Annotated in this window: 47 protein-coding genes and 3 pseudogenes (1 of these 50 only partly in view); 29 read left to right on the forward strand and 21 right to left on the reverse strand. The window is 43.9% G+C overall.

Features of this window, described 5'->3' with window-relative positions:
- Nucleotides 1-466: 466 nt before the first annotated feature.
- The 11 genes and pseudogenes from HMPREF9007_RS24445 to HMPREF9007_RS24400 form a co-directional block, all read left to right on the forward strand.
- Nucleotides 467-3,451 (forward strand): annotated as a pseudogene (locus HMPREF9007_RS24445) (SusC/RagA family TonB-linked outer membrane protein); the annotation flags it as partial.
- Between the two features lie 12 nt (nt 3,452-3,463).
- A complete protein-coding gene (locus tag HMPREF9007_RS24440) occupies nt 3,464-4,960 on the forward strand; it encodes a SusD/RagB family nutrient-binding outer membrane lipoprotein (protein WP_008759577.1) in 1,497 nt (498 codons plus the stop codon).
- A 27-nt stretch (nt 4,961-4,987) separates the two neighbouring features.
- On the forward strand, nt 4,988-5,467 hold the full coding sequence (locus HMPREF9007_RS24435; protein WP_277754582.1) for a BT_2262 family domain-containing protein: 480 nt from the start codon (nt 4,988-4,990) through the stop codon (nt 5,465-5,467).
- Nucleotides 5,439-5,681, forward strand: a complete 243-nt coding sequence (locus tag HMPREF9007_RS27350) for a BT_2262 family domain-containing protein (RefSeq protein ID WP_277754617.1) — start codon at nt 5,439-5,441, stop codon at nt 5,679-5,681. The genes HMPREF9007_RS24435 and HMPREF9007_RS27350 overlap by 29 nt, the downstream gene beginning before the upstream one ends.
- Nucleotides 5,682-5,691: 10 nt before the next feature.
- Complete coding sequence (locus tag HMPREF9007_RS24430) at nt 5,692-6,192, forward strand: lipid-binding protein (RefSeq protein ID WP_008759578.1); 501 nt, start codon at nt 5,692-5,694, stop codon at nt 6,190-6,192.
- Between the two features lie 440 nt (nt 6,193-6,632).
- Nucleotides 6,633-9,563: a SusC/RagA family TonB-linked outer membrane protein gene (locus tag HMPREF9007_RS24425; protein ID WP_238618409.1), complete on the forward strand. Its 2,931-nt coding sequence runs from the start codon at nt 6,633-6,635 to the stop codon at nt 9,561-9,563.
- Nucleotides 9,564-9,582: 19 nt separating this feature from the next.
- The gene (locus HMPREF9007_RS24420) at nt 9,583-11,043 is read left to right on the forward strand and encodes a SusD/RagB family nutrient-binding outer membrane lipoprotein (protein WP_008759580.1); all 1,461 of its coding nucleotides are present in this window, start codon (nt 9,583-9,585) and stop codon (nt 11,041-11,043) included.
- 106 nt (nt 11,044-11,149) lie between these two features.
- The gene (gene hflX, locus HMPREF9007_RS24415; RefSeq protein WP_008759581.1) at nt 11,150-12,409 is read left to right on the forward strand and encodes a GTPase HflX; all 1,260 of its coding nucleotides are present in this window, start codon (nt 11,150-11,152) and stop codon (nt 12,407-12,409) included.
- Nucleotides 12,410-12,465: 56 nt separating this feature from the next.
- Entirely contained in the window at nt 12,466-14,457 is a 1,992-nt protein-coding gene (locus tag HMPREF9007_RS24410; RefSeq protein WP_008759582.1) for a DUF4954 family protein, read from the forward strand.
- Nucleotides 14,458-14,768: 311 nt separating this feature from the next.
- Nucleotides 14,769-16,403, forward strand: a complete 1,635-nt coding sequence (locus HMPREF9007_RS24405) for a fumarate hydratase (protein ID WP_008759583.1) — start codon at nt 14,769-14,771, stop codon at nt 16,401-16,403.
- A gap of 146 nt (nt 16,404-16,549) precedes the next feature.
- Nucleotides 16,550-17,710 (forward strand): acyltransferase, encoded by a 1,161-nt coding sequence (locus HMPREF9007_RS24400; protein WP_008759584.1) that lies wholly within the window; start codon nt 16,550-16,552, stop codon nt 17,708-17,710.
- Nucleotides 17,711-17,836: 126 nt separating this feature from the next.
- On the opposite strand, the gene pelA is transcribed toward HMPREF9007_RS24400, so the two are convergent.
- The 7 genes from pelA to HMPREF9007_RS24365 form a co-directional block, all read right to left on the reverse strand.
- A complete protein-coding gene (pelA, locus tag HMPREF9007_RS24395) occupies nt 17,837-18,931 on the reverse strand; it encodes a pectate lyase (RefSeq protein WP_008759585.1) in 1,095 nt (364 codons plus the stop codon).
- Between the two features lie 148 nt (nt 18,932-19,079).
- Nucleotides 19,080-20,426: a TolC family protein gene (locus HMPREF9007_RS24390; RefSeq protein WP_008759586.1), complete on the reverse strand. Its 1,347-nt coding sequence runs from the start codon at nt 20,424-20,426 to the stop codon at nt 19,080-19,082.
- Nucleotides 20,423-23,455, reverse strand: coding sequence for an efflux RND transporter permease subunit (locus tag HMPREF9007_RS24385; protein WP_008759587.1), 3,033 nt, complete (start codon nt 23,453-23,455; stop codon nt 20,423-20,425). Before HMPREF9007_RS24385 ends, HMPREF9007_RS24390 begins: the two co-directional genes overlap by 4 nt.
- 15 nt (nt 23,456-23,470) lie before the next feature.
- A complete protein-coding gene (locus HMPREF9007_RS24380) occupies nt 23,471-24,553 on the reverse strand; it encodes an efflux RND transporter periplasmic adaptor subunit (RefSeq protein ID WP_008759588.1) in 1,083 nt (360 codons plus the stop codon).
- Between the two features lie 180 nt (nt 24,554-24,733).
- The gene (gene rsgA, locus HMPREF9007_RS24375) at nt 24,734-25,666 is read right to left on the reverse strand and encodes a ribosome small subunit-dependent GTPase A (RefSeq protein WP_008759589.1); all 933 of its coding nucleotides are present in this window, start codon (nt 25,664-25,666) and stop codon (nt 24,734-24,736) included.
- 88 nt (nt 25,667-25,754) lie between these two features.
- Nucleotides 25,755-26,315, reverse strand: coding sequence for a ribosome recycling factor (gene frr / locus HMPREF9007_RS24370; RefSeq protein WP_008759590.1), 561 nt, complete (start codon nt 26,313-26,315; stop codon nt 25,755-25,757).
- A gap of 51 nt (nt 26,316-26,366) precedes the next feature.
- Entirely contained in the window at nt 26,367-27,278 is a 912-nt protein-coding gene (locus tag HMPREF9007_RS24365; protein WP_008759591.1) for a DMT family transporter, read from the reverse strand.
- Nucleotides 27,279-27,688: 410 nt separating this feature from the next.
- On the opposite strand from HMPREF9007_RS24365, the gene HMPREF9007_RS24360 reads away from it, so the two are divergent.
- Genes HMPREF9007_RS24360 through HMPREF9007_RS24345 form a run of 4 tightly spaced genes read left to right on the forward strand, consistent with a single transcriptional unit; the run spans nt 27,689 to nt 32,211 of the window.
- Nucleotides 27,689-27,991 (forward strand): RyR domain-containing protein, encoded by a 303-nt coding sequence (locus HMPREF9007_RS24360; protein WP_008759592.1) that lies wholly within the window; start codon nt 27,689-27,691, stop codon nt 27,989-27,991.
- A 3-nt stretch (nt 27,992-27,994) separates the two neighbouring features.
- Nucleotides 27,995-30,043, forward strand: a complete 2,049-nt coding sequence (locus tag HMPREF9007_RS24355; protein WP_008759593.1) for a hypothetical protein — start codon at nt 27,995-27,997, stop codon at nt 30,041-30,043.
- A 20-nt stretch (nt 30,044-30,063) separates the two neighbouring features.
- Complete coding sequence (locus HMPREF9007_RS24350) at nt 30,064-31,119, forward strand: hypothetical protein (protein WP_225651424.1); 1,056 nt, start codon at nt 30,064-30,066, stop codon at nt 31,117-31,119.
- Between the two features lie 6 nt (nt 31,120-31,125).
- A complete protein-coding gene (locus HMPREF9007_RS24345) occupies nt 31,126-32,211 on the forward strand; it encodes a carboxypeptidase-like regulatory domain-containing protein (RefSeq protein ID WP_008759595.1) in 1,086 nt (361 codons plus the stop codon).
- A gap of 5 nt (nt 32,212-32,216) precedes the next feature.
- On the opposite strand, the gene HMPREF9007_RS27355 is transcribed toward HMPREF9007_RS24345, so the two are convergent.
- From HMPREF9007_RS27355 to HMPREF9007_RS24330, 4 genes are all read right to left on the reverse strand, one after another.
- Complete coding sequence (locus HMPREF9007_RS27355; RefSeq protein ID WP_258742105.1) at nt 32,217-32,519, reverse strand: hypothetical protein; 303 nt, start codon at nt 32,517-32,519, stop codon at nt 32,217-32,219.
- Nucleotides 32,519-34,696, reverse strand: coding sequence for a tetratricopeptide repeat protein (locus HMPREF9007_RS24340; RefSeq protein ID WP_277754585.1), 2,178 nt, complete (start codon nt 34,694-34,696; stop codon nt 32,519-32,521). The genes HMPREF9007_RS27355 and HMPREF9007_RS24340 overlap by 1 nt, the downstream gene beginning before the upstream one ends.
- A gap of 139 nt (nt 34,697-34,835) precedes the next feature.
- The gene (pyrH, locus tag HMPREF9007_RS24335; RefSeq protein WP_008759596.1) at nt 34,836-35,546 is read right to left on the reverse strand and encodes a UMP kinase; all 711 of its coding nucleotides are present in this window, start codon (nt 35,544-35,546) and stop codon (nt 34,836-34,838) included.
- A 73-nt stretch (nt 35,547-35,619) separates the two neighbouring features.
- Nucleotides 35,620-36,939, reverse strand: coding sequence for an MATE family efflux transporter (locus HMPREF9007_RS24330; RefSeq protein WP_008759597.1), 1,320 nt, complete (start codon nt 36,937-36,939; stop codon nt 35,620-35,622).
- Between the two features lie 111 nt (nt 36,940-37,050).
- On the opposite strand from HMPREF9007_RS24330, the pseudogene HMPREF9007_RS24325 reads away from it, so the two are divergent.
- A pseudogene (locus HMPREF9007_RS24325) lies at nt 37,051-37,733 on the forward strand (hypothetical protein).
- A gap of 61 nt (nt 37,734-37,794) precedes the next feature.
- Here the strand turns inward: HMPREF9007_RS24325 and HMPREF9007_RS24320 are convergent.
- The 4 genes from HMPREF9007_RS24320 to HMPREF9007_RS24305 all read right to left on the reverse strand — a co-directional run bounded on the left by HMPREF9007_RS24320 (nt 37,795) and on the right by HMPREF9007_RS24305 (nt 41,085).
- Nucleotides 37,795-39,498, reverse strand: coding sequence for a S41 family peptidase (locus tag HMPREF9007_RS24320; protein WP_008759598.1), 1,704 nt, complete (start codon nt 39,496-39,498; stop codon nt 37,795-37,797).
- A 66-nt stretch (nt 39,499-39,564) separates the two neighbouring features.
- On the reverse strand, nt 39,565-40,329 hold the full coding sequence (locus HMPREF9007_RS24315; RefSeq protein WP_032850013.1) for a biotin--[acetyl-CoA-carboxylase] ligase: 765 nt from the start codon (nt 40,327-40,329) through the stop codon (nt 39,565-39,567).
- The gene (locus tag HMPREF9007_RS24310) at nt 40,313-40,669 is read right to left on the reverse strand and encodes an MmcQ/YjbR family DNA-binding protein (protein ID WP_008759600.1); all 357 of its coding nucleotides are present in this window, start codon (nt 40,667-40,669) and stop codon (nt 40,313-40,315) included. Before HMPREF9007_RS24310 ends, HMPREF9007_RS24315 begins: the two co-directional genes overlap by 17 nt.
- A gap of 50 nt (nt 40,670-40,719) precedes the next feature.
- Entirely contained in the window at nt 40,720-41,085 is a 366-nt protein-coding gene (locus HMPREF9007_RS24305) for a YraN family protein (RefSeq protein WP_008759601.1), read from the reverse strand.
- A gap of 67 nt (nt 41,086-41,152) precedes the next feature.
- Between HMPREF9007_RS24305 and HMPREF9007_RS24300 the strand changes: the two genes are divergently transcribed.
- Nucleotides 41,153-41,386 carry a hypothetical protein gene (locus HMPREF9007_RS24300; protein WP_008759602.1) on the forward strand — a complete coding sequence of 78 codons (234 nt, stop codon included), beginning with the start codon at nt 41,153-41,155 and terminating at the stop codon, nt 41,384-41,386.
- Between the two features lie 2 nt (nt 41,387-41,388).
- Nucleotides 41,389-41,829: a nucleoside deaminase gene (locus tag HMPREF9007_RS24295; RefSeq protein WP_008759603.1), complete on the forward strand. Its 441-nt coding sequence runs from the start codon at nt 41,389-41,391 to the stop codon at nt 41,827-41,829.
- Between the two features lie 54 nt (nt 41,830-41,883).
- On the opposite strand, the gene HMPREF9007_RS24290 is transcribed toward HMPREF9007_RS24295, so the two are convergent.
- The 3 genes from HMPREF9007_RS24290 to HMPREF9007_RS24280 form a co-directional block, all read right to left on the reverse strand.
- On the reverse strand, nt 41,884-42,183 hold the full coding sequence (locus HMPREF9007_RS24290) for a DUF4834 family protein (protein WP_008759604.1): 300 nt from the start codon (nt 42,181-42,183) through the stop codon (nt 41,884-41,886).
- Between the two features lie 66 nt (nt 42,184-42,249).
- Nucleotides 42,250-42,957 (reverse strand): CDP-diacylglycerol--serine O-phosphatidyltransferase, encoded by a 708-nt coding sequence (gene pssA, locus HMPREF9007_RS24285; protein WP_008759605.1) that lies wholly within the window; start codon nt 42,955-42,957, stop codon nt 42,250-42,252.
- Between the two features lie 10 nt (nt 42,958-42,967).
- Nucleotides 42,968-43,654 carry a phosphatidylserine decarboxylase family protein gene (locus HMPREF9007_RS24280; protein ID WP_008759606.1) on the reverse strand — a complete coding sequence of 229 codons (687 nt, stop codon included), beginning with the start codon at nt 43,652-43,654 and terminating at the stop codon, nt 42,968-42,970.
- A gap of 161 nt (nt 43,655-43,815) precedes the next feature.
- On the opposite strand from HMPREF9007_RS24280, the gene dnaE reads away from it, so the two are divergent.
- From dnaE to HMPREF9007_RS24255, 5 genes and pseudogenes are all read left to right on the forward strand, one after another.
- On the forward strand, nt 43,816-47,619 hold the full coding sequence (gene dnaE / locus HMPREF9007_RS24275; protein ID WP_008759607.1) for a DNA polymerase III subunit alpha: 3,804 nt from the start codon (nt 43,816-43,818) through the stop codon (nt 47,617-47,619).
- A gap of 68 nt (nt 47,620-47,687) precedes the next feature.
- Nucleotides 47,688-48,002: a thioredoxin gene (trxA, locus tag HMPREF9007_RS24270; protein WP_008759608.1), complete on the forward strand. Its 315-nt coding sequence runs from the start codon at nt 47,688-47,690 to the stop codon at nt 48,000-48,002.
- 43 nt (nt 48,003-48,045) lie between these two features.
- Nucleotides 48,046-48,381, forward strand: coding sequence for a hypothetical protein (locus HMPREF9007_RS24265; RefSeq protein ID WP_008759609.1), 336 nt, complete (start codon nt 48,046-48,048; stop codon nt 48,379-48,381).
- A 161-nt stretch (nt 48,382-48,542) separates the two neighbouring features.
- Nucleotides 48,543-49,036, forward strand: a pseudogene (locus tag HMPREF9007_RS24260) (GNAT family N-acetyltransferase).
- A gap of 302 nt (nt 49,037-49,338) precedes the next feature.
- On the forward strand, nt 49,339-49,944 hold the full coding sequence (locus HMPREF9007_RS24255; protein WP_008759610.1) for a DsbA family protein: 606 nt from the start codon (nt 49,339-49,341) through the stop codon (nt 49,942-49,944).
- Nucleotides 49,945-49,953: 9 nt separating this feature from the next.
- Here the strand turns inward: HMPREF9007_RS24255 and HMPREF9007_RS24250 are convergent, their stop codons facing one another.
- Nucleotides 49,954-50,679 carry an RDD family protein gene (locus HMPREF9007_RS24250; RefSeq protein ID WP_008759611.1) on the reverse strand — a complete coding sequence of 242 codons (726 nt, stop codon included), beginning with the start codon at nt 50,677-50,679 and terminating at the stop codon, nt 49,954-49,956.
- Between the two features lie 357 nt (nt 50,680-51,036).
- On the opposite strand from HMPREF9007_RS24250, the gene HMPREF9007_RS24245 reads away from it, so the two are divergent.
- Nucleotides 51,037-52,272 (forward strand): site-specific integrase, encoded by a 1,236-nt coding sequence (locus tag HMPREF9007_RS24245; protein ID WP_008759612.1) that lies wholly within the window; start codon nt 51,037-51,039, stop codon nt 52,270-52,272.
- Between the two features lie 11 nt (nt 52,273-52,283).
- A complete protein-coding gene (locus tag HMPREF9007_RS24240) occupies nt 52,284-52,646 on the forward strand; it encodes a hypothetical protein (RefSeq protein WP_008759613.1) in 363 nt (120 codons plus the stop codon).
- 77 nt (nt 52,647-52,723) lie between these two features.
- Here the strand turns inward: HMPREF9007_RS24240 and HMPREF9007_RS24235 are convergent, their stop codons facing one another.
- Both HMPREF9007_RS24235 and HMPREF9007_RS25600 read right to left on the reverse strand, forming a co-directional pair.
- Nucleotides 52,724-53,029, reverse strand: coding sequence for a helix-turn-helix domain-containing protein (locus HMPREF9007_RS24235; protein ID WP_008759614.1), 306 nt, complete (start codon nt 53,027-53,029; stop codon nt 52,724-52,726).
- Nucleotides 53,030-53,060: 31 nt separating this feature from the next.
- Entirely contained in the window at nt 53,061-53,360 is a 300-nt protein-coding gene (locus HMPREF9007_RS25600; RefSeq protein WP_008759615.1) for a helix-turn-helix domain-containing protein, read from the reverse strand.
- Nucleotides 53,361-53,562: 202 nt separating this feature from the next.
- Here HMPREF9007_RS25600 and HMPREF9007_RS24230 point away from each other — a divergent pair, with 202 nt between their 5' ends.
- The 4 genes in view from HMPREF9007_RS24230 to HMPREF9007_RS24215 are tightly spaced (at most 56 nt apart) and all read left to right on the forward strand, a layout consistent with a single transcriptional unit that may run on beyond the window.
- On the forward strand, nt 53,563-53,919 hold the full coding sequence (locus tag HMPREF9007_RS24230; RefSeq protein WP_032850015.1) for a helix-turn-helix domain-containing protein: 357 nt from the start codon (nt 53,563-53,565) through the stop codon (nt 53,917-53,919).
- Nucleotides 53,920-53,921: 2 nt separating this feature from the next.
- Nucleotides 53,922-54,272 (forward strand): helix-turn-helix domain-containing protein, encoded by a 351-nt coding sequence (locus HMPREF9007_RS24225; protein WP_008759617.1) that lies wholly within the window; start codon nt 53,922-53,924, stop codon nt 54,270-54,272.
- Between the two features lie 20 nt (nt 54,273-54,292).
- The gene (locus tag HMPREF9007_RS24220) at nt 54,293-55,849 is read left to right on the forward strand and encodes a DUF3945 domain-containing protein (protein WP_008759618.1); all 1,557 of its coding nucleotides are present in this window, start codon (nt 54,293-54,295) and stop codon (nt 55,847-55,849) included.
- Nucleotides 55,850-55,905: 56 nt separating this feature from the next.
- On the forward strand, nt 55,906-57,671 hold the 5' portion of the coding sequence (locus HMPREF9007_RS24215) for a type IA DNA topoisomerase (RefSeq protein ID WP_008759619.1). It continues 322 nt past the right edge of the window; the window shows 1,766 of its 2,088 coding nt (coding positions 1-1,766); the start codon lies at nt 55,906-55,908; its stop codon lies off the right edge, out of view.

The following is a 57,671-nucleotide window of genomic DNA, read 5'->3' on the forward strand; positions in this document are numbered from 1 at the left end:
ATCATATAGCACAAGGAAACAAAAAACGGACAGATGTATTTCATCCGTAGATCTGCTGTTTTAAAATCCTGCCGATTTTTGTCATTCTCCCAAGCAGGTTCTGTATATTTTGAATTATACCATAACTAAATATGCTTTTCTTCAGATTTGATCTTTTTCTACTATCACGCCCCAAAAGTAATCATTCATTATGATTGGTGGTGAGAAATATTCGGGAAATATAAAAATAGTATCCAATAATAATACCTCATATAAATAAAATAAAGACATAACTTTCTTATAATGAATGAACTAAATGATTGAAATGGATAGAAACAGGGTATCATTCGTTAAAGAAAAGGGTAGTTATAATGCTGATAAATAATTGATTATCACGTTTATATATGGATACAATAACATATATGACGATTAGGTTTATATTTCTCATTATTATAATAATCAACACTTTATATAAAGAATTAGTTCTGCAAAGACTTTGCAAATTTCGTACATCGGTATGCAAACTCAAGAAGTAGCGATTAAGCCTAATTTAAAGGTAGTACTTAGGTCGGATGCTCAACAGATCGATGAAGTTGTTGTTACAGCAATGGGTATTAAAAGATCTGAAAAAGCATTAGGTTATGCTGCGACTTCAGTGGGTGGAGAAAAAATTGCGGAAAGCCGTACATCTGATGTGATGTCAAGCTTGGCAGGTAAAATTGCAGGTGTACAGATTTCCAGCACTTCATCTGACCCCGGAGCCTCTAATTCGGTCATTATCCGTGGAGTTAGCTCACTCTCCGGTACCAACCAACCACTATATGTCGTGGACGGAGTACCTTTGAATAACTCTACCGTATACTCTACAGATGGCTTGAATAGCGGATATGATTTTGGAAACGGTGCCAACGCCATCAATCCGGATGATGTGGCAAACATGACTATTTTGAAAGGTGCTGCGGCCACTGCTTTGTATGGTAGCCGTGCTGCCAACGGTGTAGTCATGATTACTACCAAAAGCGGCCGGAAAGAAAAAGGAGTTGGAATCGAGTATAACGGTGGAGTTCAGTGGTCAACTGTTCTGCGTCTGCCGGAATTTCAAAATGAATTTGGTATGGGATGGAACGGCAACCATACAGAATTGGAGAACGGTTCCTGGGGACCTCGTTTCGATGGTTCCATGCAGTTGTGGGGTAATGTGTACAACAACTCTCAGAAACTGAAACCTTATGTGGCAATGCCTGATAACATCAAAGACTTTTTTGATGCGGGGTTCAGATATAGCAACAGCCTTTCATTCAATGGAGCTACAGATAAAAGTGATTATTATGTATCATTCTCTCAGATCAGCGATGATGGTATGATCCCGACAGATGCCGACAGCTACGATAAATATACTTTTTCTGCACGCGGCAGCCATAAGGCAGGAGCGTTGACATTCTCTTCTTCACTGAATTACGCTTATCAAAAGAATAACTTTGCTACTACGGGACAAGGTTTGTCCATGCTAAACTCTTTATATCAGACACCAAGAGATATCAGCATAATAGGACTGGAAGACCAGAATGATCCGTTCAACACTCCGGGATATTATTATACCCCCTACGGAGTTATGAACCCTTATTATATTTTGAATAACTATTTGAATGAATATGAATCTGAAAGATTCTACGGAAAATTTCAATTGGATTATGAATTCCTGAAATACTTCAAGTTTACGTACCGTATGGGCTTGGATACTACAACAGGACAAAGTGACAAAGGAAAACCGAATCTGTACGCTCTTTATTATGAAGGTACTCCTAATGGAGAAGGTCAGGGCTCCAGCAGTCCTTTCTCTGGTGAAACCGGACAATATTCCGAGCAGATAACCCGTCGTCGCGAGATAAACCAGGATATTATGGTTAATTTCAATATGCCGGTTAACGATTTTAATATCAATGCACTGGTCGGTTTCAATGGCAATGAACGTAAAGTCTCTTATCAATATTCAGAAGTTAATGATTTAACGATTCCTACATGGTTTAATCTGAAGAACTCCGGCAAAACTCCTATAGTAGAACAGCACATGGAACTCAGACGTCTGATGGGTGTTTTCGGACAGTTTGAAGGTTCATGGAAGAATATGCTCTATTTAACGGTTACTGCCCGTAATGACTGGTCTTCTACTCTTCCGAAAGAAAATCGCAGTTTCTTCTATCCTGGTATTACCGGTAGTTTTATTTTCAGCGAATTATTGAATGACAATCTGCAAGATGTGATAACTTTTGGTAAGATACGCGCCAGCTGGGGTAAAACAGGTAACGATGCTGATGTGTATATGGTTAATCCTGTGTATGCCCAATCTTCCAATAGAATACCTTTCGGTTCTCTGACTTTCCCTCTAGGAGGTGTCAACGCTTACTCTGCAGGAAATGTACTCGGAAGTAATACATTAAGTCCGGAAATGACCACAGAATCTGAAGTCGGTTTAAATATGGCTTTTTTCAAAAACCGCCTCTCTTTTGACGTATCTTATTATAATAGGAATACCGATAAGCAGATTTTCTCTTTGGCTATGGACCCTGCTTCAGGCTATACAGCACAGAATATGAACCTGGGTAAGATTCGTAACCGTGGTATAGAACTCCTGATCAGCGGCACTCCGATAAGAACAAAAGATTTCAGTTGGGAACTGACATGGAACTTCACAAAGAACTGGAGTAAGGTGATCAGTTTACCGGAAGAATTGGGTGGCATTACAACGATTTATGGTCTCAATGGAGGTACCAGTATGTACGCTATAACAGGCATGCCTGTTGGTGTTTTCAAGGCTCAGGTAGCCGAACGTGATCCGCAAGGACGTATTGTAGTAAATTCATCAACAGGTCTTCCGGTTGAAGCCAGCGAATTCGGAATCTGCGGAGATATGAATAACAAATATCAAATGGGTGTTTCTACTAACTTGAAATATAAAGGTATAAGCTTAGGCATTGATTTTGATATCCGTCAGGGCGGAGTGATGTATTCACGTACTAAAGATATAAACTATTTTACCGGTAACGCGATACAGACTGCCTACAATGACCGTAATCCTTTGATTGTTCCTAACTCAGTAAATAAAATAGTGAATGGAGAAAACGTTACTTATGTAGAAAATACAACTCCTATTACAAGCTCTAACATTTATAAATACTGGGGCGACGGTGGCTCTGATATGGGAAGCTGCTTCCTAGTAGACAAATCATACGTCAAGCTTCGTTCTGTTGTATTAGGTTGGGACCTGCCCAAAAGATGGTTGGCAAAAACTCCTTTCCAGGCAGTAAAAGTGTCTGCATATGGCAATAACTTATTTGTCTGGACTCCATCCAGCAATACATTTATTGATCCCGAAATGACTTCATTTGGTAACGACCTTGAAGGTAACTATGGAGAATACACGGCTAATCCCAGCTCACGTCGTTTCGGTTTCAACTTAATGGTTAAATTTTAAACAGGAATAAAAATGAAAAAAATATTATTATATGCATCATTAGCAACAACAGCATTGTTTGCAGGTTGCGACCTGAACATCAATGACGACCCGAACTACCCGATGAATGATCAGGTGACGGCGGATTTGATATTCCCCTCTATCAGTGCTTCCATTGCTTCGGCGGTAGGCGGAGAAATTTATAATTACGCTGGCTTTTTCGCTCAGTACTATGAACAGAAACCGGAGTCGAATCAGTATAACACTCTATGTGAATATACATTTACTGAATCTTCCCAGCAAATGGATTATTCTTATAGAATCCTGTTTGCAGGAGCTTTGGAAGATGCAAAGCAGGTGCTGGAAAAGACCACAAACCCTGCCGACCGATTCGCTACTACCATACTGAGAGCATATGCCTTTCAGATAATGGTAGATAATACCAGTGACTCACCTTATTCGGAAGCTCTGCAAGGTAATGCCAATGCCACACCTAAGTGGGATACGGGTGAAACAGTATATAAAGGTATATTAGGTGAGATAGATGCGGCAGAAGCTGCTTTGGATGGAAGTGGTATGGATGTGCCGGATTTGATATTCAACAAAAATATCGCTCAATGGAAAGGTTTTGCCAATGCTCTTCGCCTCCGTATGTATCTGCGTTTCATTGATGCCAACATAGATGCGGCTTCGTATACAGAGAAAGTGAAGACCTTAGTACAAAACAACGAATTCTTTACCGGTGACGTGAAATTGGATTGTTTCTTGGATGAAACAGACAAACGGAATCCATGGTATAATACGAATGCGGTCGGCTTGACCGGTAATCATTGTGCTGCCTATCCGTTAGTATCTTATTTAAGCAGCACGGGAGACCCTCGAATCGCTTATGGTATTAGTAAAACAGATGCGGATGGAAAGTATGTCGGTCAACTTCCCGGAGGAAAAACACATATGCAAAGCATTCTGGGTACTGACAACTGGAAAAACAAAAACGTGAGCGCGATTGATTACTCTATCGGAGCCACAAAACCTGTCTATTTCTTTACTCAGGCTGAATTACAATTCCTGATAGCTGAGGTATATGCTCGTTTTCACAATGATGATGCGAATGCAAAGAGTGCTTATGAAGCAGGTGTAACTGCAGACTTTGCCGTTCGTGGATTTGCAGGTCAAGAGAATACCATTTTGGAAGGAGCGTGTGCATGGTCTGCTGCTTCTACACAGGCAGACAAGTTAAACTTGATATATATGCAGAAATGGGTATCTCTTTTCTACATGGATCATATGGAAGCATGGAGTGAGATTCGTCGTACGGATTGTCCGAAACTGTCTTCTTATTCAGCAGCACAGATACAGGCTAGTGAGTCAGTATACACTCCGGGAGAGTTAGTTGCTCCATGGACTAATGGTCTGGAAGCGGGTGGACTGATGAAACGTATGACTTATCCATTAAGCGCACGTCAGCAAAATGTGAATACTCCTGCAGGGGTACCGGGAAGTACTCCGGTTTGGTGGGATATCAAATAGTAACCAATAACTTAGTAAGTTTTACGTATGAAAAATATAATATACAGCATATTAGTATGTTTGCCGTTTGTCTTTGGAGCTTGCGACAAATCAACAGATGACACTTCTAAAGTCACCTATTTTGTTACGTTGGAAAGAGAGGGTGATGAAAAGATCATTTTAGAAAAAGGGCAACCCTTTGTGGAGCCGGGATATTATGCGGAAATGAACGGAGAAGATATTACTGAATCTGTTCAGATAAAAGGTAGTGTTGATGTCAACACTCCGGGAATCTACAATTTAGTATATGCGGCATACAACGAGGACGGTTTTGCCAAAACATTTACACGAACAGTATATGTGGCAGATAATACTGCTTCTCCTTTGAAATCCGGAATTTATACCGTAGCCGAAGGAAGCAAACGTACCGCCCCTTCTGTGGTAGCTTTCAGTGGATATGAGATTGTGATTTTCCAGATGGAACCGGGGATTTTTTTATATCAGCGATTTCTTAGGAGGCTGGTATGACCAGCGTGCTGGCTATGGACCGGACTATGCAATGGTTGGCAAATTCGAATTGAATGATGATAATACCATTACTCCTCTGGAAAGTTATGTTGCAGGTTGGGGAGATTCCATGGATCAAATGACTAATACATTATTGGACCCTGCGACTGGGACTCTGAAATGGACTGTTGCTTATGCCGGTCAGCTATCTTTTGACATTATAGTAAAACAATAAAAATACGATTATGAAGAAATATATGATATTACTTTTAGCTTCACTGGCTTTTACATTCGTGGCATGCGACAACGATACAGAACCAGGTGGTACTGCTGTTGAAAAAATGGCAGGAGACTGGTGGGTGACAGTGAATGCATTTATTGACGGGAAAGAAGTAGAAGATCCTTTCGGAGCAGGACATCTGCAAATGAGTACTTACAATACAGCCAGCAACAGTGAAACTGAAATGTGGTTGGATGATTTAGGAAACTTCTGGGAATATAAACTGAAAGTAAACGTGAATTATGCAGCGAGGACTTTCTCGACAACAGGCTTTGTGGATAATGTAACATATGAATCCAAAGTGAAAATAACTGATGGCAAGGTACTGGAAAAAGCTGCCACAACTCCTAGTGGTATGCCTGCTGACAGTATCGTATATATGGTACAATTCGACGACGATGAAGATGGATTAACTTATAAAGTTTCAGGCTTCCGTCGAACAGGTTTCCCTGCTGACGATTTTTAACAGAAGAGTTTAAATACAGAGAGGGCTGTTCCAATGATCGGAGCAGCCTTTTTTTGCAATCTAACCTCAACTAAGACAGATCAATATATAAGCAGTCTCCAATATTTACAATATTTCCTTGCCTTTAAAAGAAAAATGAATGGGACAATGTTTTTAATTAGCAACATCCATTACCTGATTAATTGTATACAAATAAAAGCGCCTCTTATAGCATGATACTATTTTTTGTTTATAATAGCTCCTTGTTTTATAGATATAATATTGATTATAAGATAAATAGTTTTCATTTCGGTAGAGAAGTGGTATTACATAAAAGAGAGTAAAACATTAGCTGAATGAGGGTAATTAACTGTCAAATAGATATATAAGCTATTTCTGCTTGATAAAATATCGACTGGTGTTACTGATTTATCCCCTATATACCTAACTGATTATCAGTTATATATAAATCCATTAGTTCTGCAAAGACTTTGCAGATTTCGTATATTGGTATGCAAACACAAGAAGTCGTAATCAAACCTACTTTGAAAGTTTTGTTAAAGTCTGATTCTCAGAATCTTGAAGAGGTAGTGGTAACAGCTATGGGTATTAAGCGATCTGAAAAATCTTTAGGTTATGCAGTATCCAGTGTAAAAGGAGATGAGATAACTAAAGCGCGTGAAAGTAATGTGCTTAATTCATTGTCCGGTAAGATTGCAGGTTTGCAAATTGCACAGTCGTCTGGAACGGTAGGTGGTAGTTCAAGTATACAGATTCGTGGTGCTTCCTCTATTGGCACAGTTTCTTCCCCTTTATTTATTATTGACGGACTTCCTATTGACAATGGTTCTTACAATCCTGACAGAACCAATGGTATAGTCGATGTAGGTAACCGTGCAGGAGATATCAACTCTGACGATATTGAATCTATTAACGTATTGAAGGGTGCAGCTGCAACTGCATTGTATGGAGCACGTGCAAAAGACGGTGCAATTGTTATTACTACTAAGAAAGGGAAGAAGAATTCACCGGTATTTGTTACGGTAAACTCTTCAACACGATTTGAGAATGTACTTAAATTGCCTGATTTCCAGAATGAGTATGCACAAGGTAGCTACGGAGTATATAATGTAAAAATGCTGAATGGATGGGGACCGAAGATTTCATCGGTACAAGATCAGCAATTTACAGATTATAAAGGAGATAAAGTGACCTTGAAAGCAAATCCTGATAATGTGAAGGATTTCTATGAAACCGGAATGAGCTATATTAATAATGTGTCAGTAGCCGGAGGTGGTGAAAAGGCTGATTTCCGTTTGAGCTTTACTTCTACTAATCAGACCGGTGTTGTGCCAGGCTCTGACTATAACAAATATGCATTCTCTGTGAATGCAGGTATGAACTTTACTAGCAACTTCACAGGACGCATCTCTGCCCAATATATACGTTCAGATTCTGAAGGTCGTCCGGCACAGGGGGCAAATGATAGCAACTTGCTGATTCCTTTAATCAATGGATTGCCAAGAACGATTGATATTCATGATATTAAGCAGAACTGGATTGATGAAAATGGCAAACAGGTTACGTTGGATCCGGAAGGCAAAAGTAATAATCCGTACTGGATTATTAATAAGAATAAATTTACCAATAATCTGGATCGTATGATCGGTAATATCACATTGACTTATAAGCCGATTGAAGGATTGACTATCACTAACAATGCCGGAACTGACTTCTATACAGAAGGAAGACGTAAACTTTACGCAAAGGGTACTGTAGGAGCCTTAAATGGTAAGTTTCAGACTTGGAATTTGTATAAAAGAATTATAAATAATGACTTAATGGTTTCCTATGAGAAGACTTTTGCCAATGATTATCATTTTAAGGCGATGGTAGGTCATAATCTCTATCAGGAAGAATGGAAGAATGAAAATGTACAAGCTCAGAACCTGGTAGTTGACGGATTGTATACATATACTAATGCGAAATCTACTACTCCGGTGAATTATTATGAAAAGAAACGTCTTGTCGGTTTATACGGAGATATTAGCTTGGGATACAAAGATATGCTTTTTATTAATGTAACAGGACGTAATGACTGGTCGTCTACTCTGCCTATTAATAACCGTTCTTATTTCTATCCATCTATCAGCGGTAGCTTTATTTTCACAGAATTGATGGAGAATAAAGACATCCTGAATTACGGTAAGATTCGTTTAAGTTATGCGAATGTGGGTAGTGACGAAGATCCGTACAATTTGGCATTTAAATATACTCCAGCTAGTACTTACTTTTTGCAATATCTGGGTAATGTCAATACTTTCCCACACATGGGACTGGTTGGTTTTACCGGGCCTCGTGTTCTGCCGAATGAAAACTTGAAACCTCAGAACCAAAGTTCATTCGAAGTCGGAGCTGATTTACGTTTTTTTGGTGGAAAGATTCGTTTGGATATGACTTATTATAGCAATATCACAAAGAATCAGATTGTAAGTATTGATGTCCCGTTATCAACAGGTTACTTTGCTAATAATATCAATGCCGGAAAGATTGCCAATAAGGGTGTCGAAGTAACTTTGGGCTTGACTCCTGTAGAAACACGTAACTTTAAATGGGACTTGGATGCAACGTTTGCTTCCAATAAGCAGACTGTAGAAGAGTTGGCTGAAGGACTTGATGAATATACATTGACTAGCGGATTGAGTGGTTTGCAGATTAAGGCTGCCAAAGGTGATTCGTTCGGTTTGTACGGTACTGCCTGGAAGCGTGATGATCAAGGTAATTATGTAATCAACTCTAAGACAGGTTTGAGAGAAACAGTCAATAACGTACGTTTGGGAGACGTTTATCCTGACTTTACAATGGGTATCAACAATACACTTACTTATAAAGGGCTGACTTTTAGTTTCTTGATTGATATCCGTCATGGAGGTTCCTTATATTCGGAAACAGTAGCTAATTTGAGAAGCAGTGGTTTGGCTGCAGAAACAGTGGCTCACCGTGAAGATGCCTCTTTTATTGAACCGGGTGTTATTCTTCAGGATGACGGAACTTACAGACCTAATGATGTTCCGGTGAAGAGTATGCAGGACTACTGGCAGCATGTGGCGAACTCCAGTAATAATGAAGGAAATATCTATAATGCATCATTTGTGAAACTTAGAGAAGTGCAATTGTCCTATAGTTTTCCGCGTAAATGGTTTAAGAGTTTCTTTGTTAAATCATTGGATTTAGGCTTCGAGGCACGTAACTTATGGATCATCAAAGATCATGTGCCGCATATTGATCCGGAAGCTAACTTCTTCGGTCCTTCTCAGATCGGAGGCGGTGTAGAGTTTAACAGTATCCCTTCTACCAGAAGTTTCGGATTTAATCTCAGACTAACATTGTAAGAATTAAACGAACATGATTATGAAAAAGAAAATATTAGCATATGCATTGAGCGCTTTGACATGTGGGTTATTTACTTCATGCAGCGACTGGCTTGATATCAACCATGACCCCAATACTGCCGAGAAAGTTGATCCCGGATATTTGTTTAACTATGTAGCCGTAAACTGGGCCGGAACACGTACCGGTGGTGACTTCTATATTCCGTTATCAATGAGTTCACAGTGTCAGGTTGACGGTGGACTTGATTATGGTGGCTGGGATGAATCGGTATATACCATTTCCCCTTATAGTACAGGAAATACGTGGAAACATTACTACTCTGTCGGTGGTAATAACTTGATGCTGGCTATTAAAAATGCGGAAGAAGCAGATCCGGTGAATCACAATGCTATTGCACAGTGTAAGATTCTGTTGGCTGAACATATGTATGAAGCGACGATGCTATGGGGGGATATCCCTTTCACTGAATCTTGGAACGGAACAATTAAGTATCCGAAATTTGATTCTCAGGAAAGTGTATTGAATGGGGTGTTGTCATTGCTTGATGAAGCACTGCAGATCATGGATTTGAATGATGTCAATGCGATTGATGAATACGATATCTATTATAAAGGTGATATGAATAAATGGATGACTTTGGCCAAATCTTTAAAGTTCAGAACACTGATGGTTATGGTGGACAAAGATCCTTCTAAAGCTACTGCCATTGGTACGTTGTTACAGGCTGGAGGCATGGTATCATCAGCATCAGATAATTTGGTGTTCCCTTATTCTGCAGAACCGGGTAACCAGAATCCTAAGTATGAACTTATAGAATTGGTTGGCGGTACACAGATATTGTTTTTTGCCAGCAACTATATGCTGAAGCCGATGCAGGAACGTAATGACCCCCGTATTCCTTGTTATTTTGAACCGGGTGCCGACGGTGTATATAGAGGCTTAGGTAACCGTGAACCTGCTGTTACTGATGACAAAGATAATATGTTATCATCTGTTGTGAGCAGTTATCTTTTCAGAAAAGATGCACCGGAGTTAATATACTCTTGCCAGGAGCAGTTGCTTCTGGAAGCGGAAGCTTATGCGCGCGGTTTGGGAGTTGCTCAGAATTTGTCGAAGGCTAATGAATTGTATAAGAAAGGCATTCGGGAAGCATGTGCATTTTATGGAGTAGCGGAAGCGGATATTGATACATATGTTACAGGTTTGCCGGAATTGACAGCGCTGACTCAGGAGAAAGCACTGTATGAGATTCATATGCAGCAGTGGATTGATTTAATGGATCGTCCGTTTGAGGAGTTTGTACAGTGGAGACGTTCTGGTACTGCTGGAAATGAAGTCCCGACCTTACAAGTGCCGGAAGATGCAACTTCAAAAGAACTGATCAGAAGATGGGAGTATAGCCCGGAAGAGATGACTGCTAATATCAATGCACCGAAAGAATCTCCGAAGATTTGGGAAAAGTTATGGTTTGATTTATAATTGAATTACTATAAATGGTTACGAAAAAGAGGACAATACAACATTGTCCTCTTTTTTTTTGTTATATTTGCGACCATATTTAGATTTATATAGTAGAAGTTAAAGAATGAAAGAATTTATAATATCCGAAGCCAAAGTAGAAACCGCAGTACTTGTCGGACTCATTACCCAGATGCAGGATGAGCGGAAAACGAACGAGTATCTGGATGAATTGGCTTTCCTTGCTGAGACGGCTGGGGCGGAGGTAGTGAAACGATTTACACAGAAATTACCGACAGCCAATTCGGTTACTTATGTCGGAAAAGGAAAACTGGAAGAGATCAGACAATATATACGGACAGAAGAGGAAGAAGAACGTGAAGTGGGAATGGTCATCTTTGACGATGAACTTTCCGCGAAACAAATACGTAACATTGAAGCCGAACTGAAAGTAAAGATACTAGACCGTACTTCATTGATCCTCGATATATTTGCGATGCGTGCACAGACTGCCAATGCGAAAACGCAGGTGGAACTGGCTCAGTACAAATACATGTTACCGCGTTTGCAACGACTCTGGACCCACTTGGAACGTCAGGGTGGTGGCTCCGGTAGCGGAAGCGGTAAAGGAGGTTCTGTGGGACTTCGCGGACCGGGTGAAACGCAGCTCGAAATGGACCGCCGTATCATCCTCAACCGTATGTCATTGTTGAAAGAACGTCTGGCGGAAATAGACAAACAGAAAGCCACTCAGCGTAAGAACCGCGGACGCATGATCCGTGTCGCATTGGTCGGCTATACAAATGTTGGAAAATCGACCATCATGAACTTGCTGGCAAAGAGCGAAGTGTTTGCCGAAAACAAGCTGTTCGCTACGCTCGATACAACAGTACGCAAAGTGATCATCGATAACCTGCCATTTCTTCTGTCGGACACAGTCGGATTTATCCGTAAGTTGCCCACTGACCTGGTAGACTCATTCAAATCGACTTTGGATGAGGTGCGTGAAGCCGATTTACTGGTGCATGTAGTAGACATCTCTCACCCCGGATTTGAAGAACAGATCGAAGTGGTGAACAAGACACTTGCCGACATTGGCGGCGGTGGCAAACCCATGATACTTATATTCAATAAAATAGACGCCTACACCTACGTGGAGAAAGCGCCGGACGACCTTACCCCCCGAACAAAGGAAAACTTAACACTCGAAGAACTGATGAAGACGTGGATGGCAAAGATGGAAGACAACTGCCTCTTTATTTCCGCCCGCGAACGAATCAATATAGACGAACTGAAAGATGTAGTTTATCAGCGAGTGAAAGAATTGCATGTTCAAAAGTACCCCTATAACGATTTTCTTTATCAGACTTACGAAGAGGAAGAATAATAATCAATGTACCGCTTACTGATTGGGGGAGGCGGTACATATCTATTTTTATCTATATGAAAGACTATCGTAAATTGACTGAGGACGAAGTGCTTCAGTTGAAGAGCCAGTCGTGTCTGGCTGATGATTGGGGAAATGTTTTGGTTGCCGAGGGGTTTAACTGTGAGTATGTTCACCATACCCGCTTTTCGGGTGAAGTGAAATTAGGCGTATTTGATGCCGAATTTACACTGCCCGGAGGGATCAGAAAACATTCGGGACTCCGTCATGTAACTCTGCACAATGTGGTAGTGGGGGATAACTGCTGCATTGAAAACATTCAAAACTACATTGCTAATTATGAAATCGGAAATGATACCTTCATTGAAAATGTGGATATCATTTTGGTAGACGGGCTAAGCACCTTTGGTAATGGGGTGGAAGCGACAGTGCTCAATGAAACGGGCGGACGTGAAGTGCTGATCAATGATAAATTGTCGGCACACCAGGCATACATACTTGCATTGTATCGTCACCGTCCGGAACTGATTAATCGCATGAAGGCGATTGCCGATTATTATTCCAACAAGCATGCTTCTGCGGTAGGTAGTATAGGTGATCATGTGATGATTCTGAACACAGGGTCTATCAAGAATGTACGGATCGGTGATTATTGCCATATCTGCGGTACTTGCCGTTTGACAAACGGTAGCGTCAACAGTAATGTGACAGCGCCAGTGCATATCGGGCATGGAGTAATATGTGATGATTTCATTATCTCTTCCGGTTCCGAAGTAGATGACGGAACGATGCTGACCCGTTGTTTTGTCGGTCAGTCTTGCAAACTGGGACATAACTATTCAGCCTCCGATTCCTTGTTTTTCAGTAACTGCCAGGGAGAGAACGGGGAGGCATGCGCCATCTTTGCGGGACCTTTCACGGTGACTCACCACAAATCGACTTTATTGATTGCCGGTATGTTCTCGTTTATGAATGCGGGATCGGGATCGAATCAGAGCAACCATATGTATAAACTGGGGCCTATCCATCAGGGAACCATGGAAAGAGGGGCTAAAACAACCTCCGACTCCTATATCTTATGGCCGGCACGTGTCGGAGCCTTTTCTCTGGTAATGGGACGCCACGTTAATCATGCCGATACCTCCAATCTTCCTTTCTCTTATCTGATTGAGCAACGGAACACGACTTATCTGGTTCCGGGAGTGAATCTGAGAAGTGTGGGTACCATTCGCGATGCTCAGAAGTGGCCGAAACGTGACAAGCGGAAAGACCCGAACCGATTGGATTATATCAATTATAATCTTCTGAGTCCATACACCATTCAGAAAATGTTCAAGGGACGTTCTATTCTGAAAGAGCTTAAGCGGGTATCCGGCGAAACATCTGAAATCTATTCCTATCAGAGCGCAAAGATCAAGAACTCCTCTTTAAATAATGGTATCCGTTTTTATGAGATCGCTATTCATAAGTTTTTGGGTAACTCCATCATAAAACGCCTGGAAGGCATTAATTTCCAGAGTAACGAAGAAATACGTCAGCGTCTGAAACCGGACACGGAAATCGGAACCGGCGAATGGGTGGATATGTCCGGACTGATCGCTCCTAAGAGTGAAATAGACCGTCTGCTCGATGGCATCGAAAATGGTTCTGTCAATCGGTTAAAGTCCATCAACGCCAGCTTTGCGGAAATGCATGAGAATTATTATACGTATGAATGGACCTGGGCTTACAACAAGATTCAGGAGTTTTACGGCTTGAATCCGGACGAAATAACGGCACAGGACATAATCCGTATCGTAAAAGCGTGGAAAGAGGCGGTAGTCGGTCTTGATAAAATGGTATATGATGATGCCCGTAAAGAGTTCTCGCTGTCTTCGATGACAGGATTCGGAGCCGATGGTTCTCACGATGAAATGAAGCAGGACTTCGAACAAGTACGTGGTGATTTTGAAAGTAACACGTTTGTGACGGCTGTCTTGAAGCATATTGAGGACAAAACTGCGCTTGGCAATGAATTGATCAAAAGAATCGGGTCCATTCAAGAGTAAAATCTAAAGTCGGCTTATTGGTTAGTCGCCTCATTAACAGTAGTTATTGTGATCTAAAGTTCTCAGACCATTCTCATCTCGATGAGAAAAAATTCTCACCACAATGAGAAAATTTTCTCATCGCAGTGAGAAAAAATACTCATAGGCATGAGAAAAAGTTCTCACTGCAATGAGAATAAATTCTTGTTGCGGTGGGCATAGTTCCTTTCTGCGTTATTCATTCTTAATTCTTCATTCTTCCGTTATCATTCTTTATTTTTAATTACTACCTTTGCCTCACTAACTAACATTACGTAATAAAATAAGAAATTATGGCAACACCTCCGTTTAAGTATCAGCCCATGTTTGAAAAGGGAAAAGATACCACTGAGTATTATCTGCTTACAAAAGACTATGTATCGGTAAGCGAGTTTGAAGGAAATCCTATCCTGAAAATTGAGAAAGAAGGCTTGACTGCGATGGCAAATGCAGCTTTTCGTGATGTGTCATTCATGCTTCGCCGTTCGCACAATGAACAGGTTGCTAAGATTCTGAGTGATCCGGAAGCCAGCGAGAACGATAAGTACGTAGCACTGACTTTCCTGCGTAATGCGGAAGTGGCTGCCAAAGGTGTACTTCCATTCTGTCAGGATACCGGTACTGCTATTATCCACGGTGAAAAGGGACAGCAAGTGTGGACCGGCTATACCGACGAGGAAGCTCTGTCACTGGGTGTTTACAAAACATATACCGAAGAAAACCTGCGTTACTCTCAGAATGCGCCTCTGAATATGTATGATGAGGTAAATACAAAATGTAACCTGCCTGCACAGATTGACATCGAAGCTACCGAAGGCATGGAATACGAATTCCTCTGCGTAACGAAAGGTGGTGGTTCTGCCAACAAAACATATCTGTATCAGGAAACAAAAGCAATTTTGAACCCTGGTACACTGGTTCCGTTCCTGGTGGAAAAAATGAAGACTCTGGGAACTGCCGCTTGTCCTCCTTATCATATCGCTTTTGTGATCGGCGGTACTTCTGCTGAGAAGAACCTGCTGACAGTGAAACTGGCTTCTACTCACTTCTACGATAATCTGCCGACTACGGGAAATGAATTTGGCCGTGCTTTCCGTGATATCGAACTGGAAAAACAAGTACTGGAAGAAGCTCACAAGATCGGTCTGGGTGCACAATTCGGCGGTAAATATCTGGCACATGATGTTCGTATCATTCGTCTGCCTCGTCACGGTGCTTCTTGTCCGGTAGGTCTGGGCGTATCTTGTTCTGCCGACCGTAACATCAAATGTAAAATCAATAAAGATGGTATCTGGATTGAGAAACTGGATTCAAATCCGGGTAGTCTGATTCCGGCAGAATTGCGTCAGGCTGGTGAAGGTGATGTCGTGAAGATTGATCTGAACCGTCCGATGGCTGAGATTCTGAAAGAACTGACTAAATATCCTGTATCTACTCGTCTGTCACTGAACGGTACTATCATCGTTGGCCGTGATATTGCTCACGCTAAACTGAAAGAACGCCTGGATCGTGGAGAAGATTTGCCTCAGTATATCAAGGATCATCCTATTTACTATGCTGGTCCGGCTAAGACTCCGGCTGGTATGGCTTGCGGTTCAATGGGACCGACAACTGCCGGACGTATGGACTCGTATGTTGAGCTGTTCCAGAGCCACGGTGGCAGCATGGTTATGTTGGCGAAAGGTAACCGTAGCCAGCAGGTTACAGATGCTTGTCAGAAATATGGCGGCTTCTATCTGGGTTCTATCGGCGGACCGGCTGCAATCCTTGCTCAAAACAACATCAAGAGCATTGAGTGCGTAGAATATCCGGAACTGGGCATGGAAGCAATCTGGAAAATTGAAGTGGAAGATTTCCCGGCATTTATTTTGGTAGATGACAAAGGAAATGACTTCTTCAAACAGATTAAACCACGTTGTGCCAAATAACAAATAACAAGTAATAAGTAACAAGTAATAAGTAATGGCAAGTTATTCTTGCGGTTGATTACATAAACATTCATTTGGGATACCTGTCAGTTTTCGTATGGGTATCCCTTTTTTTATAAACTTGCTTATCTAATAATTAAAACACCATGAAACCACCTGTGATGAATTTATCCAATCAAAAGAACCAGCATATTGTTTGGCTGGATGTCGTTCGTTTTATTGCGATGTTTACAGTTGTCTGCTGTCATTGCACCGATCCGTTTAATTTTTATCCCGGCACGGCTCCGAATATCGGAGAAATAAAACTTTGGGGTGCTATCTACGGATCTGTACTGCGTCCGTGTGTGCCTCTGTTTGTGATGATTACCGGTGCATTGCTTCTGCCTGTAAGAGGTGATGCTTCTACTTTTTACAAGAAACGTATTCCCCGTGTCTTTTATCCGTTCCTGATATGGTCGGTGCTCTATAATCTGTTCCCTTGGATTACAGGCCTGTTGGGGCTGAATCCTCAGATTATTCTTGATTTCTTCCCGTATGCGGGAGAGGAAGTGATGCAGCAATCATTCTCTGTATCTTTGGAATATATTTTGATGATTCCGTTCAACTTCTCCATTTTAGCCGTGCATATGTGGTATATTTATCTGCTTATCGGGTTGTATCTGTATTTGCCGGTTTTCTCAGCTTGGGTAGAGAAGGCTTCGGAACGTGCCAAACTGATGTTTCTGCTGGCTTGGGGGGTAACTTTGCTGCTTCCTTATTATTATCAGTTTGTTTCTAATTATTTATGGGGAACCTGTTCATGGAACTCTTTTGGAATGCTGTATGCTTTTGCCGGTTTCAATGGCTATCTGTTGTTGGGGCATTATCTGAAAAATCTGGAATGGAGCTTGAAGAAAACGTTGGCGATTGGCATTCCGATGTTTGCAGTCGGTTATGCGGTGACATTCTTAGGTTTCAGGCATATAACCGCATTGCCGGAATATACGGATGAGATGCTGGAACTCTTCTTTACCTATTGTTCTCTTAATGTTGTAATGATGACGATACCTGTGTTTATGTTGGCAAAGAAAGTAAAAGTGAACTCGGAAAGGATGAAAAAGGCATTGGCGAATCTCACTGTTTGCGGATTCGGTATTTATATGATACATTATTTCTTTACAGGGCCGTCGGTCGTGCTGATGAGAGCTATTAATATGCCGATTGGTTTGCAGATACCTGTAGCCGCTATTCTTGCTTTCGCCGTTTCATGGGGATTGGTATGGCTGATCTATCGTGCAGGAAAGGTTGCTAAATATATAGTAGGATAATAAGTCATAGAAAATAGAAATAGATGAGAGGTTATCAAAAGTCAATAGTAACTAAACTCTCCTCCTTCCTGGAGGAGTTTAGTTACTATTGACTTTTGACATCCCCTCTTATCGCATCCTCCGGTATTATTTCCTATTTAATTCCTTCTTCCATTTCTCATATTTTGCCAGTACTTTGCTGCCATCTTTGTTGTACCAGCTATATCCGTTCCGGCGTTCATGTCCGATTTCCGATATGTCATATTTCTTAATTCCGTCGCGATCGGAGAAGAAAGGACGATTGGTATCCAGTTCATAAAAACGTGCCCATAATACGGGGCAATCTTCGCAAGGGACCATCCGGTAATCTCTTTTTCCGTCACTGTTGGTGAAGTATTCTTTTTGTACTCCTTTTATTTCGGACTTCTTGAACCATTTGACGGCTGATTCTATCGATTCAATTACTTTTTCCGATGGATGGGGGAGAGACATCAGCAGAAGCACGATATTGTCAGATTCTTGTCCGCTCAATGAAGGCAACTCATATGCACGTGCCTTGCAGGGCTCCAGTGTGATGCGGTCATGCTGCGCGCACCATACTGTCAGTTCCCCGTTTTGGCGAACCTGTGTCCGGAGGATACATTCTATTCCTTTGTCAAAGGCTTTACGTGCTTGCTGGCAGGTTTCATCGGGGATGAAAGTATAAGGGGACTGCTTTTCGTAGATTTCCCGTAACTGCTGCATGACTCTGACCATTGCGTTATCATTGTAGGTGATTTGGATATAGTATCCTGTAGGACGCGGATAAAACTGAGGCCATCCGCCATTGTCATATTGTGCTTTGAGCAGATATTGGATACCTTTCAGTACTCCTTCTTTGTATTTCTCTTTTTGTGTAGCTTGACAAAGACGGGCTAGATATTGAATTTCGGTTGTCGTGGCGTTGTTGTCAATGGTACTTTGGTTGACGTCTTCTTTCGCATTCCTTGCTTTGGCATATTCCTGCTCAGTCAGTTCTGCCGGCATATAGATGTTTTTGGGCCACCCTCCGGTGACTTGCTGGTATAGCAATACATTGTCTCCGATACGTTGTGCTTCTTCTGTCCGGAAAAAGGCATCATCGAACTTGGGAGCGAGGTGTACCCATTCTTTGTAATTCTGTTGTTTCCTGTAATCTGTTGCTTGGGCTGAAACTCCGGTCTGAATGAAAAGTAACAGAAAGAAAAAGGCTGTTTGTCTCATGGCTTCTATTATTAAGTGAATGTTATGGTGCGCAAATGTAGAAGAAAAGGTCGGGAATGAAGGGGAATAACTGTTCTTTATGGCATAAAAATTGGGCTAATCGCTTTTATCAGATGATTAGCCCAATGAAAACAGGAGAATAAAAGTCTTATTGCTCCAGATATTTGGTGATTTTTCCGCTGATTTGCAGTAGTGAAATTTCGCAAAGTTTGGTGTTGTATTCTGCCGAGAGAATACGTTCTTCGGCATCCAGCAGACTCTTTTGTGCCTCGCGTACTTCAAAACCGGAAAGGTCTCCCTGTATATAACGGTCCATGGCGATATCATGATTGTCTTTGGCAGTCACAAGATTCTGCCGTTCTAGATTCAGCAGCTGAAGATTATTACGGTATGCTTGCCACAAGTTGCTGAGATCGGAACGAAGGGCTAACTCCAGTTCCTGTCGTTCCAGACGACGATTCTTGAAGGCAAGGGTTGCGTTGCGCTTTTCACGGCGGCGGTTGCCGTCGAAGATATTAAAACCGACAGTAACTCCGGCATTAAAGCCTAAGTTGCCTCTTCTGCTATTTGCATTGATATCATACTTATTAAAGGTGTATCCATAGCCGGTATTCAGTTTGAGGTATGGATAGTTGCGGGAGTTGATCTTTTTGTAATCCAGCTGTGCCAGTACGGTGTTCTGGTCGGCTTTCAGCAAAGAAGCATTGGTGGATAAGGTAGCATTCCATAAATCGTCGAACAGTAAGTCACTGTGTACGTCAATGGTAGAATCTTTGATGACGATAATCTGATTTACATTATTGTTGGCCATCAATTCATTAAGTTGGATGCGTGAGGAGTGCAGCAATTCCTGTTGCTTGATGTATTGGGCACTGTCCGCATTGAAGTCCACTTTGGCTTGCTGATAATCCAGACCTGAGAATTTACCGACAAGATGGCTCGCTTCTGCTATACGCAAGCGTTCTTTGGAAAGTGACATCGCATAATGAAAGTTCTTCAAACGGATCTTTTGCTGGATGAAGTTGTAGTATTCCGAGGCAAGATCGGCGATGAAGTCTTCAATGGCAATGCGGGTATTGATTTCGCCCTGCCGTTCCAGTTCCTTTAGTTGCTTGTACGTAGTGCTGATATTGAATCCGTCGAAGATGGTCCAGTTGAGGTTGAGGCCGACGTTAACTGTCTGGTCGTAGACTCCATTATTTTTGGTGACCTCTCCGGTGGCACGGGCTTTCGTCTCGATGTTGTCCAGGTTTCCGGTATATCCGGCAGAAAAGTCCAAAGTAGGCAGATAACCTGCATTTCCGAGTGTCGCGTTATTCTTGCTGATCTGTTCTTCGTTATGGACGATGCGCAGAGAATAATTGTTTTGCAGCCCTTCTTCCAGGCAGTCTCTTAAGGAATAGATTCGCTGTGCCTTCGCAGTAGGAACTGATACGAAGACGCACGCGGTAACTATATATATGATTCGTTTCATGCAAATACTTTTCTGTTTCATTCTTTTGTTATTTTGATTCGGTTAGTCGAAATATAACTGTAGATGGCCGGCACGATATACATAGTAAGCAGTGTGGAAACAACCATACCACCTACTACAGCTGTACCCATGGCGATGCGCTGATTGGCGCCTTCTCCGCTGGCAAATGCCAATGGAATAAGTCCCAGTACAGTAGAAGCACTTGTCATTAGAATCGGGCGCAGACGCTGTAATGCGGCATCTTTGATGGCGCTCATTTTATCCTCGCCTGCTTCTTGTTTCTGATTGGCGAATTCCACGATCAGGATACCGTTTTTAGCCACGAGACCAATCAGCATGATAATACCGATCTGACTGAAAATATTCATTGTGATATCTCCGAAATACATGAATACCAAGGCTCCGGCGATAGCCAAAGGCACTGTTAACATGATTATTAACGGGTCCTTGAAGCTTTCAAACTGTGCTGCCAGGATCAGATAAATCAGAAGGATAGCCAAAATAAAAGCAAACATCAGGCTCGAAGAACTTTCACGGTATTCCTTGGAGTCTCCGGATAATGCGGTACGGAAAGTATCATCCAATGTTTCTTTGGCAATCTTGTCCATTTCATCCAGTCCTTGTCCGATGGTCTTTCCGTCAGCCAGTCCGGCGGAAATTGTGGCTGATACAAATCGGTTGTAGCGGTACAGTTTGGGTGGAGCGATACCGTTTTCCAGCTCAATCAGATTATCTAGCTGTATCATATCTCCATTGCTGCTGCGGATGTAGATAGCTTTCAGGTCGGCAGGCTTGTTTCGTTGCTGGCGGTTGATTTCACCCAAAATTTCATACTGCTTTCCGTTCATATAGAAATATCCCATACGCTGGCCGCTCAATCCGTATTGCAGCGTTTGGGCGATGTTTTTGGTACTGACTCCCATTACACTTGCTTTGTCACGGTTGATCTTGATGCGGGCTTCCGGTTTGCTGAACTTCAAGTCTACGTCTGCCATCTGGAAAACCGGATTCTCATATACTTTGGCCATGAACTGCGGTAATACCTCCTGCAGTTTTTCAAGATTGGTAGCCTGAAGTACGTATTGGACAGGCATACTTCCCCGGCGTCCGCCGAAAGAAGACTGCTGTTGTACGAACGAGCGTGCCATGGTCTTTTTCTGAACTGCCTTTGATATCTTTTCCGCAACTTCCATCTGCGTGTAGTCACGGTCTTTCATGTCTTTCAGTGTAATGCGTACGTTTCCGCTACCACTGGATACACGTGCTGTCACCGCTTCCGCATCCGGCAGAATAGAATCTACAAGCTGGTTGATATCTTCGGTATAGTCCCGGATATATTCATAAGTGACACCCTCCGCACCTCGGGTGTTGATAGAGATTTGCGACCGGTCTTCAAGCGGTGCCATTTCTGCCGGAATAGCATTCCATAAGAAGCCGATCAGGCAGATGGTTATAAAAGTGAACGGAAGTGCCAGCCAGCGCTTGCGCAAAAAAGCAGCGAGCGAACGGCTGTACCATCGGTTCATCCCTTCAAAAAACGGTTCTGTTTTAGTGTAGAACCAGTTTTGTTTCTCACGTTTGATGAGTAACTTCGTGGCCAGCATCGGTGTGAAGGTCAGTGCCGCAAATGAAGAGATAATGACAGAACCGGAAATTACAATACTGAATTCCCGGAACAAACGTCCTGTCATACCTTGCATAAAGACAATCGGGAAGAATACTGCAACTAGTGTGATGGTCGTTGAAATAACGGCAAAGAAGATCTCTTTGGCTCCTTCTATTCCCGCTTCTTTCGGACTCATTCCTTTTTCGATACGGATATAGATGTTCTCCGTCATTACGATGGCGTCATCCACCACCAGTCCCACGGCCAGCACAATGGCAAGCATGGAAAGTACGTTAATGGAGAATCCTGCAAGATACATGACGAAGAATGCTCCAATCAGCGATACGGGAATTACGATGCACGGAACCAGCGTCACCCGCCAGTCGCGTAAGAAAAGGAAGATGATGATGATAACCAGAATAAAGGCTACATATACAGTCTCTTTTACCTCATTGATAGATGCCCGGATAAATTTGGTATTATCAAAACCATAGCTATACGTCACATCTTCCGGCAGGTCCTTCTTCATCTGTTCCATGCGTTTGTACACAGCATCGGCAATTTCGATGTGATTGGCTCCTGGCTGTGGAATAACAACAACACCTACCATGGGTACACCGTTCATTTTCATGTAACTTTTGATGTCGGCAGGCCCAAGTTCTGCGCGTCCGATATCGCTGAAGCGGACGATACGGTTATTGTCTTCTTTTACAATAAGATCATTGAACTCATCGGCGGTATGCATTAATCCCAACGTACGGATTGTCAGCTCAGTAGTGTTTCCTTCAATACTACCCGAAGGAAGTTCGACATTCTCATTGTCTACAGCATTCTTTACATCAATCGGAGTGATACCGTATCCCGCCATCTTGACCGGATCGAGCCAAAGGCGCATGGAATAACGCTTTTCACCCCAAATGGATACACTACTTACATCAGAGATTGTCTGCAATTGCTCTTTGACAGTCAGGTCCGCAATCTCACTTAATTCAAGCAGTGAGCGTTTGTCGCTTTGGAGGGCAACCATCAAAATGGGCATCGCATCGGCATCCGCTTTTGATACAGTCGGTGGGTCACAGTCTCGGGGCAGATAACGTTGGGCACGGGAAACTTTGTCACGTACGTCATTTGCTGCAGTTTCCAGGTCGACTGAAAGTTCAAATTCTACCGTAATACGGCTTTGTCCCTGCTGGCTGACGCTGGATAGAGACCGGATGCCCGGTATACCATTAATATTTTGTTCCAGTGGCTCGGTTATCTGGTTTTCAATTACGTCGGCATTGGCCCCCGGATAAGAACAACTGACAGAAATGATCGGGTTGTCCACCGATGGATATTCACGGACACCCAGATAACTGTATCCGATGAAGCCAAAGAGGAGAATAATGATTGTCAGTACCGTAGCTAATACCGGACGGCGTATACTTAATTCAGATATATTCATAAGGCATGGCAGGTATTAGTCAATATTGTCCAATGTAACAGGAAGTCCCAGACGAAGTTGCAGTGTTCCTGATGTAAGAATGGTATCTCCTACTTGAAGTCCTCTTACAATTTGTACTTCAGCATCCGTACGAATGCCTGTTGTTACTTCTACAGGCTCAGCTTTTCCTGATTTATACAAGAAAACTTTATCCTTTCCCATCTCCGGTACAATAGCTTCCGTCGGGATGGCGATCGCATTCGGAATTTCTTCTTTTTTCAATTGTATACTTGTGTATCGACCGGGAAGCAGGGCACGATTGGTATTGGGATAAAGTGCGCGTGCTGTGTATTGATGCAGGTTAGGGTCAATCGTTGACTCTACTGCATATACCTTTGCGCTGAAGGCATCTAGTTTTCCTTCAATTCTGAAATTCAGGTTCGTCCCTTTCTTAATCTGACTTGCATAGCGTTCCGGTACTGAGAATTCAACTTTCAATGGAGTAATCTTTGTCAGTTTGGCAACAATGGTTGTCGGCGAAGCGTATGAACCGACACTGATTTGCCTAAGTCCGATGATTCCGTCAAATGGAGCACGGAGTTCGGTTAGGGCAATGTTCGCTTTTACTATTTCTATATCAGCATTTAGAGTTGCCAGGTCAGTCTTTACTTGTTCATAAGCCTCTTTACTGACTGCATCTCGTTTGAGCAGAGCGTCTTGTCGGAATACACGGTCCTCAGCTAACTTTAGTTGTGAAACCAACCGTTGAAGTTGTGCCTGTAGCTGGCGGTCGTTGACTTTGGCAAGAAGTTGTCCTTTTTTTACGGGAGTTCCTTCTTCGAAGTTGATTTCTATTACTTTTCCGGAAGTCTCAAAAGACAAATCAACTTCTTCATCCGGCAGAAGTACGCCGGTAGTGGTGTATTCGTCTGTTAATAGTTGAGGCTTTATCACTTTGGCGTTGACGTTCAGAATTTTTTTTCCATTCTTTTGGGTATTTTTTACCTTGTCAGCAGCAGCCAGTTCGTCGTTAGTTTTGGGTAACTGTGAGTAAATTCCTCCACCGATAATTCCGGCACCGATAAGAATGATGATGCCCCATTTAGTTTTTTTATTCATGGTTTAGTATAGTATATATAGCATGTTATATAATATCTTCTGATGATTAGACGGCACCCGGCAGGAAAGGTTTAATCGAATATAGTGTAAAAGAAAGTTAACTTTCTTTTGGGTCGTAATAATTAATGATAGAAGAATTCGGAATTGTTTTATCTGTAATTTCTTGTAGATTATTGAGTATTAGTATGCCGCCCGATACTTCCCCTCCTCCTTATCCTCCAGCATATTCAGATAAGAAGTATAACGAGACTCACTAATAAGATGTCTCTCCACTGCCTCACGCACCGCACATCCCGGCTCATGCCGATGTGTACAGTTACCATATTTACAATCAGCGGAAACCTTGAATATTTCAGGGAAATAATGCCCGATTTCTTCCTCCTCCATATCGAATGTGCCGAATCCTTTGATTCCCGGTGTATCGATAATATATCCATCCCCATCTACGGAGAACATTTCAGAAAAAGTAGTCGTATGCATACCTTTGTTGTGATAGGTCGAGATTTCACCGGTTTTTACTTTGGTTCCCGGTAAAATAGCATTGATAAGTGTCGATTTTCCAACTCCCGAATGACCGGAGAAAAGTGTGATCTTGCCTTCCAAGTCTTTTTTTATGGCATCCACTCCATCCCCGTCCTTGGCAGAAACTTTGAAACAGGGATAACCGATATGTGTATAGAGATTAATAAGAGCGTCCAAATAATGGAGTTCCTCCTCGTTATATGCATCTACCTTATTAAATACCAGTTTGACAGGTACACGATATGCTTCGGCAGAAGCGAGAAAACGGTCGATAAAAATAGTGGATGTTTCGGGATAGTTGACAGTGACCACTAACATACATTGATCGAGGTTAGCGGCAAGAATGTGAGACTGTTTGGAAAGATTGGAAGAACGGCGGATGATGTAGTTCTTTCTGTCTTCTATTTCATTGATAAAGGCAGTGCCTTCCTGGTTGAGTATAATCTGAACGCGGTCGCCCACGGCTACCGGATTGGTGCTGCGAATACCTTTTAACCGGAAATTACCTTTGATTTTACATTCAATAAATTGTCCGTCGTCGGTCTTCACCTGATACCAACTGCCCGTGTTCTTGATTACTAATCCCTTCATTTATTTAATGGATAATGGAGAATGGACAATGGAGAATGATTAATGGGCAGTGGGGCTGCATTTTCCATTTTTCATTCTCCATTTCCCATTAAACGGTCATAATTTCTTTATCCTTGTCAGCAAGCATATCTTCAATCTGTTTGATATACTTATCGTGGATTTTCTGTAACTTGGCTTCAGCATTCTTCTGTTCGTCTTCTGCCAGCCCGTCTTTCACAGCTTTTTTCAGTGCATCGATGCCATCACGACGAGCGTTACGTACACTTACTTTGGCAGTTTCACCTTCAGATTTACACTGTTTAGCGAGTTGTTTACGACGTTCTTCCGTCAGAGGAGGAATACCGATACGGATAATTTCACCATTATTTTCGGGCATAATGCCAAGGTCGGAGTCAATAATGGCTTTTTCGATGACACGAAACATACTTTTATCCCAAGGTTTGATGGTGATACTTCGAGCGTCGGGAGTAGTTACGGCTGCTACATTACTGATAGGAACCATACTTCCGTAAGAGTCTACGCGGATACCATCCAACAGTCGGGTACTCGCTTTTCCAGCGCGGATATGTGCCAATGCTTCTTCGAGATACATTATAGCCATATCCATTTTTTCTTGTGCATTGTCAAGGCAAGTCTTTACGTCTACCATATTTTTTGATAATTAAAGTTGCTATTTGGTTGATTGATTAGCAAAAGTATACTATTTTTTGCTTATCTGCAACAGCACACTCATCTTTTTTATAAGCGACCTGCCGATGATAATCAATGTAACGGCAGTGATAATCATTAAAATACCGACCATCAATCGGGGAGTCAGTTTTTCGTGAAACAGGAGAACCCCGAAAAATAACGCTGTCACAGGCTCCAGTGCACCGAGTATTGCAGTAGGAGTGGAGCCTATATAATGAATGGCTAATGCGGTGCATATCAATGACACGGCAGTGGGGAGAATGGCCAGAGCCAAGACGTCTGCCCACAATAAGGGAGATGGTATGATTTGCAATTCCGTGCAGAAATTCAAACGGACTATGTAAACCGATAATCCGAATAATATAGCATAAAATGTCAGTTTGGTGGTCGGTAATGTCTTTAATGAAGATCGGTTGACTCCTACGATGTAAATGGCATAGGAGAGAGACGACAATAAAACAAAAATAATTCCTGCGGTGGAGAGTGGTTTATTTCCATCTCCCTGATAGAGCAGGGCAATGCCTGAAAGCGCCAGCAAGATAGAAAAAATAGTGATTGCAGAAATCTTCTCTTTGAAAAAGACGCCCATAATCACAGCTACCATCACCGGGTAAACGAATAGAATAGTAGAAGCGATACCGGCATCCATATAGTTGTAACTCATGAATAGAAGCAGGGATGAAAACGAAAACAGCAGTCCCATGATAACCAAGGGGAGAATGTCGGCTTTACGAAGGGTAAAAGACTGCCCTTGCAACTTCATCAAGACACCCAATACGATTACGGCAAATGCGTAACGGTAGAATAAAACAGTATCTACACTCATGCCGGCAGCATAGAGCGGGAGTGCGAAGAGAGGATTCATACCGTAGCTTGCAGCGGCAATGGCTCCATAGATAAAACCTTTGGTCTTGTTATTCATTATTTTGGCCTCTTAAAAATGGCGTGCAAAAGTACGTAGTTTGCAGATGATAAACAATAGTTTAGGGAGTTGATAGTATAATTTAATTTTTCGTATGCGACGGATTATTGGGAGAATAGCATGAAATTACTCTTTTTCTAGCCGTAAACTAACATTGTTTATACTTGAATTTATTCGTCCGACAGCTGTTTTCTTTTCGTCTGACAGCTGTTAGACGAAAGATTAACAGTTGTCAGACGAAAGTTCAACAACTGTCAGACGAATAGTTTTATGCAATGCGAGACTTAGATTTTAGTACTATAGCCATTAAGAAATAGTATTGAAAGCTGTAAATCTTAGTCTTTTTATTATCTTTGCATCAATGACATACCTTGCATCTTAATACATTAGATAAATACAGAATATAAAATATGAAAGAAAATAAACTGGATTACATCCCCGAACCGATGGACCTTTCATCGGTTGACCTTCCCGAATCTTTAATCCAATTATCAGAGCGCATCGCTGAAAATGTACATGAAGTGTGGGCAAAAGCCCGTATGGATGAAGGCTGGACATATGGCGAAAAACGCGATGATATCCATAAAAAGCATCCTTGTCTGGTACCTTATGATGAGTTGCCGGAAGAAGAAAAAGAGTACGACCGGAATACGGCTATGAATACGATCAAGATGGTGAAGAAATTAGGTTTCAGAATAGAAAAGGAGGATTAAGTTATGAATGCTCGTTGGTTTGACCGGATTATTTATGGCGGGGCTTGGAAACAGATACGTTTCCTGATTATTATAGTCGTTTCGCTGATTGTTTTATCTTGTTTGGGAGTGCACTGGGGAAGCAAGTATCAGATGACTCCTTCGGAAGAGATGACTGTGCTGGCTACTGACTCTGCGGCGAACCATTCTTTTCAGAAGACCCTGTGGAATGTATACAATAACTTTGTTGATTCGGGCAACCTGATCAGCATAAGTCCGGAAGACCGCCCGTGGGCATTGATTATTAGTTTGCTGGGTTCCGTCGTTTTGGGCGGATTGTTGATCTCCACGCTTTCCAATATCATTGAAAGGCGAGTGGAAAATTGCAGAAACGGGTTGATTCATTATAAACTATCTGATCATTTTGTGATCATCGGTGCAGATGCGATGTTACCCTGTCTGATACGACAGTTATGCCAACGGGAGAAGGATTGCACGTTAGTCATTCAGACTTCCAAAGACGTCAATGAAGTACGGATGGAATTATTTTCCAATCTCACAAAGGATGAGGAGAAGAGAATCGTTTTGGTTCATGCCATGAGAGACTCTAAAGAAGAACTGAGAAAGTTGTATGTGGCGGATGCGAAAGAAGTCTTTATATTGGGAGATAGCGGAGAGCTGGATGATGTGGAATATTATCATGACTCGATGAATGTCGACTGTCTGAATCTGATAGGCGAACTTTGCAAGGAAGAGAATCGGAAACCTCCTTTGAAGTGCAACGTACTCTTTGAATATCAATCTACTTTTGCTGTCTTCCAATTCTCGGATATTGATGATGATATAAAGGAATATATTGATTTCTGTCCGTTTAACTTTTACGAAACATGGGCGCAAAAAGTATTTGTGCGAAATGCGTGTAGTATCCGTGAGATTAATTATCTGCCTCTGGATTATCAGCCTGTCACTTACGAATCAGAGAAATATGTGCATCTGGTAATTGTGGGAATGTCGAGGATGGGAATTGCTCTGGCTGTCGAGGCTGCCCATATAGCCCACTATCCCAACTTTATCCGGGATAAAAACAAGAAAACGCGCATCACTTTTATCGATAATGAAGCAATGCGTGAGATGAACAGCTTCAAACAAGCGTATGAAAACCTGTTTGATGTATCTTATTCTACCTTTATAGACACAGAAAACGGTTTGGTCCGCAGGGATGAACCTGCTGAGGTCTATGCTCATTTGGGAACAGATTTTATAGACATAGAATGGCAGTTTGTACAAGGAACTATCGAATCGCCGGAAGTCCGTGATTTGATTACAGACTGGTGTGAAGATGAGGATGCGCTGATGACGGTTGCAGTCTGCCTGAACCTGACTCATCAGTCTATTTCTTCTGCTGTCTATCTCCCGCGTTGTGTCTATGAGAAAGGTGTTCCGGTGCTGGTTCAGCAACGGATAACATCGGCTATCATTGAAAAATTATCCGGTAATCCGTTGAAGGGAAAAGGAGGAACCAATCAGCGTTTCAAGAATCTTCGTCCGTTCGGGATGTTGGATGATTGTTTCGACTTGTGCATGGCAGACGAGATGTATGCCAAGCGTGTAAATGCGGTGTATGAAAAGTGTGAAGGAGATAAAGTCTTGACAGAACTGCCATCTGCGAAAGAAATGGACGAACTATGGCACAATCCGAAGTTCAAAACGGTAAAGAAATGGTCTAATATTTATAATGCGAATGCCATTCCTACCAAATTGCGTTCAATCGGCTACACCAAGGAACATTGGGACAACGGAAAGCAACTTAGCGAAAAGCAGGTGGCGATTTTGGCAGAAGTGGAACACAACCGCTGGAATGTGGAAGAACTGTTACTGGGATATAGACCTGTGACAAAAAAGGAACAGGAAGAGATAGAACAAAAGGCAGCCTTGAAGAATAAAAAGCGGGATGAAGAATATGCTCATTATGACATTCGCCCTTACAACGATTTGCGGAATGGCAGTGAGAAATATGATATTGCTTTGACACGGCATCTGCTTTTGATTGTGAAGCAGGACGGAAAACTATAAAATGGATTAGGATTTGTGATATGGGGAATCATCAAAAGGAAATATTCTTAGTGCTTTCTATCTTTCTGACTGGCTTTCAATGTGTTTGGGCACAAACCACTCAGAAGGGGATCGTCGTGGAAATGAGTAGTAATAACAAGCCCGTAGCCGGTGCTGAAATAAAAGTAGCGGGGGCTTCGCCTACGGACAGCGATCAGGAAGGGCGGTTTATTCTGAATTTCACCGCTTCCTTGCCGGGCGATCCGTTGATGATTAATGATATCTATAAGAAAGGTTTCAAAATAGTCAATTACGAGAAAGTAGCCAACTGGAATATATCGTCTGCCTCCGAACTGAAAATTGTATTAGGGCGTACCGAAGTCATCAATGCGTTGCGCAAGAAATATTACGATATAGGCGAATCCAATAGCGAGAAAGAATCTCGGAAAACATTGGCTGAACTGGAAGAACTGAAGAAACAGAACGCATTGTCCGCAGTGGAATATGATCAGAAAGTTGATTCCATGTCTAAAAGTATGATGGAATGGCAGAAACGTCTGGAAATATATGCGCTTAAATTTGCCTGCATCAATCGTGACGAGCTTGATGCTATGGAAAAGCAGGCAATGGAACTGCTTGATCATGGTGATGTGCATGGAGCTATTCGTCTTTATGAAGAGATGAAACTCGATTCTGCCATGACATTGAAGATTGCAGTCAGACAGGAAGCCAAAGAAGATATGAAACTGCTTCTTCCATCCTTAGTGAATAATTTCCAGTTGCTGAAGCAAGCCGATGATAAAGTGGCGTGTGACTCTGTTGCTCACTTGATTTATGAGATGGCGGCGGATATCAAGCTGAAATTAATGTCGGTAGAGTGGTTCTTTCAGCGGAATGACCCAAGTGAAGTTCTGGATCAGTATAGCTTGATCGTAAAGGATACGCAAAGTATGCAAGAAATTGAGCTGGTGGAGAGTAGCCTTCGGCAGTCATTGAAAGAAGTCAAACTGAAAGGAGAACTGAAGAAAAAGGCACAGTTGGTTTTCGAACGAATCGAAGACCGCAAGAAATGGATCAGTATAAAGGAAAAAATATAGAAACAGATGAAGAAGATCAAGATTTTTATTGCATCATCGGCGGAGTTGAATGAAGACAAACAGATGTTTGACTTGTACTTTTCGGATAAGAATAAACTTTATCGTGACCGGAATATAGACTTCGATCAGCGTACGTGGATGGACTTCAGCAGTTCGCTGAATGAAGGTCGTCTGCAGGATCGCTATAATGACTATATCCGCGAATGTGATATTGTGATTTTTCTGTTCCACACACGGATGGGGCGCTATACCAAAGAAGAACTGGAAGTGGCCCATGAAATATATCTGAAGACTAAGGCTGCAAAACCTAAAATATTTGTCTATTTCAAGGAGGAGGGAATCGTTGATGAGTCTCTCAAAGATTTTAAATCTTATTGCGAGAAGAATCTCGGACACTTCTGCGACTTGTATACCAATTATGATGATTTGCGTCTCAAGTTCGACAAACAATTGCAGATTTTGGAGAATGAAGGCTTTATCAAGCCTGATCCGGTAGATGTAAAACGGACATTGAGGTTCGTATTATTGTATGTCCTTGTACCTGTATTGGTGGTGGCACTGGCTTTCTTTACTTTCTATTATTATTCGCCGGTCACTTCCACGGTGCGTCTTACGGATACTTCCAAGTCTTCTTTGCCTTTTTATGGCGCTGATATAACATTGGAGTATGCCGATAAGAGCGAAACCCGTCATGTGGACAGACTTTCTGACGAGGTTGTCTTCAAAGAAATTCACACTAAATATCTGGGTGAGAATGCCCGTCTGAAGATAGAATCGAAAGGATATGTGACGGTAGATACGGTACTGAGCCTGGAAAAGAATGTGACTCTTGGCATCAGTCGTGATTCTTCATTGGCGATGATTTTCGGTACTGTGAAAGATGAGGATAACCGTCCGCTGGCGGATGCTACTGTTCAAGTGCTGGACATGAAAACGGTATCTGACGGAATGGGAAACTTCCAACTGCCCATACCTGCCGAGAAACAAAAAGAGGAGCAACGGGTGACGGTATACAAGGATGGATATCAATTATGGGACTTCACCGGACCGGTATCCGATAAAGTCCCATGGAAGATTATTCTGAGAAAGTAATGCCTTTACTTTCTGTAAATGCTATTATTGTTGGTCCGGTAGTCATTGATAAGGTAGAGCAGAACGGCATCGTTAGGCAGCGTGCCGCTCTTATACTCCAGACCAGTTTTTAATAATTCCTCGGAGCCGGGCTGGGATAATTTGGCCAGAAGGTCTCCTTTGGCAAACCGGACAACAAGAGGGTAGGAGCTGAAAAGCTGATTAAGTTCTTTCAGTTCGTTTGCGATGTTTTCCGCCTCTTGCAGAAATGTCAGAGCCTCCGCATTATTGCTGTTCTGATAGTAGGCGATACTTGTATTGAGAGTCATCAGTAGATAGTTCGTGCCAAGTTGGGCTTTATTATGCGGATACAGTGTCTTGATGATTTCGTAGGCTTTCTTTTGCACTTCCAGTGCTTTGGCATATTTTTTAAGTTGCCGTATCCCAACGACAGGTTATTGTAGGTAGTGGTGATACTGCCCATCATATCCACGTCGTTCGGCTTTTGTTTCAGATGCTTTTCCCTGTCTTTCTTTACTTTTTCCAGATGTTCCACTCCTAATTCATACAGTCCTCCGCAGACCATTGCGGTACCTATGCTGTTCTCTGTTCTCAAGTCCTGAAATCCCCATACTCCTTGCATGGTGTATAATGCTTCCAGGTCGATGGCGGCTTTCAGAGCTTTGTCATGTTCGGAAAGTTCCAGGAGCATATCGATATACGATGCCTGCGCACTGATAATCTCAAGAACAAATCTTGCCGGATTCAACTGATTCAGTTTTTCGGCATATTGGTATGCTTGTTCCACATGCTTCCTTTCTTCGGGTTTATTTCCGTTTTTGGAGTAATATAGAATGTATTGTTTCTCGATATTGTACAATAATGAGGTCTTTTGTTCTTCACTGTTGATTTTTAATTCGTTGGCTACCTTGTCTTCAAATGCTTTTATGGTCGTGAGGAAGTTTTCCGGTTCTGTTTCTGTGCTTACGCTGATGTAGGCGAAGTTCCATAAAGCATACCAGTAGGCGCGGGACAAGGGACGCATCTTATACAGTTTCTCGGCTTTTGCCAGAATCTCTTTTATACTGCCGGCTGCCAGTTTGTAATCCGCTTTCTCTACTGCCTGATGGAACAGGTATTCTTGTCTTCCTATTTCAGCTTCGAGTATGGCTTCTTCATTATCTCCTGCATTCTTTTTATTTAGCTCGAATAATTTCTCTGACAGTTCGTTGACTTTAGACACATTGCCTTCCTTCTTGTAAATGTCTGTCAGCGAACTGTATATGTTGGCAAGTTGAGAACTTTGAATATTTATGAACAGCTGATTGTCGCTGTCTGCTATCTCTTCACTGATTTCTTTGATCTGGTCTTCATAGATTTCCTTTGCTTCTTTGAATTCGTTCATGGCTTCGTATGTCTTTCCCATTGAATAGAACGTCTGATGGTAGATAGCATAGTAATCGCCCGAAGGCATGGAAATATTTTTGTTGGACAGTATTTCCAGTGCGTTGATGTCATACTCCAAGGCTTTGATATAGTCTTTCTGATGATGACGCGCAAGGGTACTTTTTATGTTCAGTACTTGTACGAGAGATTTCTCGTCAAATGAAAGTTTCTGGCATTTGTCCAGCCATTCCATGGTATCACTGTCTTCCAGTCCTATTTTCTGCAATGCGTATTTAAACACGTATGTAAACCTGTCGGGAAGTGCTTCGGCTACGAACTTGTAGGCATCATTTGCTTTCTTCTCGTTTTCCATTCCTCCGGTCAGGGCGCAGAGGTCGGCATATCGGTACATTATTTCGGCCAGTTTGTCGATGTCTTCCTCTGCTTTTGTTTTCTGTGACAGCTTCTCTCTGGCCTGAGTGATAATTCCGGATTTATTGTATAGCTCGATGGCTTCAGACAGTTTTCCGGCATTGACCAGTTCCAATACTTGCTTCTCAATGGCGTTGATGTCATCTGGATTTATTCTTGCAAACTTCTCAGCGTACTGATCGATCTGATTCATAAATGATCTGGATTCCTCCGCCATCGCTTTCAGACGGTCGCTGCGCTCTTGCAGACTGATTTTCTGTGCTATATATAGCTGGTTGACTTCTTCAATGGCTTTTTCTTGTTTTTTCGAAAAGTGGGCAACGGAGATGGAATAATACTTGTTCTTGCTTTCTTCTATAGTACCTTCGGGAGCCATCACAATGCTCAACGGACGTTTTTCGGATAGAATCCACCCATTGATCATGTCTTTATTTACCAGTTCATATCCTTTCTTATATACATTCGGAGAAGCGATAGCCATTCCCGGTTTTTGTTTGCTGAAGTTGAACTGGAAATTCCCGTTGGCATCCGTATCGGTGGCAGGGGCATCGGTAGCTGTCAGTTGTACTCCCGGTAGTGGGGACTTATTTGAATTAAAAATCTGTACTGTACCTTTTTGAGACATTTGTGCGTAAGCACTTCCGGATAGTAATAAGAATATCCAGAAACAGGCGTTTTTGGTTTTCATAGCTTTTATTTCTTAATGATGTATATGCAAGTCAACAAAAGGAATGTGGAGGGAGAAAGTAATCGGGACTGACTAAAAAGTCTGAAAGCTGATTATATCCTTTTTAGTCAGCCCCGGGTATATTGGTAGGGAGTCAGGATCAGTTGTGTACTACTGTTCCTATTTCTTCTCCGCTGATTACTTTTTTGAGGTTTCCTACCGTGTCCATGTCAAAAACAACAATCGGCAGGTTGTTTTCCTTGCACATACAGGTAGCTGTGAGGTCCATCACTTTCAGACCACGTTTCAGTACTTCATCGTATGTGATGTCACTGAATTTTGTAGCTGTAGGGTCTTTCTCCGGGTCGGCTGTGTAGATGCCGTCTACGCGGGTACCTTTCAGCATTACGTCTGCTTCGATTTCGATGCCGCGCAGTGAAGAGCCGGTGTCTGTGGTAAAGAAAGGATTTCCCGTACCGCCGGACATGATAACGATTTCACCGTTTTCCATGCATTCAATCGCTTTCCATTTGCTGTAGAATTCACCGATCGGCTCCATGCGGACTGCTGTAAGTACACGGGCCTTTACTCCGGCTGCTACTAATGCGGAACTTAATGCAAGGCTGTTGATGACAGTTGCCAGCATACCCATCTGATCACCTTTCACACGGTCGAAGCCCTTGTTGGCTCCGCTTAGTCCACGGAAGATATTTCCGCCGCCGATAACGATGCCGATTTGTACTCCCTGTTCATGGATTTCTTTGATTTGTGCGGCATATTCCGCCAGTCTTTTTTCGTCAATGCCGTATTGTTTTTCCCCCATCAGGCTTTCTCCGCTGAGCTTCAGCAGAATTCTTTTATACTTTGCCATATCTTTTTACATTTAGTTTAGCGCAAATATAGAGATAATTTGTTGGATAGACCTCATAGTTGCGCGATAACTTTTATATCGCTTTCTTCACTATTTCTCTTCCGATGAAGGTCTGCACGATTCCCCTCAATGAAAGGTAAGTGATGAAAGCCAGCCATAAAGCGTGATTTCCCAAGAGATTGTGGAAGGCATAGTAGATCATAAAAAAGCTGACGGAAGCAACCAACATCGAATAAAGCATCTGGCGGGTGGCGGTGGCGCCGATAAACACACCATCCCATAAGAAAGCGGAGAAACCTGTCAATGGGATGGCGAGTGCCCAATAAAAGTAAGTGTCTGAGGAGCTTATTACCGAAACATCATTTGTCAGTAACCCGAGAAATTCTTTTCCGCCTATTGCATATAAAAGGGTGAATGCTGCCGAAAGTCCGATGCCCCAATAGAAAAGGTGATTGACCGTATTGCGGAGAGCCGTTTGATTTCTTGCGCCGATATAGCGTCCGGCTAACGCTTCCCCTGCATAGGCGAATCCATCCATAATATAAGAGAAGAGCGTGAACAATTGCATCAGCAGTGTATTTACTGCCAGAACGACTTCTCCCTGTGCAGCTCCTGCAGAGGTGAAGAACATCGTTACGATTACCAGGCAAAGGGTACGGAAAAAGATGTCACGGTTTACCCGGAAGAAACGGTACATTGCCTGCTTCTGTATGATATCTTTCCATACAATACGTTTTCGGAGCGTGCTGTAATAACGCATATACAATAGTATGGCCATAAAGAAACCTGCATACTGTGCGATAAGGGTTCCGGCGGCGATTCCTGCCACTTTCATATCCAAGAGATAGACGAAAGACAAACTGGCGATAATATTGACAATATTCTGCGTGATGGCAATATACATCGGGAAGCGTGAGTTCTGCATTCCGATAAACCAGCCTGCAAATCCATAAAGACCTAGCATTGCCGGAGCTCCCCAAATACAGATATAGAAATAGGTAGTTGCCAGTTGCTTTACTTCTTCTGTAGTCTGTATGAGTGTGAATGCCGCATTAAGGATAGGATATTGAAGGATCAGCAGGCATAGGGCAATAAAGAGTCCGACACCGACAGAACGTATCAGTAACCGGTTGATTTCGTTTAAGTCATGCTGCCCGTAGGCTTGTGAGGTCATGCCGCTTGTTCCCATACGTAGGAATCCGAAGATCCAGTAGATGATATTGAACAACATTCCTCCTACGGCAATCGCTCCAATATATGCCGGAGAGCCGAGATGTCCAACGATAGTGACATCGATAAGTCCCAGCAATGGCACGGTAATATTCGAAATAATCGATGGTACGGCAATCTGTAATATTCGTCTGTTTTCGGAGGTCGTCTTTTTATTTATCATCTTGTAGAAACACTTTTATCAAATAGATTGTTCTTTTTGCGAACAAAGGTACATATTTTATTATTTTATTGTATCTTTGCGTGTCACGAACTAGAAACAATGTAACTGATTATGAAAACCTTAACTCTCCTTCTTTTTTCTTTGTTTTCGTTGCCGCTGATGCTGAATGCACAGACGGCCGATGAAATGTTGCATAAAGTCACGGCTGCTATTGAGGCTGGACAGCATGGACAGGCGGTTAGCTATTTCCGTCAGGCTATCAGTCTGAATATAGACCGCTCGGAAATGTTCTATTGGACGAGTATAGACAAGAGTAGTGAGATCAGCTCGAAACTTTCTAATGAGTTGGCTCTTGCCTATAAGAAGAATCGGAATTATGACAAAGCCTTTTTGTTTATAAAGAACTGTCGCAGAAGGACCCTGATAATGTAGATTATCTGGAGGCTGTTGCCGAAATGCAGGTATGTCGTGGACAGGAGAAGGATGCGTTACGTATGTACGAGAATATATTGAAGTTGGATGCGGATAATTTGGCAGCCAATATTTTTCTCGGTAATTATTATTATCTGATGGCGGAGCAGGAGAAGAAAAAACTGGAAAGTGACTACAAAAAGCTTTCTTCACCGACAAAAATGCAATATGCACGTTATCGGGACGGGTTGTCGAAATTGTTTGCTACCGGATATGAGAAAGCACGAAGCTCTTTACAGAAAGTAGTGCTACGGTTCCCATCGACGGAGGCTCAGAAGACGTTAGATAAGATTTTAAGGATAGAGAAAGAGGTGAATCGCTGAGCGGTTCACCTCTTTCCATTTAATTATCTAATAGAATAATAGTTGGTTGGCAAGGTCTTATTTATTTAAACATTCCTATGCGATTTAAGTTCGGTTTAGCTATAGCTTTGCACTTAGTCTGATTGGTGGATCTTGTAATAGTACTAGCTAAATCACTTCCTGTTATCAAACTTATAGCTTGGGCATATAGCGGATCATTATTTGTCCCAAATTCTCCATATCCTTCAAAATTCTGTCCATTGGGATTATCCTCATCTTTTTCGTAATTAGGTGTAAAGCCTTTTTCGAAATCGCCAAAACCTTTAGCATTGTAGGCTTGGAAAGTGATGGGGAAAAGTAAGTATTTGTCTGTTCCTGCAGTAAGCTCTACCCCTTCCATACCTACGTTTTTCCCATGTGTGGTTGTGCCGATAAGGATAACATTAATGCCAATTCCTCTTAGGGAGTTAATTACTAACTCACTTGCTGATGCTGAATTATTAGTTACGAGACAAAAGACCCGTGATAAATTTAGTCCGCCAGCAGAAAGAGAAATATTATTCAGATTTGCATATTTAGTATATTCGAATATTTTAATAGGACGCTGGCCTCCAAGAATTTTCATGCGTTCATCATTATATCTATATGTAGCGAATACTTCGTTTTTACAAGCCTCTCCTGCGATACAGCTTGCTATAAGATTAGCAGATGTTACATCTCCTCCTCCATTGTAGCGAAGGTCTAATATTAAGTCGGAAATTTCTTTAGTCTTAAAATCCTTGAATACATCAAATAGTTCCTGGTCGAAGCCTGATTCAAATGCAGAGTATACTAGATACCCAATGTTATTATCAACTTGATTATAAATAATTGGGTTTGCATAAATAGGACTGGAATCAATAGTGTAAGTGTTTCCTTCTCTGTCTTTCACTTCTATAGTAGACGTGGAAGAAGGTTTCCATAGCTTTGAATAGCTGTTTCTCCAATTACTAGTTGTTATCTTTTGATTATTGATTTCTGTTATTTCAACTCCCCGCTTGATTCCAGCTTTTGCTGCGGATGATTCTTTATGCACTCCTTGTACTGCAAGAAATACAAGTGTTTCACTATATTGAACAGGTAATAGATTAACAAATCCATAATTGTATTCTAGTGTTTTTTTCTCTTTTGCACTGCGGGAAGATTGCAAGTCTGGATCTAGCTTTTGGATAAATGAGAATAAAGAATAATATGATTGGTTGCCATTATTATATAGCTTTTTATCTAGAGTATTAGTCTTCATGCCCATCAATGTATTTTCCAGGAACTCATTATATGGCTGACTGAAATTAGGAGTTAATGTTTTGTACTCATCATTCCACAAATACATTTCTTTTAAATATTGATCCACACTATAGTTAATCTCGTAACCTTGCACATCATCATCGCTCAACTGGATTTTGATATTGCTGGCAGATGAATATCCATTTACTTTAATCGTAATGGTGCCCTGTTCCTGGGAAGACTTGTGTACTGTAACTTTTATGGTATTTTCCCCTGAATTTCCTGCTGTATTGTCTAATGACAATAATGCAGTGGAACTGTTTTGAGCAGTCCAGCTAGACAAGGTCGTGAAAGTAAAAGTGAGGGTTTGCTCTGCTGAGGCAAAATATGTTTGGTTAGTAGACCAGCTTTGTTCTGTAATTCCACTACCTCGCAGTAGAGTGTCATCATCTTTACATGATATGTTGAGGAATAATAAAATGGTCAGAAGACCAACTAACTTGACATACTGTATTTTCTTCATAAAATTAAAGGTTTTTTTTTATATAGCAAACTCAAAGGTAATGTTTTATTGTTTAGAATGTATGTGTTATATCAATAAATATTCTACCTCTTTAAACATATATCCTCTTTTTTTCTGCGCATCATCTTCCAGAATCAGCTTCCCTTCGGGTTCTACGCAAATAATTCTCGCAAAGAACTCTCCATCAGCATCTTTATACCGATGCATCCCTTCTTTTCTGAAAAGAGCTTTTTCATATCGGTGGGCTATGGGTTCAGTGTCACCGTTCCGGAGCAATTCATAACCGGATTGAATGCGGAGCATGATATTCTTGAGAATTTCGAAAATGTCATACTGCTTTCCTGTGATTTGCCGGAGCGATACCGGATTTGGAGCAGTGCTATGGAATGTTTCCTGATTCACATTGATCCCGATTCCGGAAATACTCTGACTGATATTGCGCCCCATCAAATCATTTTCAATCAGCATTCCACATATTTTTTTGTCTTTCCAGTAGATATCATTCGGCCATTTGATGGAAAAATCGTCAGCATAGCTATCCAGTTCCTCTTTAATAGCCAAAGACACAATCTGAGAGATCAAGAACTGCCGACGTGCTTCCAAGAAATCCGGGAAAAGAACAAAACTGAAAAGAAGATTCTTTTGGGGTTCAGATTCCCACGAATTGCCACGTTGCCCACGTCCGGATGTCTGGAAGTCGGCAACTACAGTCGTAAATGCTGCAACTCCCTGTTGCTTGGCACAAAGAGTCTGCAGATAACTGTTTGTAGAGTTTGTCTCACTGATGTGAATCAATGGGACAGGAAATGACATATCAGGGGAGGGCATCATATTCAGCACGCAGTTTCTTAGTGAATTTCTTGATAACTTCCTCATAAGAATGATCGACGAGTTCCTTTATTAATTTATCGTCTACGTCTTTATCGAAGTAAACGCCATTCCAATATTTCTTGTTGAAATGGTAGGCTCCTTCAATGCCTGCATAATGTTCGCGCAGTTCGATGGCACGTTCCGGATCACATTTCAGTGCGATGAAGTTGGCTCCTTCCAAGTCGATGAGGGCAAACATTTTGTCCATCACCTTCATAACCAGCGATACATCATCAAATGGGAATGATTCGGTAACCCCTTTTTTACTTAAGCAGTATTCCCTGATCGTTTCTACATTCATAAGTCTTTCGATTTTATGTTTTTGCTCTTAGTTAAAATACTTGTTTCCTATTAAAATAAAGGAGGATAAAAAGCTTCCTTTATATGGTCTATTCTGAAATTTCCGTTCTCGCCAATGACAGTGATGATATCGAAACGTACCGGAACGTCAATCTGAAATAGTTTCATATATGTGTCGGCAGCACGTACTGTCCGTTTAATCTTTGGTAAATCGACGGCTTCTTCCGGTTGGGCAAACAAAGTATTACTGCGTGTTTTCACTTCTACTATCACCAATTCGTTCTCTTTGGCGGCTACGATGTCCAGTTCGAAGTGACCTTTTCTCCAGTTCCGGTGGCGGATAAGATAACCATGCTCTTCGAGATAGGCTACTGCGGCATTTTCTCCTGCTTTCCCTAATTCATTGTGTTCAGCCATCTTTTTTTGCAAATTTACAGCTTTTATTCTTTGTTTTTACAGAAGTAAAAGTAATTTTGCAGAAGATATGAGAAAAAGGAGCAAAAAGTGCCTGAAAATGCACGCTGAGTATACCAAACGGGAACGGCGGATGAGCATTTTGTTGAGCGAAGACGAGCAGCTGATTGTCGATCGTTATCTGGAAAAATACAAGATAACGAATAAGTCACGCTGGCTTCGCGAAACCATTCTCATGTTTATCCATAAAAATATGGAAGAAGATTATCCCACCCTCTTCGGAGAACATGACATGAGACGCTGATGATGACGCTGGACGATACTTACTTCATGAAACAGGCATTGATAGAAGCCGGCAAGGCTGCAGAGCGGGGCGAAGTCCCTGTAGGAGCAGTGGTTGTCTGCAAAGAACGGATCATAGCCCGTGCCCATAACCTGACAGAGACATTGAATGATGTGACGGCCCATGCCGAAATGCAGGCTATCACAGCTGCCGCCAACGTACTTGGCGGAAAGTACCTGAACGAATGTACGCTGTATGTTACAGTAGAACCCTGTGTGATGTGTGCCGGGGCCATTGCTTGGGCGCAGACCGGCAAACTGGTTTTTGGTGCGGAAGATGATAAGCGTGGGTATCAACGATATGCGGCTCAGGCGCTGCATCCTAAAACGGTCGTTGTAAAAGGAATCCTTGCAGATGAATGTGCCACATTGATGAAGGACTTTTTCGCTTCTAAGAGAAGATGAAACAGTGATTAGTAAACTGCTGGCTACACGTTACTAACCACTTTCTATATTATATTATTTTACTTCCTCGAAATCCACATATTCACCATCATCCTGAGTGAATATTTTCTTATGTTTGGTTCTTGGACTATTTTCAGCAAAGATTTCCCCTTCGTTATCGGCACGGCTGTCCGTGTTCTGGTTATAGTTGGGACGACCTTGCTGCTGGCCATTTTGTCCACTCCTTGCCTGCTTCGTCCGGGAAGACGAACCACGGCCAAGCCCGAAAATGGCTCTTAATACAAATCCGACAATCGAAAGGCCAAATATGACAATGGCAGCTAGAAAAAGAAGTAAGAATAAAAGTATATGCATTGGGCTATGATTTTATGTTGTAACTTCGATAAAACTCATAGTACAACAAACGTGCCAAGAGATTGTTTATTTACTTTTTCTTGTAAAAAGTGAAAGTAAAATATACCAGACAATGATCGCTGCGAAGCTGCTGATACCTAAGAAAACAAGGAATGGGATACATACAATCAAGAAAATGAAACTGATTTTATTTGTATTCCATGAAAGATTCTTGAATTTCAGCGAGAACATTGGTATCTCTGACACCAGCAACCACGAAAACAGACAAACCAATAAAATAAGGTAGACAGGATGGCAGTTCTCAGAAACGAGGAAGTCATGCGCCCCTACTACGAACGATCCCCAGAATAAGGCGTTTGCCGGAACAGGAAGACCTACGAAAGAACTGGTCTGCCGGGTATCATTATTGAATTTAGCCAGTCGTAACGCTGAGAATACGGAAATCAAAAAGGCTGCGTATGGCAGGTAAGGAGCAAGAAATTCCATATTTGCCGGATAGTACATCTCTTTAAATAAGGAGAATACAATCAGTGAGGGAGCCACACCGAAGCTGACATCATCTGCAAGTGAATCCAAGTCTTTTCCGATGATTGAGTGTGCATTGAGAATACGAGCCAGCATGCCATCGAAAAAATCGAAGACTGCACTCAGAACAATAAAAAGCAGTGCCAGGTCATAACGGGCTTCGAAAGCCATGACACAAGCGATACAACCGGAGAAAAGGTTCAGGCAGGTTACTGTATTCGGAATATTGTTCTTTATAACATTTGTCATTGTGACCGAATTATTTAAGTTTGGCGATAACCGTCTGGTTACCGGTCGTTAATTGTCCCATGTTGACACAGACTTCCGTGCCGAGGGGCAGATATACATCCACACGGGAACCGAATTTGATAAAGCCCATGTGTTCGTCGATATAGCATTCTTCTCCTACTTCTGCGTAGGTGACAATGCGTCGTGCCACGGCTCCGGCGATTTGTCGGGTCAGCACTTCCACTCCTTCCGGAGTTTCTATGACTACGGTAGAACGTTCGTTCTCCGTACTGGCTTTAGGCAACCATGCTTTCATGAAGTTACCGTTGTGGTGGGCTACCTTTTTAATGGTGCCGTCCACCGGATACCAGTTGGCATGTACGTTAACGATGCTCATGAAGATAGAGATCATCAACCGGCGGTCATGGAAGTATTCGTTTTCGTCCACTTCTTCAATGACTACGATTTTGCCGTCAGCAGGAGCGACGACTATCTTTTCTGTATCCTTTCCGAAAAGTCGGATCGGACAGCGGAAGAAGTTAACCATCAGCAGATATACTGCAATACTGGCTACTGCAACCACATAAAAAGGAATTTTGCAATCTATTCCCCAATAAAGGGCCGCATTAATCAGTAGCAGTAGCAGAAAGCTAGCCCATAATATATGTGTTCCTTCGCGGTGAATACGTATCTTTTTTAATTTCTTTAGTCGGCCCATGAATGCTGTTTAATGATATTGTGTGCAAAAATATACTTATTTTAAAAAAACAGCAAGTAAATGAGCAGAGAAATGCGAGTGTTGATAACTTTTTGAGGATTATTTTTGTTTATAACGCGGGAGGTAGTAATTTTATGCCTTCAAATTAACTACTTATCATTATGCAGGATTTCGTTCATTTACACGTTCATACGCAATATTCTCTACTGGATGGTCAGGCAAGTGTCGCCCGTCTGGTAGATAAAGCCATGAAAAATGGGATGAAGGGTATTGCCGTGACCGATCATGGAAATATGTTCGGCATCAAGGAATTTACGAACTATGTCAATAAGAAGAATAGCGGTCCGAAAGGGGAAATCAAGGATCTGAAGAAGCGGATTGCAGGGATTGAAGCCGGCACAGTGGAGTGTGAGGATAAGGAGGCGGAGATAGCTGCCTGCAAGGCGAAGATCGTGGAGGCGGAGAACAAGCTCTTTAAACCGATTATCGGTTGTGAGATGTACGTCGCCCGCCGTACGATGGACTTGAAAGAAGGGAAGCCGGACCAAAGCGGTTATCACCTGATTGTACTTGCCAAGAATGAGAAAGGTTATCATAACCTTATTAAATTAGTATCGCACGCGTGGACGCGCGGGTACTATATGCGTCCGCGTACCGACCGCAGTGAGCTGGAGAAGTATCACGAAGGTCTGATTGTCTGCTCGGCGTGTCTGGGTGGCGAGGTGCCGAAGCGTATTACCGCAGGGCAGTTTGCCGAAGCCGAAGAAGCGATCCAATGGTATAAGAACCTGTTTGGTGATGACTACTATCTGGAGATGCAGCGTCATAAGGCGACTGTACCCCGTGCCAATCATGAATGTTATCCGCTACAGGTAAATGTGAACAAATACTTGCAGGAGTATGCCCGGAAGTATAATATCAAGCTGATCTGCACCAACGACGTTCACTTTGTGGATGAAGAGAATGCCGAGGCACACGACCGTTTGATCTGCCTGAGTACGGGTAAAGACTTGGATGACCCTAGCCGTATGCTATATACCAAACAGGAATGGATGAAGACCCGTGAAGAGATGAATGAACTCTTTGCAGATGTTCCCGAGGCACTGAGCAATACGCTGGAAATTCTAGATAAAGTCGAATATTATTCGATTGACCATGCACCTATCATGCCTACCTTCGCTATTCCTGAAGACTTCGGAACAGAAGAAGGATATCGTGCCAAATATACGGAGAAAGACCTGTTCGATGAGTTTACACAGGACGAAAATGGTAATGTGGTGCTGAGCGAAGAGGAAGGACAAGCCAAGATCAAACGTCTGGGGGGATATGAGAAACTGTATCGTATCAAACTTGAAGGCGACTATCTGGCAAAGTTAGCATTTGACGGTGCGAAAAGAATATATGGCGACCCTTTGTCGGAAGAAGTGAAAGAACGGCTCAACTTCGAGTTGTACATCATGAAAACGATGGGTTTCCCTGGATACTTCTTGATAGTGCAGGACTTTATCAATGCCGCACGCTCGGAACTGGGCGTATCGGTAGGGCCCGGACGTGGTTCGGCTGCCGGTTCGGCAGTGGCTTACTGTCTGGGTATCACCAAGATCGACCCTATCCAATACGACTTGCTGTTCGAGCGTTTCTTGAATCCGGACCGTATTTCGTTGCCCGATATCGATGTGGACTTCGATGACGACGGTCGTGGTGAAGTGCTTCGCTGGGTAACCAATAAATATGGTCAGGAAAAAGTAGCGCATATCATCACGTATGGTACGATGGCTACCAAACTGGCTATCAAAGACGTTGCCCGTGTACAGAAACTTCCTCTCTCGGAGTCCGACCGTCTGGCAAAGCTGGTGCCGGATAAAATCCCGGACAAGAAGCTGAACCTGCGGAATGCCATCGAATACGTCCCCGAACTGCAAGCGGCTGAGGCATCGTCCGACCCGTTGGTGCGAGACACTCTTAAGTATGCCAAAATGCTTGAAGGTAACGTTCGTGGTACCGGTGTGCATGCCTGCGGTACGATTATCTGTCGTGACGACATCACCGACTGGGTGCCTGTAAGTACGGCCGACGATAAGGAAACGGGCGAAAAGATGCTCGTTACCCAGTATGAAGGTTCGGTGATCGAGGATACCGGATTGATCAAGATGGACTTCCTCGGGTTGAAAACATTGTCTATTATTAAGGAGGCGGTTGAGAATATCCGTCTGAGTCGTAGTCTGGAGATAGACGTAGACCAGATCGATATTACCGATCCGGCAACTTACAAATTATATAGTGACGGACGTACCATCGGAACGTTCCAGTTTGAATCTGCCGGAATGCAGAAGTACCTGCGCGAATTGCAGCCTTCTACCTTCGAAGATTTGATCGCCATGAATGCCCTCTATCGTCCGGGGCCGATGGATTATATTCCGGACTTCATCGACCGTAAGCATGGTCGTAAGCCGATTGAATATGACATTCCGGTGATGGAGAAATATCTGAAAGATACGTATGGCATTACGGTCTATCAGGAACAGGTGATGCTTTTGTCACGTCTGCTGGCGGACTTTACCCGTGGTGAGTCCGATGCCCTTCGTAAAGCGATGGGTAAGAAGCTGCGTGATAAGCTGGATCACATGAAGCCTAAGTTTATCGAAGGCGGACGCAAGAACGGGCATGACCCGAAAGTACTTGAAAAGATTTGGACCGACTGGGAAAAGTTTGCCTCTTATGCGTTCAACAAATCGCACGCTACTTGCTACTCTTGGGTGGCTTATCAGACAGCCTATCTGAAAGCGAACTACCCGTCGGAATACATGGCGGCTGTCATGAGCCGAAGTTTGTCCAACATTACCGATATCACGAAGCTGATGGACGAATGCAAGGCAATGGGTATCCAGACGCTCGGTCCGGATGTGAATGAGAGTAACCTGAAGTTTACGGTCAACCACGACGGTAATATCCGTTTCGGACTGGGAGCGGTGAAAGGCGTAGGCGAAGCTGCCGTGCAAAGCATTGTAGAAGAACGTAATACCAACGGACCATTCAAAGGTATCTTTGATTTCGTACAACGTGTCAATCTGAATGCCTGCAATAAAAAGAATATGGAATGTCTGGCGTTGGCGGGAGGTTTCGACAGTTTCCCCGAATTGAAGCGGGAGCAGTACTTTGCCGTCAACTCTAAGGGCGAAGTATTCCTCGAAACCTTAATGCGATACGGTAACCGCTATCAGGAAGACAAAAGAGCTGCCATCAATTCATTGTTCGGCGGAGCGAATGTTGTCGATATCGCCACCCCCGAAATACCTCAGGGAGTAGAGCGCTGGGGCGACCTCGAACGTTTGAACAAGGAACGCGACCTGGTAGGTATCTACCTTTCCGCCCATCCGCTGGATGAGTTCGCGATTGTGCTGGATCACGTCTGCAATACCCGTATGGCAGATTTGGAAGATAAGGCGGCTCTGGCAGGCCGGGAGATTACAATGGGCGGTATTGTGACCAGTGTCCGTCGTGGAGTCAGCAAGAATGGCAATCCGTATGGCATTGCCAAGATCGAAGACTATTCGGGCTCTACGGAAATACCTTTCTGGGGAAATGACTGGGTGACTTATCAGGGATATCTGAATGAAGGCACGTTCCTGTATATCAAAGCCCGTTGTCAGGCCAAGCAATGGCGGCAGGACGAACTGGAAGTCAAGATCACTTCAATGGAACTTCTGCCCGATGTGAAAGAAGAACTGGTGCAGAAGATCACCATTATCATTCCTCTGTCAGTGTTAAATTCGGGACTTATTACCGAGCTGGCGACTTTGACCAAAGAACATCCCGGTAATACGGAACTCTATTTCAAGGTGACGGACGATACGGACAGCCGTATGTCGGTCGATCTGATTTCCCGTCCGGTCAAGCTTTCGGTAGGCAGAGATTTAATAACATATTTAAAGGAGCGCCCCGAACTTGGATTCCGTATAAATTGATTATCTTTGTAGCGCAAATCTACAAACGAAGTAATACATAATAATTAATACTTAATACTTAAAAAGAAATGGCTTTAGAAATTACAGACAGCAACTATAAGGAAATCCTTGCAGAAGGAAAGCCTGTTGTGGTGGATTTTTGGGCTCCCTGGTGTGGCCCTTGTAAAATGGTGGCTCCTATTATTGAAGAATTGGCCGCGGAGTTTGAAGGACAAGTCATCATCGGTAAATGCGATGTGGATGATAACAGCGATGTGGCTGCCGAATACGGTATCCGCAACATTCCTACTGTTTTGTTCTTCAAGAATGGTGAGATTGTAGACAAGCAGGTAGGCGCAGTCGCCAAACCGGTATTCGTGGAAAAAGTGAAGAACCTTCTCTAGACTTTGTCTAATATTTAATACTTATTACTTAATACTTACAACCATGGGACTGGAAGATGATTTTTTATTAGAAGATGCCGATGACGAAAAGACCGTCGAGTTTATCAAGAACTATCTGCCTCAGGAACTGAAAGAGAAGTTCGAGGACGATGAACTGTACTATTTTCTCGATCTGATAGACGAGTACTATTCAGAAAGTGGCATTCTTGACGCTCAGCCCGATAACGACGGCTACGTAAACATTGACTTGGAAGAGGTCGTAGCTTACATCGTGAAAGAAGCCAAGAAGGATGAAATGGGAGAATATGATCCCGAAGAAATCCTTTTTGTGGTTCAGGGAGAAATGGAATATGGAAACTCTCTGGGGCAGGTGGACTAATTGTCGCTAGTCACCACTGTAGATAAATGAAAGGAATATAGCCTGAAAGATTCGCGTCTTTCAGGCTATTTCTTTTTCCATCCTTATGTTTTCGCTTTCCGGTATTTCCTGCCAAGTAAATTGGCAGTACCTTTGTTCTATAGTTTTAAATAAAACACTTTATGAAGTACAACGAATCAATTATAATTAGAGAATATCTGCCAACAGATAAAGATGCTATAATGAGTTTAATCAAGCTGAATACTCCCGATTTTTTCGCAGAAGAGGAGGCGAATGATTTAAGCAAATATTTGGATGAAGAAATAGAACAATACTATGTTTTACTCGTTGATGGAGAAATCGTTGGGTGTGGAGGAATAAATTTTGCAGAAAACGGCACTATAGGGAAAATAAGTTGGGATATGATACATCCCGCCTTTCAAGGTAAATCACTAGGAACAAAGCTGTTGAAACATAGAATTGAAGTGCTGGAATCTATCTCCAGTGTTGAAAAGATAACCGTTAGGACTTCACAAGTAGCCTATAGATTCTATGAAAAACAAGGGTTTGTTTGAATGACATTAAAAAGAATTATTGGGCGGAAGGATTTGATATGTACAGTATGGAGTATAAGAGAATATTAAAAAGCAACCACAAAGCTTTTATTAATCCGTAATTTCCATTGCTGTAAAATTCAGTCTGTGTTCCTCAGAATACACTGTACCTGCTATCTACTTATTTTATTAAATACCCATGTGGGAAATAGTTTCGGGGCTTTCAGATTTTTAGTATCTTTGTTCGTTGTTTTATTGCGTATCACTAAGGTCTGATAATTGAAGCACGTTAGTGCTTCAATTGTTGCACCTAGGTAACTCTTTCGTTGCACCTAAGTGTAACGAAAGAAAATAACCAAGCAAACGACTGATTGCTTAAATAGTAACCGATAAGTTATTAACAGCCAAACATAAAATTATTCTTATGAGCATTTATTACGACCTTTATGAGAATCCGGATAAAGAGGGTACCGAAGAACAGAAGTTGCTGCATGCACGAGTAGTGCCAAGCGGAACATATACAACCAAAGAGTTTGTGGAGCGGGTATCCATGATGCACCATATTCCTCATGCACAATTAGTTGGAGCAGTGGAAGCTATCACCGACGAGTTGCAGACGCTGTTGTCCAGAGGATATATTGTGGAGTTTGGAGATTTGGGGCATTTTTCTCTGACCCTCTCTTTGGAGAAAGAAATCACTGACAGAAAAGAAGTGCGCTCTCCATCTGTCCATCTGAAAAATATCAAATTAAAGGTAAAGCAAACATATAAGAGAGAACTGAACTCTAAAATGGATTTAGAACGAATATCTTCCCCTACGCGTTCCAATATGAACATATCAGAAGAAGAATGTCTGAAAAGATTGCAGGACTTTTTGGAGAAACATCCTTGTATCAATCGGGCAGATTATTGTGCTATCACCGGAATGAATAAAACACAGGCTATACGGCAATTGAATCTTTTCATTGAAAAGGGAGTTATTCAGAAATATGGGATTGGGAAGACGGTAGTGTATATACGTGTTGTGTAAGTTCTTATTTTAGATTTCCTCCAATGCATAATACTGATAATCCCGAAGTACCGTTTGGAGGAACTTCTCCTGATTATTCTCTCGTGGAGTAACAGATAAGATTTCCTGCACCTTTTTGGCGAGTAACGTAACGCGCCTTACCCGATCCTTTTCACCGGACTCCAGCGTTCGGGTGATTACGTTCACCTGTTCCAATGATAAATCGGCAGATTGTGGATACGTCGGATGATAATTCTTTGTCAGATAGTCAAATTCATCGAGGCTGACGTGTATCTTGCGATAATTCTTCTCTTTGATCACCATCGTTCCGGCTGCTAAATCACCCAGTCTCTGACTGTTTTTAGTCAGCAGAACGACTAAAAGCCCTAAACCTCCTGTACCGGGACCGTCAATGATGAAGAGAAGCCAGCGCAGCAGATAAGCACTGATGCTGGGAGTAGAACCGTCTGATTTTACGACGCGTATATTCATCAGACGTTTTCCGAAACTCTGCCCGTGATTGAACATTTCGCAGAGGAACGAGTAAAAAAGTACAGGCAAATAGACGAGGCACAGAAAAAAGACCGTACCGACTCCGGAGGATAAATGCAGTTTAACAATGAGTGTCGTCACAGAATATAGATAAATCACAATCAGGGAATAATCGATGACCAAAGCCAGCAATCGTTCGCCGATACTGGCGGGCGTTTGGCTGATTCGAACAAACTGACCGGTAATAATCGTAGATTCTGCCATTCTTGGTTAAACATTTTTAGGTTTAAGTTGCAAAGTTACTACAAAAAAGTGAAATGCGGAAAGATATAGTGATAGAATTGAGTTACAAGGGTTTTAGTTGAAGTGGCGAAAATTCATGAAGCCATTACAATCCCTGCTGAAGCCAAATTCTGACGCCACAACGTTACTTGTTCGTAACCATGCCCGAAAATGCGACAAACGGGTACGGATGGCGAAACAAGGCACTAAGGAATAGTGAGTTATCCATAACTCACGCGAAAAATCCGGTTACGGAAAAGATTGCGCCGTTCCTCCCCGTTTTGCGTACCGACACTGGACTCTTCACCAACTAATTTTGAAATCAAAAAATCAAGGACGATGAAGAGTACATTTTCAGTCATCTACTACCTCAAGCGTCAGGTAGTGAAAAAGGACGGGACAGTTCCCGTCATGGGACGCATCACGGTGGACGGCAGCCAGACGCAGTTCAGCTGCAAGCTGACTGTCGATCCGAAGCTGTGGGACACCAAAGGAGGACGTGTCACGGGCAGAAGCACGGCGGCACTCGAAACGAACCGTATGCTTGACAAGATGCGGGTACGCATCAACAGGCACTATCAGGAAATCATGGAGCGTGACAACTTCGTCACGGCGGAGAAGGTGAAGAACGCCTTTCTCGGACTGGAACACCGCTACCACACGCTGATGCAGGTGTTCCGCCAGCACAATGAGGACTATGAAAAACAGGTGGAAGCAGGCATGAAAGCAAAAGGTACACTGGAAAAGTACCGTATCGTTTACAAGCACCTGCAAGAGTTCCTCGACATCCGCTACCATGTGAAGGACATCGCACTGAAAGAGCTTACCCCCGCTTTCATCTCCGACTTCGAGATGTTCCTGCGCACGGACAAACACTGCTGCACCAATACCGTGTGGCTGTATGTCTGCCCGCTACGGACGATGGTGTTCATCGCCATCAACAACGAGTGGCTGACACGCGACCCGTTCCGCGAGTATGAAATCAAGAAGGAGGAAACAACACGCAGTTTCCTGACCAAAGAGGAAATTCGCCTGCTGATGGAGGGCAAACTGAAAAACGCCAAACAGGAATTGTACCGCGACCTCTACCTGTTTTGCGCGTTCACCGGGCTGTCGTTCTCGGATATGCGCAACCTCACGGAAGAGAATATCCGTACCTACTTCGATGAACACGAGTGGATAAACATCAACCGCCAGAAAACGGGCGTGGTGTCCAACATCCGCCTGCTTGACATCGCCAACCGCATAATCGGCAAATACCGGGGTCTGTGCGGTGACGGCAGGATATTCCCCGTACCGCATTATAACACGTGCCTTGCCGGTATCCGTGCCGTCGCCAAGCGTTGCGGCATCACCAAGCATATCACGTGGCATCAGAGCCGCCACACGGCAGCTACGACGGTTTTCCTTTCCAACGGTGTACCCATCGAAACGGTCAGTTCCATGCTCGGGCACAAGAGCATAAAGACGACGCAGATTTACGCGAAGATAACCAAAGAGAAACTCAATCAGGACATGGAGAACCTTGCGGCAAGGTTGAACGGCGTCGAGGAATTTGCAGGTTGCGCCATCTAAAAAGAAAAGCCATGAAACGTGACACAATCATCATCGAGGACAAGGCGGTCAGCGTAACCGGTAACGACGTGTGGATGACTGCCACCGAAATCGCCGGACTGTTCCATACGACCGTCCCGGCAGTGAACGCCGCCATCAAAGCCGTCCGCAAGTCGGACGTGCTGAACGACTACGAGGTGTGCCGCTACATGCAGCTTGAAAACGGGCTGTATGCGGACGTGTACGCGCTTGAAATCATCATTCCGATTGCTTTCCGACTGAACACCTACAACACCCACCTGTTCCGCACATGGCTGGTGAGAAAGGCACTCGCCAAAGAGAAACAGCAGGCATACGTGATGTTCATACAGAACGGGAAAGCCGGGTATTGCTGATTGCACATACCCCATAAAACAAGTAAACGGGCAGCACCATAAAAGGTGTCGCCCGTTTACTTTTTCATGCAACCGCCTCACTCCAGCGGCTTGCGGTAGTTCGCTTCCAGTACCTCACGCAGTCCATTTTCCGGGTAAAGCACCTTTCCTCCCAAAAGGATAAAGGGCAACACGCGGTTGTTGCGGTATTCCTGCAAGGTGCGTCGGCTGACACGGAGCAGTTCCGCCACCTCGCCGTCCGTCAGGTAACGTTCCCCGTCCAGCGGAGGACGGTAACTTTCCAGAAATGCGGACAGCCATTTCGAGCCTTTGCGTATATCCTGCATCACAGAGGCTATCGGCTCGTCTTCCATCGTAAAAACATCGTTGTTCTCGTTCATCATAACTTCGGATTCAGTGGGTGAATAAATCAAATCATCTGCCGTGCGGATAGAGCGTGCCGATAAGCGGTATCAACCGCGTCACCTCCTCCGGCTTGTAATAGAACCTGCGGTTTATCTGCGAGTAGCCGATAAGCCGCCTGTCGCGCAGCGTCTGCAACGTGCGCGGGCTTATTCTCAACTGCCCGCAGACTTCCTCGCCCGTGAGCCATCTTTCCATGCGCCCCGTGTCGCTTTTGCGCCTCAGGGCGGCGACCTTTTCCGATAGTGCGCAGAATGCCGCCACCATCATCTCGAAAGTCTTTTTCTCGATAGATACTATTTCCATATTCATGCAATTACCGGTTTACCCGCAAAGGTAACGGTACGGTCCCGAATACGTGCCGTTTTCCGCTGAAAGGCTGCCTGTTGCGCCGTTTGACCGGGTTACGGAGCCATCTTCCGTAAAAATCTTACGTGAGTCACGTAGTGAGTTGTTAAAGCCCCTTTTGTTTATTGCCGAATTTTGCCGCAGAAACAAAAAGAAAGGACTGAATATGAAAGTGATAACGATGGAAAGTTCTGCCTTCCGGTCATTGACGGAACAGATAGCGGAGATTGCGGCACACGTCCGTGCCGCCTCCGGCGACAAGAAAACGGCATCGCCCGACAGGTTGCTCACCACACGCGAGGCGACGCAGCTGCTTAACGTGAGTACCCGCACCCTTCAGCGTATGCGCAGCGAGCAACGCATCGGCTATGTCGTGCTTCGCGGCAAATGCCGCTACCGGCAATCGGAAATCAACCGCCTGCTTGATGAGTGTACCGTCAACGAGGACGCCGCGACACCGCAGGAACTGAAACGCAACCACACGCTACGAACGGGAGGCACACCCAAAGGAAGGAGGACATAGCTATGGAACTGCTCACACGAAACAACTTCGAGGGCTGGATGCAGAAGCTGATGGAACGGCTCGACCGTCAGGACGAACTGCTGCTGGCGATGAAGGCGGAGGAACGACAGCCCGCCCTCACGGAAAGCATCCGCCTTTTCGACAATCAGGATCTGTGCATGCTGCTCCAGATAAGCAAGCGCACACTGCAACGCTACCGCAGCGTCGGCGCATTGCCCTACAAGACACTGGGCAAGAAGACCTATTACAGCGAGGAGGATGTGCTGACATTCCTTTCCAACCATATCAAGGACTTCAAAAAAGAAGATATAGCCTTCTACAAGGCTCGTATCCATAATTTCTTTCATAAATAACCCATTAAAACATTTTTCAAATGGCAAAGAAAAAAGACGAAAAGGACGTGCTGGTAGTCCGTGACGAGAAGACGGGCGAGATCAGCGTGGTAGCCGGGCTGAACGCAGACGGCACACCCAAGCGCACCCCCGCGAAAGCGGAGAACGCACAGAATTTCCTGCAATTCGACCGACACGGCGACGTGCTGGACAACTTCTTCAAGAACTTCTTCCGGCAGTGCAAGGAACCCAGCCGCTTCGGTTTCTACCGCATTGCGGCAGACCAAGCCGAGAATCTCTTGGAGGTGATGAAGCAACTGCTGAAAGACCCCGAAGCGAACAAGGAGCTGCTTGCCCCTCACAAGGTGGACACCTCCGACTACGAGAAAAAGGTGCAGGAAGAACTGGCAACCGAAAAACAAGAACCTCAAAAACAGGAAAACATGGAGCAACAAAAAGAACAACAGGAAGATCCCGAACAGACGCAGGGCAAACGGGGCTACCAGCCCATCGACGAGAGCAAAATCAACTGGCAGGAGCTGGAGGACAGATGGGGCGTGAAGCGTGACGACCTTGAAAAGTCCGGCGACCTTACGAAGATGCTCAACTACGGCAAGTCCGACTTGGTGAAAGTCAAGCCGACCTTCGGCGGCGAATCGTTCGAGCTGGACGCCCGCCTCTCCTTCAAGAAGGACGGCGAGGGAAACATCAGCCTCGTGCCGCACTTCATCCGCAAGGAGCAGAAGCTGGACGAGTACAAGGAACACAAATTCTCCGACAATGACCGGAAGAACCTCCGCGAGACGGGCAACCTCGGCAGGGTCGTGGACATCGTGGACAGGGAAACGGGAGAGATTATCCCCTCCTACGTCAGCATCGACCGCAAGACGAATGAGATCACGGACATCCCGGCAAACAAGGTACGCATCCCGGAGCGCATCGGCAAGACGGAAATCACCAAACAGGAGCAGGATATGCTCCGCGCCGGACTGCCCGTGCGCGACAAGCTCATCGAGCGCAACGACGGCAGGAAGTTCGTCACCACCCTGCAAGTGAACGTGGAACAGCGCGGCGTGGAGTTTGTTCCGGGAACCGGCAGGTCGCCCCGTACCGCACAGACACAGGAAGCCAAAGGCGACACATCGAAAAGTCAGGCGCAAGGCGGGGAAAATGCCGCCCAGACCAAAAAGGAGCAACGCCGCAACACGTGGACGAACGAGGACGGCAGCATCCGCCCCATCAGCAAATGGAGCGGCGTAAACTTCACCGAACAGCAGAAAGCCGACTACGTGGCGGGCAAGACCGTGAAGTTGGAGAACGTGACCGACAAACAGGGCTTCCATGCCACGATGTATATCAAGTTCAACCCGGAGAAGGGCCGCCCGTACCGCTACGACACGAACCCCGACAACGCCCAGCAAATAGCTCCGTCCAACGAGAGCCGCACGCAGGTGGCGGTGAACAACGAGGGCAAGACCAACGAGGCGACCAAAAATCTGAAAGAGCCGTTGCAGAAAGGTCAGACCGCCCCGAAGGACACCCGCCAGCAACAGCAGCAGGACAAACCGAAGAAAAACAACAAGGGCATGAAAATGTAATCCCGTGTCCGCCACTGAATCCAAAATAAAATCCAAAGTATCAACAAGAAGAATACATGAAGACAATCATTGCAGAAAAGCCCTCCGTGGCACGTGAGATCGCCCGCATCGTGGGCGCGACAAAGAGAGAGGAAGGATATTTCGAGGGAGGCGGTTATGCCGTGACATGGGCATTCGGACACCTCGTCCAGCTTGCCATGCCCGACGGTTACGGCGTGCGCGGATTCGTCCGTGACAACCTCCCGATTATTCCCAGCACTTTCACGCTCGTCTCCCGTCAGGTCAGGACGGAGAAGGGCTACAAGCCCGACAGCGGCGTGGTGTCGCAGATAAAAGTCATCAAAAGGCTGTTCGACACAAGCGACCAAATCATTGTGGCAACCGATGCCGGACGCGAGGGTGAACTTATCTTCCGCTATCTCTACCACTACACGGGCAGTACCACCCCGTTCGTGCGCCTGTGGATAAGCTCGCTCACCGACAAGGCTATCCGCGAGGGATTGCGCAACCTCGAAGACGGCAGCAAGTATGACAACCTATACCTCGCCGCCAAAGCGCGGAGCGAATCCGACTGGCTCGTGGGCATCAACGGCACGCAGGCGTTATCCATCGCCGCCGGACACGGCACGTATTCGGTAGGACGGGTGCAGACACCCACGCTGGCGATGGTGTGTGAACGCTACTGGGAAAACCGCCGTTTCACGCCCGAAGCCTTTTGGCAACTCCATATCGTAACGGACGGTTGCGACGGCAAGGTCGTGAAATTCTCATCCTCTGAAAAATGGAAGTCGAAAGAACCGGCAACGGAGCTATATAATAAGGTAAAGGCGGCAGGCTTCGCAACGGTAACGAAAGCCGAGCGCAAGGAGAAGACGGAGGAAACTCCCTTGCTCTACGACCTGACCACGCTCCAGAAAGAAGCCAACGCCAAGCACGGCTTCACGGCGGAACAGACGCTTGAAATCGCGCAGAAGCTCTACGAAAAGAAGTTGATAACCTATCCGAGAACGGGTAGCCGCTACATCCCCGAAGACGTGTTCGCAGAAATCCCCAAGCTGCTCGCCTTCATCGGCACGCAGCCCGAATGGAAAGACAAGGTGCGGGCGAAAGCCGCCCCGACACGCCGCAGCGTGGACGACGGCAAGGTGACAGACCACCATGCCCTGCTCGTCACGGGCGAGAAACCGCTCTTCCTCTCCAAAGAGGACAATACCATCTATCAGATGATTGCCGGGCGCATGATAGAGGCATTCTCTGAGAAATGCGTCAAGGACGTGACCGCTGTCACGGCGGAGTGTACCGGAGTGGAGTTTACCGTGAAAGGCAGCGTCGTGAAGCAAACCGGATGGCGTGCCGTCTATGGCGAGGAAAAAGAGGAAATTACCATCCCCGGCTGGCAGGAAGGCGACACGCTGACACCGAAAGGCTCGTCCATTACCGAAAGAAAGACCAAACCCAAGCCGCTGCATACCGAAGCCACCCTGCTGTCCGCAATGGAAACGGCGGGCAAGGAAATCGAGGATGACGCACTGCGGCAGGCGATGAAGGACTGCGGCATCGGTACTCCCGCCACACGCGCCTCCATCATCGAAACGCTCTTCAAGCGCGGTTACATGGAACGCTGCAAGAAATTGCTTGTCCCCACTGAAAAGGGGCTTGCACTCAATTCCGTGGTGAAGACGATGCGTATCGCCGATGTCGCCATGACAGGCGAATGGGAGAAGGAACTTGCACGCATCGAGCGTGGGGAGCTGTCCGCCGATACCTTCCGCAAAAAGATAGAGGCGTACACGCGGGAGATTACCTCCGAACTGCTCTCATG

This window comes from Bacteroides sp. 1_1_14 (assembly GCF_000162515.1).
In the GTDB taxonomy this organism is placed as follows: Bacteria; Bacteroidota; Bacteroidia; order Bacteroidales; family Bacteroidaceae; genus Bacteroides; species Bacteroides thetaiotaomicron.

Bases quoted from the DNA above. Each gene is read 5' to 3' on its own strand.
- HMPREF9007_RS24440 (WP_008759577.1), top strand. From the start codon at position 3,464: ATGAAAAAAATATTATTATATGCATCATTAGCAACAACAGCATTGTTT.
- HMPREF9007_RS24435 (WP_277754582.1), top strand. From the start codon at position 4,988: ATGAAAAATATAATATACAGCATATTAGTATGTTTGCCGTTTGTCTTT.
- HMPREF9007_RS24430 (WP_008759578.1), top strand. From the start codon at position 5,692: ATGAAGAAATATATGATATTACTTTTAGCTTCACTGGCTTTTACATTC.
- HMPREF9007_RS24420 (WP_008759580.1), top strand. From the start codon at position 9,583: ATGAAAAAGAAAATATTAGCATATGCATTGAGCGCTTTGACATGTGGG.
- hflX (WP_008759581.1), top strand. From the start codon at position 11,150: ATGAAAGAATTTATAATATCCGAAGCCAAAGTAGAAACCGCAGTACTT.
- HMPREF9007_RS24410 (WP_008759582.1), top strand. From the start codon at position 12,466: ATGAAAGACTATCGTAAATTGACTGAGGACGAAGTGCTTCAGTTGAAG.
- HMPREF9007_RS24405 (WP_008759583.1), top strand. From the start codon at position 14,769: ATGGCAACACCTCCGTTTAAGTATCAGCCCATGTTTGAAAAGGGAAAA.
- HMPREF9007_RS24400 (WP_008759584.1), top strand. From the start codon at position 16,550: ATGAAACCACCTGTGATGAATTTATCCAATCAAAAGAACCAGCATATT.
- pelA (WP_008759585.1), bottom strand. From the start codon at position 18,931: ATGAGACAAACAGCCTTTTTCTTTCTGTTACTTTTCATTCAGACCGGA.
- HMPREF9007_RS24390 (WP_008759586.1), bottom strand. From the start codon at position 20,426: ATGAAACAGAAAAGTATTTGCATGAAACGAATCATATATATAGTTACC.
- HMPREF9007_RS24385 (WP_008759587.1), bottom strand. From the start codon at position 23,455: ATGAATATATCTGAATTAAGTATACGCCGTCCGGTATTAGCTACGGTA.
- HMPREF9007_RS24380 (WP_008759588.1), bottom strand. From the start codon at position 24,553: ATGAATAAAAAAACTAAATGGGGCATCATCATTCTTATCGGTGCCGGA.
- rsgA (WP_008759589.1), bottom strand. From the start codon at position 25,666: ATGAAGGGATTAGTAATCAAGAACACGGGCAGTTGGTATCAGGTGAAG.
- frr (WP_008759590.1), bottom strand. From the start codon at position 26,315: ATGGTAGACGTAAAGACTTGCCTTGACAATGCACAAGAAAAAATGGAT.
- HMPREF9007_RS24365 (WP_008759591.1), bottom strand. From the start codon at position 27,278: ATGAATAACAAGACCAAAGGTTTTATCTATGGAGCCATTGCCGCTGCA.
- HMPREF9007_RS24360 (WP_008759592.1), top strand. From the start codon at position 27,689: ATGAAAGAAAATAAACTGGATTACATCCCCGAACCGATGGACCTTTCA.
- HMPREF9007_RS24355 (WP_008759593.1), top strand. From the start codon at position 27,995: ATGAATGCTCGTTGGTTTGACCGGATTATTTATGGCGGGGCTTGGAAA.
- HMPREF9007_RS24350 (WP_225651424.1), top strand. From the start codon at position 30,064: ATGGGGAATCATCAAAAGGAAATATTCTTAGTGCTTTCTATCTTTCTG.
- HMPREF9007_RS24345 (WP_008759595.1), top strand. From the start codon at position 31,126: ATGAAGAAGATCAAGATTTTTATTGCATCATCGGCGGAGTTGAATGAA.
- HMPREF9007_RS27355 (WP_258742105.1), bottom strand. From the start codon at position 32,519: ATGACTCTCAATACAAGTATCGCCTACTATCAGAACAGCAATAATGCG.
- HMPREF9007_RS24340 (WP_277754585.1), bottom strand. From the start codon at position 34,696: ATGAAAACCAAAAACGCCTGTTTCTGGATATTCTTATTACTATCCGGA.
- pyrH (WP_008759596.1), bottom strand. From the start codon at position 35,546: ATGGCAAAGTATAAAAGAATTCTGCTGAAGCTCAGCGGAGAAAGCCTG.
- HMPREF9007_RS24330 (WP_008759597.1), bottom strand. From the start codon at position 36,939: ATGATAAATAAAAAGACGACCTCCGAAAACAGACGAATATTACAGATT.
- HMPREF9007_RS24320 (WP_008759598.1), bottom strand. From the start codon at position 39,498: ATGAAGAAAATACAGTATGTCAAGTTAGTTGGTCTTCTGACCATTTTA.
- HMPREF9007_RS24315 (WP_032850013.1), bottom strand. From the start codon at position 40,329: ATGATGCCCTCCCCTGATATGTCATTTCCTGTCCCATTGATTCACATC.
- HMPREF9007_RS24310 (WP_008759600.1), bottom strand. From the start codon at position 40,669: ATGAATGTAGAAACGATCAGGGAATACTGCTTAAGTAAAAAAGGGGTT.
- HMPREF9007_RS24305 (WP_008759601.1), bottom strand. From the start codon at position 41,085: ATGGCTGAACACAATGAATTAGGGAAAGCAGGAGAAAATGCCGCAGTA.
- HMPREF9007_RS24300 (WP_008759602.1), top strand. From the start codon at position 41,153: ATGAGAAAAAGGAGCAAAAAGTGCCTGAAAATGCACGCTGAGTATACC.
- HMPREF9007_RS24295 (WP_008759603.1), top strand. From the start codon at position 41,389: ATGACGCTGGACGATACTTACTTCATGAAACAGGCATTGATAGAAGCC.
- HMPREF9007_RS24290 (WP_008759604.1), bottom strand. From the start codon at position 42,183: ATGCATATACTTTTATTCTTACTTCTTTTTCTAGCTGCCATTGTCATA.
- pssA (WP_008759605.1), bottom strand. From the start codon at position 42,957: ATGACAAATGTTATAAAGAACAATATTCCGAATACAGTAACCTGCCTG.
- HMPREF9007_RS24280 (WP_008759606.1), bottom strand. From the start codon at position 43,654: ATGGGCCGACTAAAGAAATTAAAAAAGATACGTATTCACCGCGAAGGA.
- dnaE (WP_008759607.1), top strand. From the start codon at position 43,816: ATGCAGGATTTCGTTCATTTACACGTTCATACGCAATATTCTCTACTG.
- trxA (WP_008759608.1), top strand. From the start codon at position 47,688: ATGGCTTTAGAAATTACAGACAGCAACTATAAGGAAATCCTTGCAGAA.
- HMPREF9007_RS24265 (WP_008759609.1), top strand. From the start codon at position 48,046: ATGGGACTGGAAGATGATTTTTTATTAGAAGATGCCGATGACGAAAAG.
- HMPREF9007_RS24255 (WP_008759610.1), top strand. From the start codon at position 49,339: ATGAGCATTTATTACGACCTTTATGAGAATCCGGATAAAGAGGGTACC.
- HMPREF9007_RS24250 (WP_008759611.1), bottom strand. From the start codon at position 50,679: ATGGCAGAATCTACGATTATTACCGGTCAGTTTGTTCGAATCAGCCAA.
- HMPREF9007_RS24245 (WP_008759612.1), top strand. From the start codon at position 51,037: ATGAAGAGTACATTTTCAGTCATCTACTACCTCAAGCGTCAGGTAGTG.
- HMPREF9007_RS24240 (WP_008759613.1), top strand. From the start codon at position 52,284: ATGAAACGTGACACAATCATCATCGAGGACAAGGCGGTCAGCGTAACC.
- HMPREF9007_RS24235 (WP_008759614.1), bottom strand. From the start codon at position 53,029: ATGATGAACGAGAACAACGATGTTTTTACGATGGAAGACGAGCCGATA.
- HMPREF9007_RS25600 (WP_008759615.1), bottom strand. From the start codon at position 53,360: ATGAATATGGAAATAGTATCTATCGAGAAAAAGACTTTCGAGATGATG.
- HMPREF9007_RS24230 (WP_032850015.1), top strand. From the start codon at position 53,563: ATGAAAGTGATAACGATGGAAAGTTCTGCCTTCCGGTCATTGACGGAA.
- HMPREF9007_RS24225 (WP_008759617.1), top strand. From the start codon at position 53,922: ATGGAACTGCTCACACGAAACAACTTCGAGGGCTGGATGCAGAAGCTG.
- HMPREF9007_RS24220 (WP_008759618.1), top strand. From the start codon at position 54,293: ATGGCAAAGAAAAAAGACGAAAAGGACGTGCTGGTAGTCCGTGACGAG.